Below are 48,724 nucleotides of genomic sequence, written 5' to 3' on the forward strand. Positions count from 1 at the left end.
TCCACTCGTGGGCGTGCGCGTGTGCTGCAGGAGGCGCTCGACGGGTCGCTCGTCGGTGGGCTCGGCGACCCTGCGGTGGGAGAGGCTCGTTGACGAACAGGCGCGCCAGGCTCCAGGCCGCGAGCCCGAAGCCGAGGAACACCAGGGGCACCAGCAGCCAGCCGACGACGGCCATCCACGCGGGAGCGCAGTCCTCGCTCAGGCCGAGGAGCCCGGTCGCCGCGGTCCCGGCGATGCCGGTCAGGCTGGCGCCGACGGCGACCCCGACCGCGGCGACGATCACGGTCATCGACCGTCTGCGCAGCTCGTCGTCGCCGGCGTCGGTCGCGGCCAGGCCGCGGGGGCGGCGTACGACGGCGGCGGCTGCGGCCAGGGCGGTCAGCAGGACGATGCCGAGCATGATCGCCAGCGGGACCGCGTAGTACGAACCCGGGTAGGGGCCGCGCGCCTGGGCGAAGGCCTCCGTCTGGCACCCGATGGCCCGCATGCCGCCCAGGGAGCCGTCCTCCTGCGCGGTGAGCGTGCCCAGGAAGAGCGTCGCGACGAGCAGGGCGAGGCCGATCCCGACCGCGTACGACGACCCTCCGGGGAGGTAGCCGGTCAGCGATCTCGGTTGCAGCGACGCCGTTCGGGGGCCGCTCGGCCGCGGAGCGCGGGCGATGGTCTCGCCTGCGGCCACGCCGAGGAGTACGCCGAGGCCGAACCCGGCAGGGGCGATCATCGTGCCGACTCCGTAGTCGGGCACCAGCAGCGCCACGAGGTCGCCCGGCGTCCCGAACGTGGCGGGGTCCGCCAAGACGGCAGCGATGAGCAGGCCCAGCGCGATGCCGAGCAGCCGGAGCTGCCACACCCGTCTCCACTCTTTGGCGGGCGTGATCTTGCTGCTGCGGCTCTTGGTGGCCAGGGCGAAGCACCCCATCACGACCAGGAGCACCACGACAACGACGAGCGCCAGCTCGATCAGTCCGATGCCGAACACGGGGGCCTCCTTCAGGCTATTTGTTCCAAGCATTCGATACAAAGCTCTTTGTGTCAACCGGGTGATACAAACTGGCGTTTCTAGCACCCGGCGCTATCGCACACATCGGTCAGCGGCCGCGATACCGCACAGGCCGGCCGGGACGGCGAAGCACGGAGCAGCAACGCACGGAGCAGGGGAGCGGCGCCTCAGGACTCGGTGAAGGGCTGCAGGTCGGGGTCATCGACGGCGTAGGACCTCACCGGACCGGCGGGAGTCTCGGCGGTCTCGAAGCGCACGGTCACGACACCCCGCCCCGAGCCCCACACCCAGCCTCGACCCATCTCCGCGTGGACGACGTCCATCCCGGCCGCCCAGGTCGGCCGTCGTGCCGGCTCGGGCAGCGGCAGGTCCGGCTCGGTGTCCTCGTCGGTGTCGTCGCCGAAGAGGTCCTCCTGGATCCAGTCTGCGAGACCGGAGACGCCCACCCCGAGAAGGCGTACGCCGCCGGCCGTCTCGCCGGCGGTGAACAGCTCGCCGAGCAGGGCCCTGGCCAGGCGGGCGATGGCGCCGGCCTGGTCGGTCGGCCCGGGCAAGGTCGCCGAGCGGTTGATCGTGGTGAAGTCGTAGAGCCTGACCTTGATCGTGATCGTGCGGCCCGAGAGACCGTTCTTCTTCAGCCGCGCGGCGACCTCGGTGGCCTGTCGGGTGAGGATCTGCTCCATCAGCGGCCGGTCGGTCAGGTCGGTGTCGTAGGTGCCCTCCACGCTGACCGACTTCGCCTCACGCTCGGGCTCGACCCGACGGTCGTCCTGGGCCCTGGCCAGCTGGTGGAGGTTGGTGCCGTGGGACCTGCCCACCAGGCGTACGAGCTCCTCGACGCTGACCCGCTCCAGGTCGGCCACCGTGTGGATGCCCGCGCGGCGCAGGCGCTCGGTGGTGGCAGGGCCGACGCCGGGGATCACCTTGACGTTCATCGGGCGGAGCAGGTCGAGCTCGGTGCCGGGCGCCACCACGACAAGCCCGTCGGGCTTGTCGAGGTCGCTGGCGATCTTGGCGATGAACTTCGAGCTGGCCAGACCGACGCTCGCGCTCAGGCCGCCGGTGACCTCGGCGACCTCGGCACGGATCCGGGCAGCGGTCTCGGTCACGGTGTCGACCTCCAGGTCAGGGAGGTCGGCGGCGGCGAGATCGACGAAGGCCTCGTCGAGGGAGAGCGGCTCGACCAGCGGCGACAGCTCGCGCAGGATCCCGAAGACCTGCTCGCTGACCAACTTATAGGCATGGAAGCGCGGGTAGAGGAAGGCGGCGTGTCCGCACAGCGCGCGGGCCTCCCGCGTCGACATCGCCGAGCGGACCCCGAAGACCCTGGCCTCGTAGGAGGCCGTGCTGACCACGCCGCGTCCGCTGATGCCGCCCACGATCACCGGTTTGCCGCGCAGGGACGGCTTGTCGCGCTGCTCGACGGAGGCATAGAACGCGTCGAGGTCGAGGTGCATCACCGACGCGTGCGCTCTCATGGTGGCAACCTATCGGGGGACGGGGACAATCTCTCCTGCGCCAGTTACCGTCCACAGGTGCGATTGGGGCCGGGGTTGTCCACAGGCGCGCCAATTGGCCACGAAATTGTCGGTGGGTCGCGGGGAGTGTGTCCGTATGACCACGAAACTCTCCATCGCCCGCCCCGAGGATGTCTTGGCGGCAGTCCCTGTCCTGCTCGGGTTCCAGCCCGAGAAGTCGATCGTCATGCTGACGTTCGGCGGTGTCCACCAGGTCCACGGCCGGATCGATCTGCCGCCTCCCGACGAGGTCGAGGTCTGTCTCGACAGTCTGCTCCTGCCGGCGGTCCGCCATCAGGTACGCGGCGTCCTGCTCGTCCTCTACGACAGCGGTCCGCGCTTCGGTGCGAAGCTCGCTCGCCGTCTGGCCGAGAGGCTCGCCGAGAGCGACATCGACCTGATGGGCTGCCTGCGGGTCCAGGGTGAGCGGTGGTTCGACCCGCTCGGGTTCCATGACGTCCCCGCCGACGGCGTGCCCTTCGATGTCGATGTGCACCCGATCCTCGCCCAGGCGGTCTACGACGGCCACCTGGTGCGCCGCTCCCGCACCGAGCTGGCAGCCTCCATCGCCGCTGTCCCCGCAGCCGTCGCCGAGACCGAAGCGGCGCTGGGCGAGGCCCCGCCGATGAAGCTCTACGAGGTCGGCCGCCTGGTCGACGACGCGGTCGCCGGGACGGTGCTGTCCGCCGGCCAGGTCGCCTCGCTGCTGCTTGCGCTGCGCGACCCGCAGGGACGCGATGCTGCCTGGGGTGGGATGACCCGCGATGAGGCCAAGGCCCACGTGCGTCTGTGGACCGACGTCGTACGTCGCAGCCCCGAGGTCCACGTCGCCCACCCCGCGGCGGTGCTGGCCTTTGCGGCCTGGCTGGGCGGCGACGGCGCGCTCGCCTGGTGCGCTCTCGACCGCTGCTTCGCGAGCGAGCGTCACCACGGCCTCGGGGTGCTGGTCGCGCAGATGCTCGACGGGGCGGTTGCGCCGGCGGCGTGGGAGGAGGCGCTCGGTTCCTCGGACCTTCCGGCCTGGGGCCCGCCCTAGTCGTTGCGGTAGCGCAGTCGCTTCCACCGGCGGGCCAGCCCCGAGCGCGGATCGACCCACGCGTTCCGGGTCACGACGACGTATGTCAGGGGTGCCTTGATCTCGCGGAACGCCTGCCGGGCGGCGGCGAGCCAGCGGAGGTCGACGTCCTCGACCTCCAGGTCACCGGCGCGGGTCAGCCACACGATCGGGTCGGGTACACCCACCCTGCGCCGCATGCTGTGGATGATGTCGGCACGAAGCCACTGATCCGTGGGCTCGTCCTCACGATGGGCGTGAACGACTTCCTTGCCGCCCGGGATGCCGAGATGCACGAGCGCGAGGAACGAGCGTCGGTGCTCGCTGGCGGTGTGGTCGAGCACCGCGCGTCTCAGGCGGTTCTCGAGCACCGGCGAGAGCGGCTCGTGCAGTCCTTCGACGCTCGTCTCGGACACGGCGGACACGACAGAGGTGGAGGCCATGGACCCAGAGTGCAACGGATGCCCGATCGGCGCGACCCGCTATCCACAGGCATGACCTCATGATGTGTTGCCGGATGAGGCAAGATGGCTCTCATGCCTTCGCTCAACATCACCGGCGACGAGGCCGCTGACAAGCTGCTGTCCGAGGATCCGTTCGCGCTGTTGCTGGGCATGGCCCTCGATCAGCAGTATCGGATGGAGGATGCGTTCAAGGGAGGTCACAAGCTGGTGACCCGCCTGGGCCATCTGGATCCTGCCAAGATCGCCGAGATGGATCCCGACGAGTTCAAGACGGTCGCCTCGACCCCGCCGGCGATCCACCGGTTCCCCGGCTCGATGTCGGCGAAGGTGCAGGGGATCGCGACCATCGTCACCAACGAGTACGGCGGCGATGTCACCCGGCTGTGGGCCGAGGCCGGCAGCGGCAAGGACCTGCTCAAGCGGGTCCAGGCGCTTCCGGGGTTCGGGAAGCAGAAGGCGCAGATCTTCGTCTCGCTGCTGGCCAAGCAGCTGGGAGTGCGACCGGAGGGCTGGGAGGAGGCCGTCGGCGACTACTCGCTGGATGGTTACCGTTCTGTGGCTGACGTCGTCGACGTTGAGTCGTTGCAGAAGGTGCGTGACTACAAACAGCAGAAGAAGGCCGCAGCCAAAGCATCCGAATGAGTCACTGGCGGAAACGCGCCCCGGATGGGGACTGTTCACCATCACCGTGGCAGAATGAATCTGCGGCTCTTGACGACCCCGGGCCCTGCCGCGCCCAAACTGAGTTTTTGATAAGTCTCGACCAAGTTCGACGGAGAGGTGTTCGTGTCCTCGAACGCGCGCAAGATACCCGCTGAGGTACTCGCCCACCCTGCCGTGAAGGCACTGATCGACCAGGCCAAGCCGACTGGACGGGTGAGCCCAGACCAGGTCCGCCAGGCCAGCGAGGACGCCGCGGTCGAGCCCAGGCATCTCAAGGCGCTGCTCGGCCACCTGAGCACGCTCGGCATCTCGGTGGACCTCGGCACCGCGGTGACCAGCCGTGCCGCGGCGGCGACGACCTCGACCCGCAAGACGACCACGGCCAAGGCGCCGGCGAAGAAGGCCGCCGCCAAGAAGGCCGAGGCCGAGAAGCCGGCCAAGAAGGCCGCGGCGAAGAAGGCCGACGCGCCTGAGCCCAAGAAGACCACCGAGATCGATGAGGACGGCGAGGAGATCATCCTCGAGGATGTCGAGGTCGACGTCGACGACATCGTCGTCGACGACTCGGAGACCGAGACGGACGCCCCGGTCGTCGTCCCGGTCGGCCCCGACGGCAAGAAGGTGCTGCCCGACATCCCCGACGAGCAGTTCGAGAAGGACGTCGTCGCCGATCCGACGATCAAGGAGGACGAGAAGGAGGCTTCGAAGCAGAGCTTCGTCGTCTCGACCTCCGACGACACCGACGAACCCGAGCAGACCGTCATGGTCGCCGGCGCGACCGCCGACCCGGTCAAGGACTACCTCAAGCAGATCGGCAAGGTCCCGCTGCTCAACGCCGAGATGGAGGTCGAGCTCGCCAAGCGGATCGAGGCCGGCCTCTTCGCGGAGGAGAAGCTCGGCAAGGGCGGCAAGATCACCCCGAAGATCCTCGACGAGCTCGAGTGGATTGCCGAGGACGGCAAGCGCGCCAAGAACCACCTCCTCGAGGCCAACCTGCGTCTGGTCGTCTCGCTGGCCAAGCGCTACACCGGCCGCGGCATGCTCTTCCTCGACCTGATCCAGGAGGGCAACCTCGGTCTGATCCGTGCGGTCGAGAAGTTCGACTACACCAAGGGCTACAAGTTCTCGACCTACGCGACGTGGTGGATCCGTCAGGCCATCACCCGTGCGATGGCCGACCAGGCCCGCACGATCCGTATCCCGGTGCACATGGTCGAGGTCATCAACAAGCTGGCTCGTGTCCAGCGTCAGATGCTCCAGGACCTGGGCCGCGAGCCCACCCCGGAGGAGCTCGCCAAGGAGCTCGACATGACCCCCGAGAAGGTCATCGAGGTCCAGAAGTACGGTCGCGAGCCGATCTCGCTGCACACCCCGCTGGGTGAGGACGGCGACTCCGAGTTCGGCGACCTGATCGAGGACTCCGAGGCGATCGTCCCGGCCGACGCGGTCTCGTTCACGCTGCTCCAGGAGCAGCTGCACGCGGTCCTCGACACGCTCTCCGAGCGCGAGGCAGGCGTGGTGAGCATGCGCTTCGGCCTGACCGACGGCCAGCCGAAGACTTTAGACGAGATCGGCAAGGTCTACGGGGTCACCCGCGAGCGCATCCGTCAGATCGAGTCCAAGACGATGTCGAAGCTGCGACACCCGTCGCGTTCGCAAGTGTTGCGTGACTATCTCGACTGAACCCCGTTAGTCACACCGAACGCCTTCCCGGATATCTGGGAGGGCGTTCGCCATTTCCGCAGACTCGTCCGTAACAACTGCGGACTCCGCTAGGTTGCACGCGTCAGATTTCCTGTCCTGGGAGGTTTCTCGTGCCTATGCGTCTCTCACGTCCACGCCGGCCAGCGCTGGTCGCGGCCGGAGCACTGATCGCAGGCTTGTTCGCTGCGGTGCCGATCACCGCGGTGGCGTCGGCCTCCGAACCCGACTGGAACGCCTGTCGGGAAGGCTCCACCGACCGGCAGGCCGTCTTCGACCGCGCAGCCGAGACCAGCGGGGTGCCCGCCGAGGTGCTGCTGGCGGTCTCCTACATGGAGTCGCGCTGGGACGCTCATGGAGAGGCGCCGAGCACATCTGGCGGGTACGGGCCGATGCACCTCACCGACCTGCCCGCGCTGGCGGAGCACACCGAGGCCCACCCCGACCCGCTCGGGAAGGGTGACGGCTCCCACCAGGAGCGCACCCTGCCCCAGCGCGAGGAGGCGATCAGGCTGGGTGAGGTCGAGACGCTGCGTACGGCCAACGACATCACCGGGATCCCGGTCGCCGACCTGCGCGAGGACGCGGTCGCCAACATCTGCGGCGGCGCCGCGGTGCTGGCCGACTACCAGGAGGCCGCCGGCGGGGCCGACACTCTGGCCGACTGGAGCGCCGCGGTCGGTCGCTACAGCGGAGCCGCCGAGGAGGCGACCGCGCTCCAGTTCGCTCGCCAGGTCTTCGCGACCCTGAGCGCGGGGGAGTCGCGTACGACCAACGACGGTCATCGGGTCACCTTGGCCGCCAAGCCGGTCACGGTCAGCAAGGAGGCGATCGGACGGCTCGAGCTCGCCGACTCCTCGACAGGCTCGACCGGCGCGGAGCCGGAGTGTCCGACGACGCTCGGCTGCGAGTCGCTGCCGGCGCCGTACGCGCAGACCGGTGACACGATCGGCGACTACGGCAACCACGACCTCGGCAACCGGCCCGAGGAAGGCTCGATCGACTACATCATCATCCACGACACCGAGACCTCCTACAACGGCACCGTGAGACTGGTCCAGGACCCGACCTACCTCGGCTGGCACTACACGCTGCGCTCGGTCGACGGCCACGTCGCCCACCACATCCCGGGCAAGAACATCGGCTGGCACGCCGGAAACTGGTACGTCAACAGCCACTCGATCGGGCTCGAGCACGAGGGCTACGCGGCCAACGGTGCGTGGTACACCGAGGCGATGTACCAGACCTCGGCCTCCCTGGTCGGCTACCTGGCCGCCAAGTACGACGTCCCGCTGGACCGGGCCCACATCATCGGCCATGACCAGATCCAGGGCGTCGCGCCGGCCAATGTCGCCGGCATGCACTGGGACCCGGGCCCCTACTGGGACTGGAGCCACTACTTCGACCTGCTCCGCTCGCCGATCAAGCCCGACCGGCACTCGCGCAGCCAGATCTGGACGGTCGACCCGGACTTCGACACCAATACCGGCAACGCGATGACCGGCTGCACGGGGGCAGGCGTCCCGTGCCCGAGCGACCGGGGCACCAACTTCGTCAACGTCTACTCCGAGCCGTCCACCGCGGCCCCGTTGCTGCCGGACACCGTCGTCGGCGGCTCCGCCAGGGTGTCCAACTGGGGCCCTCGCCTCGCTGCCGGGCAGAAGGTCGTCGTCAATGACCGGACCCGCCCGGACTGGTGGGGGATCTGGTTCGGCGGCAAGCAGGGGTGGATCCAGAACCCGGACGCCGTACTCCTGCCCTCCGACGGCAAGGTCGTGACCCCGAAGGCCGGCGTCGCCGCCAAGATCTACGGCACCGCCTACCCCACGAAGGCCAGTGACTACCCCGCAGGAGTGACGCCGCGGACGATCGCGCCGCTGCAGTACACCATCCCCGCAGGTCAGAAGTACGTCCTGGCCGACGCCGACGTCCCGACGGACTACTACAAGGCGAACAACTTCAACTGCGCCACGGTCAACGGTGTCCCCGACTGCATCGTGATCAGCGGCGACACGACCTACTACCAGATCTGGTTCAACCACCGGATCGCCTACGTCATGGCCGACGACGTGACCGTCACCGACGGCTGATTCGACCCGGCAGAACTACGGATTCGGCGGGGAGGTCAGGTGAGGAACAGGCCGACGACCCAGGTGATGGTGGCGAGGGTGGCGGCGAGGGCGTCGATCAGGATGAACAGGCCGACGGCCTTCAGGGCGGTCCAGGTGGAGGCCCAGGCGTCGCCCGCGTTGCCGCCGTGGCGGCGTAGCTCGGCGAGGAAGACGCCGATGGGGAAGCCCACGAAGACGCCGACGACCGGGATCACGAAGAAGCCGATGATGGCGAGGATCCCGCCGACGATCTGGGTGGACAGCGGCATCCCGGAGTCCTTGAGGTGCTTGCCGGGGATGGCGTACTTGGTGATCAGCCCGATGGCGATGAAGGCGGCGGCGATGCCGAAGACCACCCATCCGGTGGACTCTCCCAGCCAGATGGCCCAGCCGAGGATGGCGGCGGCGACGAGCAGCGCACCCCCTGGCAGGACAGGGACGATGATGCCGGCGATGCCGAAGGCGATGACCAGCGCGACGAGAACTTCGACAAGACTCACGGAGCGAACCCTAGCGCCGTGATCGGGCGAGGTACGCCGAAGGCCCGGACCATGGTGGTCCGGGCCTTCGCAGGAGTTGGTGGGCGGGTCAGCTCTTCTCGGTGAGCTTGTGGGTCTCGTCGATGATGGAGCTCGCGATCTCCTTGAGCTTCTCACCGTGCTCGCGGGCGTGATGAGCGCAGAACAGGAGTTCGCCGCCGGAGTGGAGCTCCGCGCGTACGTAGGCCTGCGCTCCGCACCGGTCGCAACGGTCCTCGGACGTGAGCGGCGAGCTGGTGGCAACGGCAGTGGTCACATCGGCCTCATTTCTGAATCATGGTTGCGCCGGGATAACGTACGTGAGCCTTGGAAGATTCCCTAGGTCGCTAGCGTCTCTTCGCGGACTCTTACCGCCGTCGCACCTCTAATCCTTGCAGTTGTCGCTCCAAGTCGGGGATCCGGGTCGGAACCTACCCCGCGGGACATCGCTGTCCGTGAGAGACATTCTTACCTGTCGACCGACCATTTCGTGCATCGAAACCCGCAAGTTCCGCGTAACGGACCGATCACGACGTAGATGTGCCGCTCGACGGCGCACCGGCCTGTTGCCGCGTGCCTGCGTGAGAGCCGGGCGTGTCGCACGGTAGATTTCATCTGAGAACCCCCCCACGCAGCTGCACCGAGAAACAGCGCAGTAACGCAGTACAGCCAGGAGCCGATCATCTCTGACAACACCTACAACGCCGCGCACCTCCTCGTCCTCGAGGGCCTGGAGGCGGTTCGCAAGCGTCCCGGTATGTACATCGGCTCGACGGATACCCGCGGCCTCATGCACTGCCTGTGGGAGATCATCGACAACGGCGTCGACGAGGCGCTGGCCGGCTACGCCAACCACGTCGAGGTCACGATGCATCCCGACGGCTCCGTGGAGGTCTACGACGACGGCCGCGGCATCCCGACCGACAAGGAGCCCCGCACGGGCCTCCCCGGCGTCGAGGTGGTCGCGACCAAGCTGCACGCTGGCGGAAAGTTCGGTGGCGGCTCCTACAACGCCACCGGCGGTCTGCACGGTGTCGGTCTCTCGGTCGTCAACGCGCTCTCCAGCCGGATGGACATCGACGTGGACCGCTCGCCGGCCCAGCAGGGCCTGTCGTTCCGCCGCGGCGTACCAGGCATCTTTGACGGCGACGGTCCGACCGCCGGCTTCACGCCGCAGAGCGGCCTGACCCGCAAGGGCAAGCGGGTCGCGAAGGGCAAGACCGGCACCCGGATCCGGTTCTGGCCGGACAAGCAGATCTTCACCAAGGACGCGCGCTTCGAGCTCGAGGGGCTGCTCGGTCGCGCCCGCCAGACCAGCTTCATCGTTCCCGGCCTGGAGCTGGTCATCCGTGACCTGTCCGGCTCCGGCAACGAGGGCCCGCTCGAGGAGAAGTTCCGTCACGACGGCGGCATCGCCGAGTTCGTTGACTTCCTGGCCAAGGACGAGCCGGTCAGCGGCGTACTTCGCCTGCAGGGATCGGACACCTTCACCGAGACCGTGCCGATGCTCGACGACGCCGGCCACATGACCCCGCAGGACGTCGAGCGCGAGCTCGGCGTCGACATCGCGGTGCGGTGGGGCAGCGGCTACGACACCGAGATCCGCTCCTTCGTCAACGTGATCGCCACCCCGAAGGGCGGCACCCACGTCAGCGGCTTCGAGAATGCGATGACTAAGACGTTCAACGACGCCATGCGCGCCGCCAAGGTGCTCAAGGTCAACGACAAGGACATCGTCAAGGAGGACGTCCTCGAGGGGCTGACCTCGGTGGTGACGGTGCGCCTGGCCGAGCCGCAGTTCGAGGGGCAGACCAAGGAGATCCTCGGCACCCCGGCCGCGCGCAGCGTGGTGCGCAAGGTCGTGGCCGCGGAGATGAAGAAGTTCCTCGTCGACTCGCGGGGCGCGCAGAAGCAGCAGGCCAAGCTGGTGATGGAGAAGGTCTACTCCGCCTCCAAGACCCGCCTCTCGCTGCGTCAGCAGAAGGAGAACCAGCGGCGCAAGAACGCGCTGGAGTCCTCCGCGCTGCCCTCCAAGCTGGCCGACTGCCGCACCACCGACGACCGCGCGGAGCTGTTCATCGTCGAGGGTGACTCCGCGCTCGGCACCGCCAAGGTGGCCCGCAACTCCGAGTTCCAGGCGCTGCTGCCGATCCGCGGCAAGATCCTCAACGTCCAGAAGGCCTCGGTCGGCGACATGCTGAAGAACGCCGAGTGCTCCTCGATCATCCAGGTGGTCGGGACCGGCACCGGTCGCGGCTTCGACCTGGACGCGGCGCGCTACGGCAAGATCATCTTCATGGCCGACGCCGACTCCGACGGCGCCCACATCCGTACGCTGCTGGCGACCCTGTTCTTCAAGTACATGCCCGAGCTGATCGCGGCGGGCAAGGTCTACACCGCGGTCCCGCCGCTGCACCGGATCGAGATCTCCAACCCCAAGAAGGGGATGGACAAGTACATCTACACCTACTCCGACCAGGAGCTGCAGCGGAAGCTCGCCGAGCTGAAGAAGAAGAACGTCTCCTGGAAGGACCCGGTGCAGCGCTACAAGGGCCTTGGTGAGATGGACGCCGACCAGCTGGCCGAGACCACGATGGATCCGCGCCACCGTACGCTTCGCCGGCTGACGCTGGACGACGCCGACGCGGCCGCGGCGGTCTTCGACCTGCTGATGGGCTCTGAGGTGGCACCACGCAAGGAGTTCATCGTCGCCGGGGGCGGTCAGCTCTCCGAGACCGACCTCGACTTCTAGGACCGGGACAGCACCGATGGACCAGAAGGCAGTCCGGACCGCGGCGACCAAGGCGTTCAAAGCCGGCGGCATGCCGCTGCGCAAGGGCCATCACCGGCTCGGTGACCCCAAGCGCGACGACATCGTCTGGTACATCGACCTGCGCGCCCAGGGGGCCGGGCCGAGCGCGCCGCTGCGCTTCGAGATCGGGTGCTGGGTCGCCGCCTTGAACCACCCGGAGCCCGAGGGTGGCCCGGTCGACTGCCCGCTGCTGCTTGACCGCCCGGTCGCCTCGACCACCCCGGCCGAGATGGGGGAGGAGGTCGGCGAGCTCGTCGGTCTCGTCGGCGACCTGGACTCGGTCACCGCCCTACGCGAAGCGCTGGCGGAGGGAGCGCTGGGGCGGCCGTTGGTCGACCAGTCGCTGCGTACGCTGTTGGGCGAGTAGAGCCTCGAGCGGCTAGTCCCCGGCCAGCAGGGCGAACAGGTCGCGGCGCTCGCGGGGGGTCGAACCGCGGGGTCCCGCTGGCCCGGCCGTTGATGGGTGAGTTCGGAGTCGCGCTGATGACCTCGGTGCGCGGCTCCTCCAACGCCAAGGCCAAGCGCGAGCTCGGCTGGAAGCCTTCGTACGCCAGCTGGCGAGAGGGCTTCAAGACCGGGATCGGCTGACCGGTCGGGAGGATGGTTATGGTGGCGCGGTGAAGATGATGGCGTTGCAGGACGAGTGGTGGCCGACGATGACCTGCTTCGGGTGCGGGCCGGCCAACGCCGAGGGACTCCGGCTGAAGAGCTATCCGCAGCTGGACGGGAGCGTGACCGCGACCTTCCAGCCGTGGCCGCAGCACGACAACGGCGGCGGGTTCCTCAACGGAGGGGTCATCGCGACCCTGCTCGACTGCCACAGCGCCGCCGCGGTGCACCAGGAGGCCTTCCTCAACGGCTGGATGCCCGCCGAGGGGGAGTCGCTGGCCTATGTCACGGCCGGGCTCGACGTACGCTACCGGCGGCCGGCTCCGCTCAAGGAGCCGGTCACGCTGGTCGCCTCCACCAAGGACGCCGGCGAGGACCAGATCACCGCGCTGGTCAGGCTGGAGTGGGAGGGGAAGGTCCGCGCCGAGGGCGAGGCGCTGTGGAAGCGGTGGCGTCCGCGCAGCTGAGAGAAGAGGAACGGCCCTCACCAGGTGAGGGCCGTCCCCGTCGTCAGTCGAGCAGCTCTAGTCGAGCAGCTCGGTCACGGTGCCGGCGGCGACGGTGTGACCGCCTTCGCGGACCGCGAAGCCAAGGCCGACGTTCATCGCGATCGGCTTCTCCAGCTCCACGCCGAGCTCGATCGTGTCGCCGGGCATCACCAGGGCGATCTCACCCAGGTCGATCCCGCCGGGCACGTCCGTGGTCCGCAAGTAGAACTGCGGCCGGTAGTCCGCGGCGAACGGAGTGTGCCGACCGCCCTCGGCGGTGGACAGCGCGTGCAGGTTCGCCCGGAACCTCCGGTGCGGACGTACGCTGCCCGGCAGAGCCACGACCTGGCCACGACGGACCTCGTCGCGCTTGACGCCACGCAGCAGCACGGCCGCGTTGTCGCCCGCGTCAGCGGACTCCAGCGACTTGCCGAACGTCTCCATGCCGATCGCCGTGCTGGTGATCGTCGGGCCGAGACCCACGATCTCGACCGCGTCGCCGACCTTCAGCGACCCGCGCTCGACAGCACCGGTGACCACCGTGCCGCGGCCGGTGATGGTGACGACGTTCTCGATCGGCATCAGGAACGGCTCACCGAGAGCACGGTCCGGCACCGCCACGTAGTCGTCGACCGCGTCCAGCAGGTCGCCGATCGCGACGGTCCACTCCGGGTCGCCCTCCAGCGCCTTCAGCCCGGAGACCCGCACGACAGGCACGTCGTCGCCCGGGAACCCGTACTCGGAGAGGAGGTCACGGACCTCCAGCTCGACCAGGTCGAGCAGCTCCGGGTCGTCGACCATGTCGGCCTTGTTGAGCGCGACGACCAGGTACGGCACCCCCACCCGGCGCGCGAGCAGCACGTGCTCGCGCGTCTGCGGCATGGCGCCGTCCTGCGCGGAGACGACCAGGATCGCGGCGTCCACCTGGGCGGCGCCGGTGATCATGTTCTTCACGTAGTCGGCGTGCCCGGGCATGTCGACGTGCGCGTAGTGGCGGGTCGCGGTCTCGTACTCGACGTGGGAGATGTTGATCGTGATCCCGCGCTGCAGCTCCTCCGGGGCACGGTCGATGCCGTCGAAGGCGATGAAGCGGTTCACGCTCGGGTCGCGCTCCGCGAGCACCTTGGTGATGGCGGCGGTCAGCGTCGTCTTGCCGTGGTCGACGTGACCCATCGTCCCGATGTTGAGGTGCGGCTTGGTCCGCACGAACTGGCTCTTGGCCATGAGAGTTCCTAGGTGTGTCAGAAGATTTCGGGGTGAGCCAGGACCCTCCGGCAAGCCCTCACAGCGCTGTCACCGCGATGAGGGGGCCGGTGCGGGCCACCCTCCTCCGCGGGTCCTGCAGATGAGGAGGAGGGTCAGCTTTCGGCGCCGGTGCAATCGACTGACGGTGCCCACGTGGGAGCGCCCGTCAGGCCGATGCCTGACAGGTTGATCTCGGAAACCACGCGGAACATGCGCATCACGATAGGCATCAACACCGACCCCGGCAACGTAATTCCCGTGCGCCGAGTCGGCGCAAACCGACGTGATCCATCGCCGAGTCGGCTCGTCATGACGCGCCGACTCGACGAGGATTGTGGTCAGGATGAGCCGACTCGGCCGGGTTTCAGGTCAGGATGAGCCGACTCGGCGAGGGTCGAGTCGCACGACGACGGACTTCGAGGTCGGGGTGCGGCTGCCGTCGGCGTAGGAGTCGAGCGGGATGAGGACGTTCGTCTCCGGGAAGTACGCCGCGGCGGAGCCTCGAGGGGTGGCGTAGGCGACGACGCGGAAGCCTTCGGCGCGGCGCTCGCCGTCGGTCCAGACCGAGACGATGTCGACGGTGTCGCCGTCGGCGATGCCGAGCTCGAGGAGATCCTCGGCGTTGACGAAGACGACGTGACGCCCGCCCTTGATGCCGCGGTAGCGGTCGTCGTAGCCGTAGACGGTGGTGTTGAACTGGTCGTGGGAGCGCAGCGTCTGAAGCAGCAGGTGTCCGGGGGGAGCGGAGATCGCGGTCAGCGGGTTGGCGGTGACACGGGCCCGCCCGGTCGCGGTGTCGAAGGTGCGGGAGTCGCGCGGACCGTTGGGCAGGGCGAAGCCGCCGGGCGCCTTCAACCGGTTCTCGAAGTCCTCGAAGCCAGGGATCACCGCGGAGATGTGCTGACGGATCCTGGAGTAGTCGCTGCCCAGCGCGGTCCAGTCGACGCCCTCGGACGAGCCGAACATGGCCTCGCCGATGGCGCAGATGATGCCGACCTCGCTGCGCAGCTCCTTCGAGCCGGGCAGCAGCCGGCCGTAGGAGGCGTGGACCATGCCCATCGAGTCCTCGACGGTGACGAACTGCTCACGGCCGCCGGTCTCGTCGCGCTCGGTGCGTCCCAGGCAGGGCAGGATCAGACCCTCGCGGCCGTGGTGGAGGTGGCTGCGGTTGAGCTTGGTGGAGATCTGGACGGTGAGCCCGACGTTGGCCAGCGCCGCGGTGGTGACGGCGGTGTCGGGGGTCGCCGCGGCGAAGTTGCCGCCCAAGGCGACGAAGACGTCGACGGCGCCGTCGCGCATCGCCTCGATCGCGGCGACCACGTCGAAGCCCTCGTCCCGTGGCGGCGTGATGCCGAACTCGTCGCGGACGGCGTCGAGGAACCACGCCGGCGGCTTTTCCCAGATCCCCATCGTGCGGTCGCCCTGCACGTTGGAGTGGCCCCGAACCGGGCAGGCACCCGCGCCGGGCTTGCCGATGTTGCCGCGCAGCAGCAGGAACGAGGCGATCTCGCGGATCGTGGCGACCGAGTTCTTGTGCTGGGTCAGGCCCATCGCCCAGCAGACGATGATGCGCTCGCGAGTCTCGATCAGGTCGGTCAGCGACTCGATCTCCTGGCGGGAGATGCCGCTGAGCCGGGTGATCTCATCCCACTCCATCGCAGCCCACGCCTGCGCCGCGACCTCGAACCCGTCGGTGTGCTCCTCGATGAACGGGTGCGCGATGGCGTCGCGCTCGACGAGCAGCTTGTTGATCCCGGCGAACAGCGCCAGATCGCCGTTGACCTGCACAGGCACGTGGACGTCGGCGAGCTTGGTGCCGACACCGGAGATGCCACGTACGCTCTGCGGGTTGCGGAACCGCCCCAGCCCGGCCTCGAGGAGCGGGTTGACCGAGACGACCTTGGCGCCGTTCTCCTTGGCGGACTCGAGGGCGGTCAGCATTCGCGGGTGGTTGGTGCCGGGGTTCTGGCCAACGATGAAGATCAGGTCGGAGTGCTCAGCGAGGTCGTCGTAGGTGACCGTGCCCTTGCCGATGCCGATGACCTCGCCGAGCGCTGTGCCACTGGACTCGTGGCACATGTTGGAGCAGTCGGGCAGGTTGTTGGTGCCGAGCTGACGCGCGAGCAGCTGATAGGCGAACGCGGCCTCGTTGGACGCCCGCCCAGAGGTGTAGAAGACCGAGCGGTCCGGCGCGGACGCGCGCATCCGGTCGGCGATCAGCGAGATCGCCTCGGACCAGGTGACGGGGGAGTAGTGGGCGTCGCCCGGGGCGATGTACATCGGCTCGGTCAGCCGGCCCTGGGCTTCCAGCCAGTGGTCGTCGCGCTCGGCGAGCGACGCGATCGAGTTGGCCGCGAAGAAGGAGCGGTCGACCCGCTTGCGGGTGGCCTCCCACGCGACCGCCTTGGCACCGTTCTCGCAGAACTCGGCCGCCTTGCGGTGGTCGGGGTCCGGCCAGGCACACGAGGGACAGTCGAAGCCGCCGACCTGGTTGACCTTGAGCAGGGTCTGCAGGCTGCGCTTGGGGCCCATCTCGCGCAGTGCGTACTCCATCGAGTGGGCCACTCCTGAGATCCCGACCGCGGCCGTTTCCGGCGGGCTGACGCGGAGGGTCGGCTCGGGCAGGTCACTGGGGCGTTCGGTGCTCACCCCAGCAGGCTACTCCGTGGCGATGGCCTCGAGGACGTCTTGCCTTCCCGCGCGGATCGCCGGGACGAGAGCGGCCAGGACACCGACGGCCACGGCGACCGCCAAGAACACAGCCAGCTGGTCGAGCGGCACCCACAGGCTGGTGAGGTCCTCGCGCAGCGCGTCGCGCAGCAGCACCCCGAAGAGCACCCCGAGGGCGAGCCCGAGGACCGCGCCGAGCACCGCGATCGTCACCGACTCCAGGGTGATCATCCGGCGCAGCTGCCCGCGGGAGAGCCCGATGGCGCGCAGCAGCCCGATCTCACGCGTGCGTTCGATGACGCTGAGTCCGAGGGTGTTGACGATGCCGATCACGGCGATCACGATCGCCAGGGCGAGCAGGCCGTAGATCATGTAGAGCAGCTGGTTGACCTGCCCCTTGATCGACTCGGCGAACTCCTCCTTGTCCTGCACCGTGACCACCGGCCGGTCGGCGACGAGCTCGTCGAGGCGCTCGTGGACAACGGCCGGGTCGGCGCCCCGCGCGAGCAGGATGCTGAGGGAGGCGTCCTCGCGCGGCACCTTCGCCTCGACGAGGTCCTCGATGCGCACGGTGATGTCTCCGGTGACCTGGGTCTCGGCGATGATCCCGCGGATCTGCGGCTGCAGCTGGCGGCCGCTGCGGAAGGTGAGGTCGATACGGTCGCCGAGCTGCCACTTGTGCTCCGTCGCGGTCTCCTCGGTGACCAGCACCTGACCGGGCTTGACGTCGTTGCTGCCCTCGAGGACGTCCAGGTCGTAGATCCGCGACATGTGCTCGTCGACACCGAAGAGGAACGCGGGCTCGTTCTTCTTCGGGTTCTCCAGGTCGAGCTCGCCGAGGACTGCCTGGGCCACCTGGGCACGGGAGACGGTGGCGACGCCCTCCACCTTCTCCATCTCGTCGCCGATCGAGGCCGGGAACGGGGTGAAGGTCGGGCTCTGCACGATCAGGTCGGGCTTGAACTCCTCCTCGACGACGTCGCTGATGGAGGCGTTCATCGAGGCGGCGAGCACCCCGATCAGGGAGACGAGCGCGAGCCCGATCATCAGCGCGGAGGCGGTGGCGCCGGTGCGCCGTGGGTCGCGCATCGCGTTCTGGCCGGCCAGCTTGCCGGTCATCCCGAAGGCCAGCCCGGACAGCGTACGCAGCGCCGCCAGCACCGGACGGCCCAGGAACGCGCTGATCCAGGCGACCGAGAGGATCGAGACACCGGCCCCGACGCCGACCCACAGCGCCGGGCTCGTGGGCACCTCGAAGCCGCCGGGGAGGCTGATCCCGGGGATCCCGATCCGTGGCATCGCCGCAAGCCCGAGGCCGACGGCCAGCAGAACGAGCCCCGCCGACGTACGCAGGGCGGTGGATCTGGCGGGCGGCTGGGTGTCCTCGCGCATGGCCGCCACCGGCGGGACCTTCGCAGCCCGGCGAGAGGGGAGCAGGGCGGCGGCGAGCGTGACGAGGACGCCCACGGCGTAGGAGATCCAGATGGTGCGCGGGGTGAGGACGAGGACGTCGGAGGCGATCTCCAGCCCGGCCTGGCGGAAGGCGGCGGCCAGGCCGTGGGCGAGCCCCCAGCCGGCGAGGACGCCGATGGTGGCCGCGATCAGCGACATCACCAGCGCCTCGAAGAGCACCGAGGCGGTGACCTGGCGACGCGAGGCACCCAAGGCGCGCAGCAGCGCCAGCTGACGCGAGCGCTGGGCGATCAGGATCGAGAACGTGTTGACGATGATGAAGGCACCGACGATCACCGCGATCACCGCGAAGACGATCAGGAAGACCGAGATCACGTCGAGGAAGTCGCCGATGGCGTCCTCGGACTCCGCGACCACCTTGTCGCCGGTGACGGCCTCGAAGCCCTCCGGGACGACCGTGTTCGCCGCCTCGACGAGCTCCTTCTGGCTGACGCCGGGGGCTGCGGTCAGAGAGACGGCGGCGTAGACGTCCTTCCCTTCGGTGAACAGGTTCTGGGCGCCTGCCGTGCTGAAGACGAGCAGCTGGGCGCCGGCGGTGCCGCCGCCGTTGAAGGCAGCGGTGCCAGTGAGGGTGACCTTGCGCCGGGTCTCGCCCTGGGGTGCGATGAGGGTGACCGAGTCGCCCACTCGGTAGCCGGCCTTCTCCGCGGTCGCTCCGTCGAGGACGAGCTCCTTCTCGGTTGTCGGCCAGCTTCCTTCCTCGAGCTCGAGCATCGGCTCGCCGAGCAGGTTGCGGGAGCCGGTGTGGTTGAACGCCAGGGTCGGCGCTCCGGAGCTGCTGACCAGCTTGTCCTCGGTGTCGAGCACGTAGAGCCCGGAGCCCTGGACGACTCCGTCGGCGCGGGCGACCTCCGGCAGCGTACGCAGCCTCTCGATGGCCTCCGGCTTCAGCATCGCCTCGCTGCCGCCGCCAGGACGGGCGGCCGACTCTGCGGCGCTGGCGCTGCTGGCCGGGCGCACCTGAGCGTCGGGAGTGGAGCCGCTGATGATCCCGGAGAAGGTGCGGTCCAGCCCGTGGGAGAAGGTGAGTACGCCGGCCAGGAACGCCACACCCAGCACGATCGCGAGGGTCGACATGAGCAGGCGCACCTTGTGGGCGGCGAGGTTGCGCAGCGTCAGCCGGAGCACGCCGCCACCTCCGTTGCGCAAGCACCAGGATACGGACGTGGCGGCGTGCCGATGGTTTGGTTCACTCGCTGACGCTCGTTCACCCTCAAGCGCCCTCGCCGATCGGTGCCAGCCCCATCGCCCGCGATTGCAGGTCGGCCATGTGGGCCAGGATCTGCTCACGGCTCGGCTTGGCCAGCTCGTCGACGACGCGGCCGTCGGCGAGGAAGATCACCCGGTCGCAATAGGAGGCCGCGACCGGGTCGTGCGAGACCATGACGATGGTCTGGCCGAGATCGTCGACGCTGTGGCGCAGGAAGCCGAGCACCTGGGCGGCAGAGGTGGAGTCGAGGTTGCCGGTGGGCTCGTCGGCGAAGACGATGTCGGGCTTGGAGACCAGCGCCCGGGCGCAGGCGACCCGCTGCTGCTGCCCACCGGAGAGCTCGCTCGGCTTGTGGCCGAGCCGCGGTCGCAGGCCGACCGTGTCGATGACCTGGTCGAACCACCCCGGGTCCGGCTTCTTCCGCGCCAGGGAGAGCGGCAGCAGGATGTTCTCCTGCGCGGTCAACGTCGGCACCAGGTTGAACGCCTGGAAGACGAACCCGATCTTGTCGCGACGCAGCTCGGTGAGGCGGCGGTCGCGCAGCCGGCCGAGCTTGCGTCCGCCGACCACCACCTCGCCGGTCGTGGGCTTGTCGAGTGCGGCCAGGCAGTGCATCAGCGTCGACTTGCCCGAGCCCGAGGGGCCCATGATCGCGGTGAACTCCCCGGCGTAGAGATCCAGGCTCACGCCGTCGAGCGCACGCACCTCCGCAGCGTCCTTGCCGTAGGTCTTGTGCAGGTCGATCGCCTGGGCGGCGATCTCACGCGGCGCGGGGTCGTGCGGTGGCTGGTCGGTGAGGCTCACGCCCCAACTGTTGCTCATGTGTGGTTGAGGCGCACGTCTTTTCGAGGCTCAGATCTTCTGGTTGAGCAGCCCGGTGTCGACGTCGTAGATGAACCCGCCGACCTTGACGTCCTCAGGGACGAACGGGTGCGAGCGGACCTTGGCGACGTCCTCGGCGAGCGCGCGGGCCTGGTCGTCGACGACGACGGTCAGGTCGAGCCAGGACGCGTCCTGGCCGGCAGACTCGGCGATCTTGGCACGTAGCGCGGCCTCGGTGTTGGAGGCGACGGCACAGCGGGTGTGGGGCACGATCAGGATGCGCTTGACGTTGAGGAGGTGCACGCCGAGCACCAGGGCCTCCATCGCCTGCGGGGTTACCCGGCCACCGGGGTTACGGAAGATCTTGGCGTCGCCCAGGCCCAGTCCCAGCATGGCGAGCGGCTCGATACGAGAGTCCATGCAGGTCACGATCGCGACACCGGCATGGGCGACACCGTCGAAGCCACCGTCGTCGAAGGTCTCGGCGTAGGTCTGATTCGCGGCTAGCAGGTCATCGAAGTCGGACATGGCGCCAACCTAGCCGATATCGCGGAGACGACCTCGCGCTGTGTCAGATAGCGTGCGCGGCATGAGTGAGCGCCAGCGAACGACAATCAGCCGAATGCCGCCAGTTGCGTATTCTCCGCACTCCTCAACGGAGCTGGCGGCATGATCGACGCCCTACTCGAGCCCAGCGACCTGCCCCACCGACTGCCCCGCTTCGCGGACATCTCGATCGACGACTACGGCCCGGCGATCGAGCAGGGGATGGCCGAGCAGCTGGTGGCGCTGGCCGCGATCACCTCGTCCACCGACGAGCCGACCTTCGAGAACACCCTGGTCGCCCTGGAGCGGTCCGGCGAGCGGCTGGACCGGGTCCTGCGGGTCTTCTTCTCGCTGCTCTCCGCGGACTCCGACGACGACCTCGACGAGCTCAACGCTGCGTACGCTCCTCGGCTGGCGGCCCACCACGACGCGATGCTCCTCGACGACGCGCTCTTCGCCCGGGTGAACGCGGTCCATGAGAAGCGGGCCGAGTTGGAGGGTGAGGACCGCTATCTGGTCGAGCGCTATCACCGCGACTTCGTGCTCGCGGGTGCCGCGTTGGGTCCCGCGGAGAAGGCGCGGCTTCGCGAGCTCAACCAGGAGATCTCCGGGCTGGAGGCGGCGTTCGGGCAGGCCGCGCAGGCCGACTCCAACGACCTCGCCGTGGTCGTCGACACCGTCGAGGAGCTCGCCGGGCTGACCCCGGGAGAGATCTCGGCGGCTGCGGCGGCAGCCGAAGGCCGAGGGCTGGCGGGCAAGTTCCTGATCACGCTGACCCTGTTCACCGCCCACCCCTACCTGTCCGTGCTGGAGAACCGGGAGCTGCGGCAGCGGCTGTTCGAGGCGCAGCTCGCGCGCGGCTCCCGCGGCAACGCCAACGACACCCGCGCCATCGCGCTCGACGCGCTGCGGCTGCGGGCCGAGAAGGCCCGGCTGCTCGGGTTCGACAACTACGCGGGCCTGGTGACGGCCGACAACACGGCCGGTACGCCGAAGGCTGTCCGCGACATGCTGGAGCGGCTCGCCGCCCCGGCTGCCCGCAATGCCCGGGCTGAGCAGGCCGCCCTGGAGGCGTCGGCAGGCGGGAAGATCGAAGCCTGGGACTGGCCCTACCACGCGGAGAAGGTCAGGACCACGGAGTACGACGTCGACCTGGCCGTGCTGCGGCCGTGGTTCGAGGCGGACCGGGTGCTGCGCGACGGTGTCTTCTTCGCCGCCGGCCGGCTCTACGGGCTGACCTTCGAGGAGCGGCCCGACCTGCAGGGCTACCACCCCGAGGTACGTATCTTCGAGGTCGCCCGCGACGGGGAGCCGATCGGGCTCTACCTGCTCGACCTCTACACCCGCGATTCGAAGAAGGGCGGTGCCTGGATGAACTCCTACGTCACCGCCAACACGCTGCTGGGCGAGCCGTCCGCGATCGTGACCAACAACCTCAACGTGCCCAAGCCGGCGCCGGGGGAGCCGACCCTGCTGACCTTCGACCAGGTCAACACCCTCTTCCACGAGTTCGGCCATGCGCTCCACGGGTTGCTCGCCCGGGCCATCTACCCGCGGTTCGCGGCGACGTCGGTCTACCGCGACTTCGTCGAGTACCCGTCCCAGGTCAACGAGATGTGGATGCTCTGGCCCGAGGTGCTGGCCAACTACGCGGTCCATCACGAGACCGGTGAGCCGATCCCGGCCGACGTCCTCGGCAAGCTCGAGGCGTCCGCCACGTTCAACGAGGGTTTCGCGACCTCGGAGTATCTCGCCGCCGCGCTCATCGACCTGGCCTGGCACGAGCTGGCCCCGGACGAGGTGCCGACCTCGCCGGAGGCGGTGGAGGAGTTCGAGGCGGCCGCGCTCTCGGCTGTCGGCCTGGACAACCCGGCGGTGCGCTCGCGCTACTACACGGCGTACTTCAAGCACATCTTCGGCGGCTACGCCTCGGCCTACTACTCCTACATCTGGTCCGAGGTCCTCGACGCCGACACGGTCGCGTGGTTCAAGGAGAACGGCGGCCTGACCCGGGAGAACGGCGAGACGTACGTCCGCTACGTGATCGGCATCGGTGGCACCGGGGATCCCCTGGAGTCCTACGCAAAGTGGCGGGGGAGGCCGGCCCCGATCGCTCCGCTGCTGGAGCGTCGGGGCCTGGCCTGAGGTCAGCGGTCGCTGGGTTCAGCTGTCGCGCGGGTCCTCCGGGCCCGCCCAGCTGGACGGCGGATCGCTGGCGGGGAACGTCTCCTCCGCGGTCTCGTCCCGGGGATCGCGCTCCTCGCCCTCCTCTTCGACCCGTTCCGGGGTGGGGAAGGGGATCGGGGCCTCCGTGCTCTCGTCAGCGCCGGTCACGGGGTCCTTGGTTTCCTTCTCGACCATGGTTCTGCTCCCATCTGAAGGCTTCGATGATGTCGTCGGTGCCGCTCAGCATCCACTGTGCCACTTCAGGTGCGGCTCAGCGCGTCCCTGACGCGGTCCACGACGGAGTGGAACGGCATCGCGGCCAGCTGCTTGGGCACGGAGCCGGCAGTGCCTGGGTGGGGACGGGTCGGCGCGACCCGCTCGGTCGCCGAGAGCCGTTTGCCCATCGCCTGGCGGGCGGTCTCGTCGAGCTCACTGAGAAGCATTGGGAACTCGACCCGCTCCTCCTCCTCGGCGTGCTGCTCAACCGCGATCTGGAAGATCGGGAAGGTCGCGTCGAACTCGGGGCTGTCGACGCCGACCTCCTCGAGCTGGGCCAGCATCTCCGTGGCCTCCTTCTCGTCGGCGACGAGCGCCTTGGTGAGCGTCTCGCCGCCATGGACCGAGGCGACCGGATGGACGACGAACTCCTCGGCGGTCTCGTGCACTGCGAGCAGGACACGGAGGTCGTCGAACGCCTGACGCTTGGCCTGGCCGGTCGAGCTCCCCACCGTGGCGCAGAGCTGCCGGATGCCGGCGTGCTGCTGCAGCAGGATCCGGACCACGTCCCCCTCAGGAAGTTCCGAGGCCTTCTTGAGGACTTCGGTGACATGGGACATGTTCGCTCCTGTCTCGGGTTCTGTACGGACATCAGGCCTGGTACCCACGGCGTGTTCGACCCATACACCTGTCCAAGTGACCGTGGGTCTGAGAAGGTTCAGATGTGATGAAGACGGGGATTGTGCGGGTAGCGGTGGTCAGCCCGCAGGAAGTTGTGATGCGGGGGCTCACCACCATGCTCGCGGACTATCCGGACCACTTGGTGGTGACGGCGCTTCCGGCCGTGCGCACCAAGGCACCGGGAGTCGACGTGATCCTCTACGACACCCTCGGGCTGCACCTGACCGACGGCTCGGATCTTCAGTTCCTGTTGAGCGAGACCGACGCCCAGGTCTTGATCTTCAGCCGTGACATGCGCCCCGATCTGCGCGCCAAAGCCTACTCGCTGGGCGCGAAGGCGTGGGTCTCGATGAGCGTGCACGCCGGTGAGCTCGTACGCACCATCGAGCTCGCCGCGGCCGGCGAGCCGATCGGGGAGCACGAGGACAGGCTGGCCACGGTCGCTGGGCTCACCACTCGCGAGGTCGAGGTGCTCGCCCTGATCACTCAAGGGCTGTCGAACAAGGACATCGCCGACAAGCTCGTCGTGAGCGCCAACACGCTCAAGAGCCACATCCGACAGGCCTACCGGAAGATCGACGTGACGACCCGCAGCCAGGCGGTCAGCTGGGCGATCACTCATGGGTTTGCACCGTCCGATGCCGATTCATCGGAGTCGGGTGCATCGGTGGGGGCGCGGATGGTTACCGGAGACCTATCGGTGGAGCAGCCTGGGTGACGCTCTCCGTGCCCAAGCGCCGGAGAGATGACACCACGTCCCGCCGCCGATGGCCGTGGCCCCGGCACGGACTCGGGGTCGCGGTGCTAACCCTCAGGGGTGGGTGGCCGTGGGGGCAACCCCACCCCTGAGGGCCAAATTCTTCGCGGACCTGGGGATGCGAAGGGTCTACGGCGCAGACTCGGATCATGGACACGACGCAGGCATCACCGCTTCCGGCTCCGGCTCGGCAAGACGCCTCGCTGCCGGACGATCTGGTCGTACGCCACCTCCCGGTGGCCCGTTCCCTCGCCGCCCGCTACGCCGGCCGCGGCGTCGAGGTCGAGGACCTTCGCCAAGCCGCACGAGTCGGACTCGTGAAGGCCGCTCGCCGCTACGACCCCGAGCAAGGGGCGTTCTTGAGCTATGCCGTGCCGATGGCCACCGGCGAGATCCGCCATTGCTTCCGCGAGCAGGCCCGCTGCGTACGTCCTGGCGGTGAGGACGACGAGCTGCTCGAGCAGATGGGGGAGTCCGACCCCGGTTTCGAGCGTGCGGAGGCGCGAGTCATCGTCGAGCAGGCGATGGGCTATCTCGACGAGACCGACCGGACGATCCTGCAGCTGCGGTTCGTGGACGGCCTGAGCCAGGCCGAGATCGGCGAACGCCTCGGCGCCACCCAGGCCCAGATCTCCCGCGCACTGGCTCGGATCGTCCGCCGGATGCGTGTCGTCCTTTCCGCGTAGCCGAGGCCACCGATGGGTACCGGAAGACCATGAGCACCCAAGTGATCGTCTTCAGTTTGATCGGCGTGATGGTCGTCCTGGTCGCCGTCGCCGCTTGGCTCTACGACGCCAGGCGGAACAAGCGCGTCGCCGATGACGACCAGCGCGTCGAACAGCCGAGAAGGAGGAGCTGAGATGCCGCAACGTGCCTGGAGCAAGAAGCGAGAGCGACAGTACGAGCACATCAAGGAAGGTGCGCTCGACAGTGGCAAGAGCGAGGACACTGCCGAGGAGATCGCCGCTCGCACGGTGAACAAGGAGCGTGCCCGCAAGGGTGAGTCCCGCGAGAGCAGCCGCACCTCGACCGAGGACATCTCCTCGAGCCGCCGCGGTGGCTTACGCAGCCACCGCGGCTCGGGCGGGCGGACCAAGGCCCAGCTGTACGAAGAGGCCAAGAAGAAGAACGTCGAGGGACGTTCGAAGATGAACAAGGCCGAGCTCGAGAAGGCCGTGGGTCGCTGACCGGTGTCTTGTCCGCGTCAACGCGATAAGCGCGATAGAGGGTCTCGTTCGTCGAGACCCTCTATCGCGGTTTTGTCCTCACTTCTTCTTCGTTCCACCCTTGAACTTTCGCAACACTGCGTCGGTCCCCTTCTTGCGGACCATGGTGGTGACGACAGCCATCGCGACCGGAACCACGAATGTGGCGACAGCCGAGATCCGCTTGCCCCAGGAAGACTCCTGCCACTTGGCCTTCGGGGTGCCGTTCCACAGTGCGCGCTGCGCGGTGTCGTCGCGCTCGCCGGTGATCGTTGAGTACGTCATGCCAGTCTCCTCATCTGTTGGGTCGGCCTTCGTCCCGTACCCGTCGTGGATGCGGGTCATGCGGCGATGCCTACGCCTTCGAGCTGGTCTCGCAGGTCGTCGATGATCCGCGTCAGGATCCGGGAGACCTGCGTCTGGGTCACGCCGATGGTCTCGCCGATCTCCGCTTGGCTGCGGTCCTCGAGGTAGCGGAGACACACCACGAGCTGGTCACGTCGGGACAGGGTCTTGATCGCCTGTTCCAGCGCGAGTCGGGTCTCACAGTCGGCCAAGCCTCCGTCGATGCCGGGCAGCATGTCACCGATGGTGGCCTCGCCCGAGGACTGCGCGTCGCCGGCCCGCAGCGGGGCATCCAGCGAGGTGGGGGTGAAGCAGCCGCGTGCGTCGAGCGCCTCGCGTACCTTCTGCTCCGGGACGTCGGCGATCTCGGCCAGTTCGGAGGTGGGCAGGTTGCCCCGCTCGGAGCCGATCCGCAGCAACGTGCTCTGCAGCTCCTGGATCGGTCGCGGCGGCCGGACGGTCCAGCCATGGTCGCGGAACCAGCGCTTCACCTCACCACGGATGGTGGGCACCGCGTAGGTGAGAAAATCGTCGGCGCGGTCCGGGTGGAAGCTCTTCGCCGCTCGGACCAGCGCGGTGTACGCCACCTGTTCAAGATCGGCGCGGGGGATTCCGCGGCCGTTGTAGCGGTGAGCGATCGAGCGTGCGACCGCTGCGTTGAGCAGGATCACGTCCTCGAGGAGTCGCTCCTGCTCCTCTCCTTCGGCGTTGTGCGCCTTCGCCAACAGCTCTGAGGTCAGACGCTGTCGCTCGGCCCTGGGAAGGTCTGTCTCGAAAGTCGTCGTCGTCATGTCCAGGTAGTGCCCGACTCGAGGGTGCACCAACGGTTTCGAAGAGAAGTTCACCCGGCGGGGTGTGCCTCACCGCCCCCCGCAACCACCCCTACGGGTGGGAATCAGCGGCAGGCGGTGCTGCGGCGGCTCGCTACGGGTACCGGTGGAGCTGAACGCACAGACACGTGGAAGGAACACCATGAACGAGACCTTCGGCAGAAACAGTCTCGAGGGCAGGGTGGCGCTGGTGACCGGCGCCGGGAGTGGCCTGGGACGGGCGACGAGTCGCGTGCTCAGCGGCTCCGGTGCCTACGTCGTCGCCAGCGACCGGGATGCCGCGGCCGCAAAGGAGACCGTCGAGCTGATCCGTGGAGAGCCACGACGGGGAGAGGCGGAGGCCGTCGAGCTGGACGTCACCTCACCCTCAGCGGCCGATGAGACCGTCACCGACCTCTCTCAACGTTTCGGTGCCCGGTTCGATCTTCTGATCAACAACGCCGGCACCGACCGCGGGTCCGACCTGGTCAACATCGAGGACGAGCAGTGGCACGGCGTCTTCGGTGTCAACGTGGACGGCCCGATGCGCCTCTCTCGTGCCTTCGTACGTCACCGGCTCGCGCTCGAGGACGGGCCGACCCAGCCGGTGGCCGATATCGTCAGCATCGCCTCGATCAGTGCGCTGACGGTGGGCTCGGGCGCTGCTGCGTACAACTCGTCCAAGGCAGCGCTGCTCAAGCTCACCGAGGTGATGCAGACCGAGGCGCGCGAGCGGGAGTGGCCGGTCCGGGTCAGTGCGATCAACCCGGCGGCCATGGCCACGCCGATGATGGACCAGTGGGGACTCCCGCCGGAGCGGATGATGGACCCGACGATCGTTGCCGAGCTGATCCGGTTCGCGGTCTCGCTCCCTGAGGAGGCCTGTCTGCAGAGCTCCGTGGTGATGCTGCGCAACGAGGGCTACCCGCGATGAAAGACTGGGAGCAGGCATTGTCGGGCGCTCGGGTGGTGGTCACCGGGGGAGCCGGTTTCGTCGGCTCGTGGGTGAGCGAGCGGCTCCTTGACGCCGGGGCGCAGGTGTGGATCGTCGACAACATGCTCACCGGCTCTCCCGACAAGATCGAGCACCTCTTCCACCGCCCGGGCTTCGCGGTCTCCATCGCCGACGTCGGCCACTCGATCCCGGACCCTGGTGGCGTCGACCTGGTGATGCATCTGGCCTGTCCGGCCTCTCCGGTGCACTACCAGCGGCTCCCGCTCGAGACGCTCCGGGTGGCGAGCGATGGCACGGTCAACGCCCTCGAGCTGGCTGCCCGCCACAACGCCCGGTTCGTGCTCACCTCCACCTCGGAGGTCTACGGCGAACCCGAGATGCACCCGCAGCACGAGGAGTACTGGGGCCACGTCAACCCGATCGGCGTGCGCAGCGTCTACGACGAGGGCAAGCGGTTCGCGGAGGCGACGACGATGGCCTACGCCCGCGAGCGCGGCGTCGACGTCGGGGTGGCGCGCCTCTTCAACACCTATGGTCCGCGGATGAGCCTGGACGACGGCCGGGTCGTTCCGGCCTTCATCGGGCAGGCCCTGAGCGGATCCCCGCTGACGGTCGCCGGCGACGGCTCCCAGACGCGCTCGCTGTGCTGGGTCGAGGACACCGTCGAGGGCCTGCTGCGGCTCGCCTGCGGCGACGCGTCCGGCCCCGTCAACATCGGCAACGACCACGAGATCACCATGCTCGAGCTGGCGCACATGGTCATCGAGTTGACCGGATCCAGCTCGAGCATCCATCACGTCGCGCTGCCTGCCGACGACCCGCACGTACGCCGCCCGGACCTCACTCGGGCCAGGCTGCTGCTCGGCTGGGAGCCGACGATGTCGCTCGAGGAAGGACTCAAGCGGACGGCACGGTGGGTGGAAGAGACCCGCTCGGCTCGCGCAACAGACGCAGAGAGGCCGCGGTGACCTCGCTGACGGTCAGCCGCAGCAGGGCAGGGTCGGGGTGGGAGCCGTGTGGGTCTCCCGTGTCTGTGCCCCGCCACAGGGCGATGTGAGGGCCGGGCGGCGGACCCCAGAGAGCGGGCGGGGTGGGACCGAACAGGATCACCGACGGCGTCGCGAACGCCGAGGCCAGGTGGGCGATGCCGGTGTCACCGCTGACGAGGAGGTGGGTGTCGTCGACCAGGGCGGCCAGCTCGATCAGGTCCGTGGTGCCGGCAAGATTCGCCTCGGGCGGTAGGCCGGCCCGGCGGCGTACGTCCTCGGCCAGGTCGTGCTCACCCGAGGACCCGGTGATGAGGACCGGGGTTCCGGTGATCGCCAGACGTGTGGCCAGGTCGGCGAAGCGGTCGGGCGGCCAGCGACGGCTCCCGGAGGCGGCGCCGGGATGGATGAGGATCGCGGGGGTGTGGGACGCCGGACCCGGGGGCCGCGGGAGCCGCACGTCGTCCGGGCTGCCCTCGGCTCCCAGCGTCTCGACCAGCAGTCGGCACCAGCGCTCTCGTTCGTGCTCGGCCGGGTCCCAGGCGGGCCCATCGCCTTGGTCGAAGCCGATCACCCGGCGCGGGTCCAGGTCGCGGAGCAGATCGCGGGAGGCAGGACCGTTGCCGTGCAGGTCGATCACGAGATCCGGCGGTGAACCCGTCCAGGCCACCGGCGCGAGCTCCTCGGTGGAGATGACCTGATCGACCACGCCGGCGAACGTGATCAGCCGGGTCTGGGCCGCGGGCGCGGCAAGCACGATGCGGTGGCGTGGTAGCGCCCGGCGGAGCATGCGCAGAGCCGGCACCCCGGCGAGCAGGTCACCGAGCCCCAGCGCGCGATAGACGAGTGCCGTCCTCATCAGACCGAGGTGGCTCTCGCGGTCTCGATCAGGGAGGTCGTCGAGTGTCCGTCGTGGTAGGGCACCACGACCGTCCGGCCGCCCCAGGTGGCCAGCAGGTCGCTCTCGGGGAGGTCCTTCTCGGCGTAGTCGCCGCCCTTGACCCAGACGTGGGGACGGATCCGGGCGAGCACGTCCACCGGGGTGTCCTCGTCGAAGACGACCACGTCGTCGACGCAGTCGAGTGCCGCCAGCAGCCGGGCACGGTCCCGCTCGGGGACGAGCGGCCGGTCCTCGCCCTTCAGCCGGCGGACGGACTCGTCGGAGTTGAGGCACACGACCAGTCGTTGGCCGAGGCGCCGGGCCGCCTGAAGGGTGGCGATGTGCCCCGCGTGGAGGAGGTCGAAGCAGCCGCCGGTGGCGACGACCGTACGCTCCTCGGTACGCCGTTCGACGGGTGTGAACGACGCGGCACCGCCGGAGGCCACGAAGTCCCCGGCGGCCTCGACGGCTGTCTTCACGGCAGCCTCGGTCGCCACCGTGCCGGCGAGGCTCGCCGTCACGGTGGCCGCGAACCGGTCGCCGGCCCCGCAGGTGTCATGAGGTCCGACATGCTGGGTCGGGATCAGCTGGGGCGCCGCGTCGCGCTCGGCCAGGACAGCACCGTCCGATCCGACGGTGACGCAGACGGCCTGGGCGCCCCAGGCGCCGACCAGAGCGGCCGCGTGGTCGCTCGGATCCGTGCTCGCGACCCGACCGACGAAGCCGGCGGCCTCGGCTCGGTTCGGGGTGGCGAGACGTACGCCGGGGGTCGGGGCCGCCCCACGCGGATGCGGATCCCAGACCACGGGTGTCGATGTCGTCGCGGCGATGCCCGTCAGGGCGCTGCGCAGGTTGTCCACGCTCGAGAGGCCCTGGCCGTAGTCGGAGACGAGGACCGCGTCGGCCGCACCGATCGCGTCGAGCGCGTCGGCCGGGACAGGTGCGATCGAGCCGCACGCCCCCTCATCCAGCCGCGCGACCGGCTGCTGGTCGGCGATGATCCGCCGTTTGACCGGGGTGCTGCCGTCCTGAGGGACGGCAAGGACGTTGACGCCGGCGTCGCGGCACATCTCATGGATCCGCGAGCTTGCCGCGTCGGCGGCGAGCGCGGTCACCAGCACCACGTCGTGACCGTCGGCTGCCGCGAGAGCCGCTGCCAGGCCGGCCCCGCCGGGACGTAGCCGCTCCCTGGGATCGTCGATGACCGGCGCGTCCGCCTCCGGCAGCCGGCGGCGTACGTCTCCGGTGACGTCCACGTCGAGCAGAGTGTCGCCGACCACGACCATCCGGACGCTCATCGCGCGGCCTCCAAGTCCTCGACCGACGCCCGTGCCGGGGTGCCGACGCCGAGCTCGCGGTCGAGTGCCGCGCACATGATGTGCAGAGCGACCAGGTGCATCTCCTGCACGGTGGCGGTGTAGCGGGCGTCGACGGCGCAGTGCTCGTCGGAGAGTTCGGCCAGCGGGTTGGGGGCCGGACCCGTCATCGACCACACCTGCAGCCCGGACCGACGCCCGCGGCGGGCGGCAGCCAGGACGTTGCCGCTGCGACCGCTCGTGGACATCAGGACGAGTACGTCGCCGGGGCGGCCATGGGCCTCGACCTGGCGAGCGAAGAGCTCATCGGGCGGATAGTCGTTGCCGATGGCGGTCAGGCTGGAGGTCTCCGCGGAGAGGCAGATCGCCGAGAAGGGCGCACGGTTCTCGCGGTAGCGGCCGACCAGTTCGGCGGTCAGATGCTGGGCCTGGGCCGCGCTGCCTCCGTTGCCTGCGGCCAGAAGCCGGCCGCCGTCTTCGAGAACGGGGGCCAGGCGTACGCCCCAGTCGTCGGCGGTGTCGACGCATCCGTCGAATCTGCGCAGGGCCTGGCTCAGCTCGGCGAGGTGCTCGTGGGCGCACGGGGTCGTTGTCATCGGACTGCCTCCTTCGTATCGACGGAACCGGTGGATCGGGCGGGTCGGGTAAGCCGCTCGTAGAGGTCCTCGGTGGCAGCCAGGACGTGGTGCCAGTCGTACCGCTCGACCGCGCGCCGCCGACCGGCCTCGCCGTAGCGCCACCTGCGTTCCGGGTCGCGCAGCAGGGCGGCCAGCGCGCGTGCCAGGTCGACAGGGTCTCTCGGTGCCACCAGATCACCGGTGACGCCCGGGACCACGGTGTCGAGAAGCCCGCCGACGGCCGTGCCGACCACCGGTCGGCCACACGCCATCGCCTCGACCGGCACGATCCCAAAAGGCTCGTACCAGGGCACGGCGACCACGATGTCGCTGCTGCGGATCAGGCCGGGCACGTCGTCACGGTCGACGCTGCCGAGGAAGGTCGTGCGGTCGGCGACGCGGTGGCGTCGGGCGACCTTTCGCAGCCGCCGCGCCTCCGGGTCGGCGTCGAGATCCGTGTGCGACGGACCACCGGCGATGACCATCTCGACGTCGAGTCCCTCGTCGTGAACGAGGTGCCCAAGAGCCTCGATGGCGTTGCCGATCCCCTTGCGAGGCACCATCCTGCCCAGCACGAGCAGCCGCAGCCGGTCGGCGAGGCGGCCCGGACCGGGACGGAACAGATCGGTGTCGACACCACACGGGATGACCGTCTCGCGGTCGCCGGGAAGGCCCAGGCGGCGCAGCTCCCGGACCTCGTCGGTGCAGGTCGCGATGACCGCGTCGGCCTCGGCGCACAGCCGGCGCTCGTGCTGGATCCGTTCGGGCGGGCTGGTGTCGGCGTCGCCCTGCTGGCGGCGTTTGACGGACCCGAGGGCATGGAACGACTGCACCAGCGGCACGCCCTGCTCTCGGACGCCGGCGAGCGAGGCCAGCCCGCTCATCCAGAAGTGGGCGTGGACGAGGTCGGGTGGATCGCTCAGCCAGGATTCCTGGAGCCGCCTGGACAGCTCCGGGATGTAGGGGAGAAGATCGTCCTTGGCGACCTCTGCAGGTGGACCGGCCGGGACGTGCTCGACCACATAGCCGTCGGTGCGGACACGGGCGGGGGAGCCGGCGTTGTCGCGCCTGGTGTAGACGGTCACCTCGTGGCCGTCTTGGGTCAGACCCGCGGCGAGCGCCGCGACGTGGACGTTCTGTCCACCGGCGTCCTCGCGGCCGAGGGCGGCGAGCGGGTTGGCATGTTCAGAGACGAGTGCGACGCGCATCAGCGGCTCCTTCCCACGGTTTCGGATGGACGTACGCCGAGGGTGCCGAGCGCGGTGACGACATCTTCGGGCGTGACGCTTGTCAGGCATGGGTGGCCGGGCACGGGACACTCGCGGGCGCGGGTGTCGCGGCAGGGCGCGTGCTGGTCGCCGAGGAGCACCCGGTCGACGCGGTAGGGTGCCCAGCGCTCGGCGCTGATCGTCGGGGCGTAGAGCGACACCACGGGCGTGCCGACGGCAGCGGCCAGGTGGGCCGGGCCGGTGTTGCCGACGACGACGGCCTCGGCCCGCTCGAGCACGCCGGCCAGCTCGTCGAGCTCGAGAGCGCCGCCGAAATCCGTGCCGTCCTCCGCGGCGACGTAGGCGGTCAGCGGTCGCTCCGCAGGGCTGCCGGTCACGACGACACCGAGCCCGAGGGCGCGCAGCCGTCCGCACAGCTCGCGGAACCGGTCCGCCGGCCACGCGCGGGCGGGCGCCGAGGTGCCTGGGTGGAGGACGACGTACGGCTCCGAGCCCGTCGACCCTCGTCGGCCGCGGCCGAGGACCGCCAGCCGGCCGTCGTCACCGTCGGGGAGCCGGCCACCGCAGGCGATGGCGACGGCGAGCGAGCGTTGGGCCTCGGGGATGTCCTCCTCGACCCGCACCCGATGGTCGAGCAGCGAGCCGGGGTAGTCGGTGCTCACCGCACCGATACGGTCGACGCCGGCCATCCTCAGGACGAGTGCGACGGGCAGCGGCGACTGGTGGAAGCTGGTGAGGACGACCGCCCGGTCGAACAGACCCGCCTCGAGCCGTTTGCGGAGCAGGTCGACCTCGTCGGGATCGACCGGCGGCGGGTCGGCGACGATCCACGGCGCCTCCCAGCACAGCACCTCGTCGACCCCGGGCAGCAGCTCGGCTGCCTCGCGGCCGAGGGGACCGCACAGCATCGTGACGTGGTCGCTGGTCGCGGCCATCGCACGCACCGCCGGGCCGGTGAGGAGCACGTCGCCCATCGAGTCCAGGCGTACGACGAGGGTCCTCACCACGCGCCTCCCATCACCTGCTCGACGGCCTCGGAGAGGTCGTCGGCGGTGCGAGGAGCGGCGTCGATCTCTTCCTGGCGGGTCCGCTTCGTCGGGACCATGCAGGCGCTGACGCCGGCACCTCTCGCGGCGGCGATGTCGCTGCCGATGTCGCCGATCATCAGGGCGCGGTCGGGATGGACCCCGGTGTCGGCGAGCGCCCGTTTGACCAGCTCAGGACCGGGTTTGCGGCACTCGCAGTGGTCCTCGGGGGAGTGCGGGCACCGCAGCACGGCCTCGAACGGGCCGAGCAGCTCGACGACACGGTCGTCGACGGCGTCGGCCTGCTGCTCGCTGATGAGGCCGCGGCCGATGCCGGACTGGTTGGTCACGATCATCAGCCGGACGCCTTCTGCCCGGAGCCGGTCGAGCGCCTCGCGGGCACCAGACAGGGGGCGGACCAGGTCGGGGTCGCCGTTGTAGGGCACGTCTTCGACCAGGGTGCCGTCGCGGTCAAGCAGGACCAGCTCGGGGATTCCTCGCCAGGCCTTGGCGCCGTGGTGGAGACGTACGCCTCGAAGCAGGTGCCAGGTCGCGGCCGCCGGGATCGCGGCGCTGGTCAGCAGCATGCACCTGATCTCGTCGGCCGTTCGCGGGCCCGGGAGGATGCGATGCCAGGCGAGCTCGGCGGTGCCCGCCAGCCAGCCCATCGCCCCGGTGGTGGCGAGCCCTCGCCGCCGGGAGAGCAGACCGGCGACGCCGAGAGCTCCGGCGGCCGTGACGGCTAGGTGAGCCTTCCGACGCCCCTCGGGAGCCCGCGCCCGCTCGTGCCAGCCAGGCCCGTGGGCCACCCGCATCAGGATGTCGTCGGCGTTGCCCGCCTGGGCGCGCACGCTCGCCCAGTCGTCGGAGGGCCGCACCGGGTGGGTCACGTGTCGGCTGCCGGTGACGATGCGGCCGTGGTCGGCGCCGAGACGCAGGGCCAGGTCGGCGTCCTCGCGGAACGCTCGCCGGAAGCGCTCGTCGAAGCCGCCGACCGCGGCGATCCGGTCGCGCCGGTAGCTCATGTCGGCGGTGATCCACGCCGATGTCTCCAGGCCCGCGGTGCCACGCTCCCAGTCGGTCGGGCGACGGCCCCCGGGGAGCGGCACCGTCAGGCGCCCCTGGCTGCCGACGATCTCCTGCTCGGGGTAGTCCTCGAGCAGGCGCAGATCGGCGATGAGGTCGCGATACCAGCACACGTCGGGCACCACGTCGTCGTCGAGGAACGAGACCCAGGGCGTGCGGGTGTGACGCCAGCCGATGTTGCGGGCTCGGGCCGGCCCACCGCCGCCGGTGCGGACCACCTCGACATCGATCGTCCCGTCACCGACGACCAGGTCGTCGCCGTCGGGGCGGTCGTCGACCACGATCACCGGACGGTGCAGCGGCACCGTCTGGCTTGCGAGCGCGTCCAGCAGCGTCCACAGGCTCGCCCGGCCCAGGGTCGGGATGACGATGGTGGTCTCGATGGTCATGAGAAGGCCCCCGATCGGCGTACGACGAACGGCCCGATCGCGAGCAGGTCGATCGGGCTCGACCCGAAGCACTCCAGCGCGTCTCGCGGTGAGTCGACCATGGGACGGCCCGCGGTGTTGAGGCTGGTGTTGACCACGACGGGCAGGCCGGTGCGTGCCTCGAACTCGCTCAGCATCCGGGCCAGCAACGGCTCGTCGACGGCATCGACGGTCTGGATCCGGGCGGTGCCGTCCACGTGGGTCACGGCCGGGATGAGCGCATGCCACTCGGCGGTGACGTCGTGGACGAAGAGCATGTATGGCGAGGGCAGCGGCCCCCGCTCGAAGATGTCCGCGGCGCGCTCGGCGAGCACCATCGGCGCCACCGGGCGGAACTGTTCGCGGCCCTTGACGTCGTTGAGCCGCTCCAGGTTCTCCGGGCGGCCCGGGTGTGCCAGCAGCGAGCGGTGCCCGAGCGCCCGCGGGCCGAACTCGCTGCGTCCCTGGAACCACGCGACGATCCCGTCCCCGGCCAGTGTCTCGGCGACGGTCGCGGCCAGGTCGTCCGGCCGCTCGTAGCCGATCCGGGCGGTACACAGCGCCGCCTCGATCTCCTCGTCGCTCCAGCCGCGGCCAAGGGCCGCTCCGGGCATCGGCACGAGGCGATCCCCGCCGTCGGCAGCGACCTGCAGCGCGGCACCCAGCGCCGTCCCGGCGTCTCCGGCGGCCGGCTGCACCCAGATGTCCTCATACCCGCTGTTCTCGACCAGCTCGGTGTTGGCGACGCAGTTGAGCGCCACCCCGCCTGCCAGCGTCAGGTGGCTGCCACCGGTCTGCGACCGCAGCCGCTGGGCCAGCTCGACGAGCACCTCCTCGAGCCGCAGCTGCACGCTCGCCGCGAGGTCGGCGTGGTCCTGGGTCCACTCGGCGCCCGGAGCCAGCCGGGGCGCCAACGAACGCCAGTCGACCTTCTCGGTGAGGAACCCACCTTGGCCGGTGAGCCGGATCCGCTCGGTCAGCTCGTCGATGAAGCGCGGCTTTCCATAGGAGGCGAGCGCCATCACCTTGTACTCGTCGCTCGAGCGCAGGAACCCCAGATGCTCGGTGAGGTCCTCGTAGAGGAGCCCCAGGGAGTGCGGGAGCTCTTGGGCGTGGAACGTCGTCAGCGACCCGTGCTCGTCATAGCGGCCGGCGAGATGGCTGTTGCACTCACCGCGACCGTCGAGGACGAGCACGTCGCTGCCGTGGGAGACGTACGGGGAGGCCAGCGCCGTGGAGGCGGCATGGGCGACGTGGTGGGGCACGAAGCGCACCGCCGCCGGGTCCAGCCCCGGCAGGAGATCGGCGAGGAAGGTCGGTGCATGTGCGGCGTACGTCTGCCGAAGCCCGTCCCACGGGTCGTCCAGGCCCATGGCGTCGGCCGGGCGAGCGAGCGCCGGGTCGTAGGAGTACGCCACCGCGTCCAGGTCCTCGGCGCTCAGACCGGCCTCGGCCAGGCACCACCTGATCGCCTGCTCCGGGAGCTCCCATGCAGCGAACGGCACCGGTCGATGGCCGTGCTTGCGGCGCGAGAACCGCTCCTCCTCGGCGGCTGCGATCGTCACGCCATCGACGACCAGCGCGGCGCTGGGATCGTGGAACAGAGCATTGACGCCGAGGATCTTCATCCGTCCTGCCTTCCGGGACTCAGTGGGTGCCATGGGGCTGTGTCGTCGGGCCGTGCCATGGGGGAAGTGCCTTTCGAGTACCCGCAGAGAAGCGCTTTAAACCGCTTCTCGCAGAACTTCCTCCCGCCGGGCCGTATCACCGAAGGTGCTCCTGGGCACCGGCCCGACATGAGAATTCTGATCTGGCACGTGCACGGGTCTTGGACGACCTCCTTCGTGCACGGCCGCCACGAATACCTTCTCCCGGTGACCCCGGACCGCGGCTCCGACGGGCTCGGTCGCGCCCGCACATGGGACTGGCCGACGGCCGCTCGCGAGGTCGCGCCCGAAGCGCTGCCGGACGAGGACGTCGACCTCGTCGTCCTGCAGCGTCCGCACGAGGCCGCCCTGGCCGAGCGCTGGCTCGGCGGCCGTCGACCCGGGATCGACGTACCCGCCGTCTATCTCGAGCACAACACTCCGGCCGGCGCCGTCCCCGACACTCGTCACCCCATGGCAGGCGGAGGCGTGCCGATCGTGCACGTCACCGGATTCAACGATCTCGTCTGGGACTGCGGCGAGACTCCGACGACGGTGATCGAGCACGGCATCGTCGACCCTGGCCGCCGCTACACCGGCGACATCGAGCGCGCCGCGGTGGTCGTCAACGATCCCGTACGTCGCGGCCGATCCGTCGGGGCCGACCTCGTCCCCGCACTGGCCGAGGGCGTCGGCGCCGACGTGTTCGGGATGCGCGTCGAGCACCTGCCCGCACTCCGGGGCCTGCGGACGTACGAGGACCTGCCCCAGATGGATCTCCACGACCACCTTCCGCGGCGCCGCGTGTACGCGCACCTCAACCGCTGGACCTCCCTCGGCCTCTCGCTGATCGAGGCGATGCATCTGGGCATGCCCGTCGTCGCGCTGGCCACCACCGAGACGCCGTTGGCGGTGCCGCACGAGGCCGGCTTCGTGACCACCCGCCGGGACGAGATCGTCTCGGCCGTACGCCACCTGATGAAGGATCCCGACGTCGCGGAGGAGGCCGGTCTGATCGGGCGCCGGCACGCCAGGAAGCGCTACGGCCTGGAGAGGTTCCTCCGTGACTGGGACGACGTGCTCCGATCGGTGACCGACGGCGTCGCTCCCTGATCCGGGCATGCTCGGCGCCGGCCAGGGGTACGGGACGCATGAGCCTTTCCCCGACCGTAGGAGCGTCATGTCGGACATTCCGATCCCCGGTGCCCCCGCCCCGCAGCCGCCACCCGTGGAGGAGCCCACCGAACCGGTACCCACACCAGGCCCCAAACCTGACCAGAGCGGACCACAGGTGCGGACGCCGACCGGTGTGGAGGCCCACGATGACCAGCAGGTCAATGCCCAGCAGGGCGAGTGGCTGACCACGTCCGGAGGCGTGCGTCTGCGCGAGACCGACAAGTCGCTCAAGGCGGGTGAGCGCGGCCCGACCCTGCTCCAGGACCACCACCTGCGCGAGAAGATCACGCACTTCGACCACGAGCGGATCCCGGAGCGCGTGGTCCACGCCCGCGGGGCCGGCGCGCACGGCACCTTCAAGGCCTACGGCGGCGCGGAGACCGTGACCAGCGCCGGCTTCCTCGCCGAAGGCCGGGAGACGCCGGTCTTCGTGAGGTTCTCCACGGTGCTCGGCTCGCGCGGCAGCGCCGACACGGCACGTGACACCCGCGGGTTCGCGACCAAGTTCTACACCGAGGAGGGCAACTTCGACCTCGTCGGCAACAACATCCCCGTCTTCTTCATCCAGGACGGCATCAAGTTCCCCGACGTCATCCATGCCGGCAAGCCGCACCCGGACCGTGAGATCCCACAGGCTCAGTCCGCGCACGACACCTTCTGGGACTTCGTCTCGCTGCACACCGAGGCGCAGCACCACACGATGTGGAACATGTCCGACCGCGGCCTGCCGCGTTCCTACCGGATGATGGAGGGCTTCGGCGTCCACACCTTCCGGCTCGTCAACGCCGCCGGCGAGACGAGCCTCGCGAAGTTCCACTGGAAGCCGAAGCTCGGTGTGCACGGCCTGCTCTGGGAGGAGTCGCAGATGCTCGGTGGCTTCGACCCCGACTTCCACCGCCGCGATCTCGCCGACGCGATCGAGACCGGCGCATACCCCGAGTGGGAGCTGGGCATCCAGGTCTTCCCCGACACCCCTGAGCAGACCTACGCGGGCATCGACCTGCTCGATCCGACCAAGCTCGTTCCGGAGGAGATCGCGCCGGTCCAGAAGATCGGCCGGATGGTCCTCGACCGCAACCCGTCCAACTACTTCGCCGAGACCGAGCAGGTCGCCTTCCACGTCGGCAACCTCGTGCCCGGCGTCGACGTCACCGACGACGCCCTGATGCAGGCGCGGCTGTTCTCTTACGTCGACACCCAGCTGACCCGGCTCGGCGGACCGAACTTCAACCAGATCCCGGTCAACCGCCCGCACGCCCCGGTCAACGACATGTTGCGCGACGGGTTCCACCAGGACGCGGTGCACCGTGGGGTGGCGCCCTACCATCCCAACTCGCTCGACGCCGGGTGCCCGTTCATGGCGGGCGACCCGCAGGGAGCCTTCGTGGACAACCCGGTCAGGGTGCCCGAGACGGTCAAGCAGCGCGCTCAGCCGGCCTCCTTCGACGACCACTTCAGCCAGGCGCGACTCTTCTGGCTCTCGATGACACCGGTCGAGAAGCAGCACATCATCGCGGCGTACAGCTTCGAGCTGGGCAAGGTCTACGAGCCCGCGATCCGCGAGCGGCAGCTGCAGTGCCTGGCCAACGTCGACGCCGACCTTTGCGAGGGGGTCGCCACCTCCCTCGGGCTGCCGACGCCGTCTCCGACCGTCGAGCTCGCCGACCCCGAGCCCAGCCCGGCTCTGTCGATGCTCGGCGGCTCCTACCCACCGGACGGACGGGTCGTCGGCATCGTCGCCGGCCCGGAGAGCACGTCCGACCAGGTCGACGGGGTGCGTACGGCGCTCTCCGGGGCAGGGATCACGCCGCTCCTCATCGCCCCCACGGGCGCTCCGGTGGGCGGGGAGCTGCCGGTGCAGCGTACCTTCGCCACCGCTCGGTCGGTCGAGTACGACGCGCTGGTGGTCGCAGACGGCGCGGGGGCCATCGACTCGGACCCGCACCTGCTGCTCCTGATCGAGGAGGTCTTCCGGCACGGCAAGGCGCTCCTCGCCTGGGGCGACGGTGTGGAGGCGGTCGCGACAGCGGGGATCGCGGTGCCCGCGCCGGGGGTCAATGCCCTGGAGTCCGGAGCCGAGGTCGCCGCCGAGCTTCCCGACCTGCTCGCTGCGCACCGGTCGTGGGAGCGGTTCACGCTCTCCTGAGGGGTTTGCCGTCAGGAGGGTTTGCCGGACGCGGGGGTGGGTACCGGTAGCCCGTAGCCGCTTGGACGACAAGGTCCGAGCATCCCCCGCAACAACTACACACCGAGGTGAGATCCAAATGGCACTACTTCTCTGGCTGATCGCGGCAGCTCTGGTGATCGGCGGCATCGTGTCGCTGATCCGTGGCCAAATCCTGTGGGGCGCAGTCCTCATCGTGGTCGGCCTGTTGGTCGGCCCCGGTGGGGTGAGCATCTTCACATAGACACCGTGCGGCCCGGCGCCCCCAGCGGGCCCCGGGCCGCGTGGCGTCCGTGTGAAAGGCCGGCATGAGAGCCGGTGTGAAGCGAGCGAAAGGACCGATCATGGGTAAGTGCGTCACGTGTGGCAACGACTACGACGGGACCTTCGAGGTGACGACGGCATCGGGCGAGCACCATGTCTTCGACTCGATCGAGTGCGCGGCGCCGGTGATCGCGCCGACGTGCGTCAACTGCGGCACCCGCATCCTCGGGCACGGGGTGCAGAACGAGCAGCACATGTTCTGCTGCGCTCATTGCGCCAACGAGGTGGGCGTGACCGGTGTGAGCGACCGGGTCACGAGCGGTTCCTGACGGACAGTTGACCCGGATGACCCGCGATCTCGCCACGGATCTGTTCCGGCACGGTTACCACGCGATCCCCGATGCTCGCCGCGAGGCGGGCGACGCGCCGGTCTGTCCCGTCAAGCTCCTCGGAGACGACGCTCTGGTCGTGAGCGGTCCCGGCTCCGTACGTCGCTTCTACGACTCCTCGCTCATCCAGCGCTCCGGTGCGGTCCCTGCGCCGCTTGCCGCGCTTCTCTTCGGCTGGGGGGCCATCCACGGCCTCGACGGCGCCGAGCACCTCCACCGCAAGGCGCTCTTCCTCGACCTCCTCGACGATGCCGCCGCCGCGGACCTTCAGGACAACGTACGCTGCCACCTGCTCTCGTCCCTGCACGAGAATCACGGGGAGACGGTGAGCGTGTTCACGCTCCTGTCCGAGGTCTACGGCCGCGCAGTCCTCGACTGGGCCGGCATCTCGGTGCGCGACCCGGGCAGGGTCGGGCGCCGGCTGGCGGCGATCGTGGACGGGTTCGGGATGTCGGGGCCGTCAGTCGGGTCGGCGTGGGCGGCTCGGCTCTGGGCCAACCACTGGGCGCGGGGGTTGATTCGGGAGGCGCGCTCGGCCTCGCCGGTGTCCGGTGCCCCGACGCCCGTGCAGACCATCGCGGGCTGGCGGGACCAGCACGGGGACCTGCTGTCCGTCCCCGTGGCCGCGGTCGAGCTGCTCAACGTCCTTCGCCCGGCCGTCGCGGTCGCCTACCTCGGCGCCTTCGCCGTGCAGGCCCTCGACGATCATCGACAGCTCTGGCCGACCCTCGCCGAGCACGCTTCCTGGCGGCAGGCCTTCTCCCAGGAGGTTCGCCGCACCTCTCCGTTCGTGCCCGCGCTCGCCGGTGTCACCCGTCAGCAGGTCGACTGGGACGGTCATCCCGTCTTCCCGGGACAGCGGATCGTCCTCGACGTCCCCGGAACCGACCTGGATCCGAGCTCGTGGCCAGCGCCGATCGAGTTCTCACCCGAGCGGTTCCTCGGCCGGCAGGCCGACCCGTTCGAGCTGGTCCCGCAGGGCGGGGGAGACCCGACAGAGGGACACCGGTGTCCCGGCGAGCCGGCGACGATCGAGATGCTTTCCGCGACCGTCGAGGTCTTCGCCGCCGCCTCGTGGAGCGTGGCGGAGCGGGGGAGCACCTACCCGCGGATTCCGGCTCGGCAACGGTTGCGGGTGCGGATCGGATAGGCCGGGTTCGGCCCGGCACCTCAGAGCGCGGTGACCGTCTCGCTGGGGGATAGGGCCCGAGTCGGCGCGCCCCACAACAGCACGACCGACAGCAGCGCGGCGATCGCCGCGCAGACCGCGGCACCGGCGAAGACGGTGTGCTCTTGGGAGATGGCGGCACCGATGAGCAGGTCCTGATACTCCTCGCACATGCCACCGCCGGTGCAGACCGAGGAGAGCGACGGCAGGTCGGCCTGGGCGGCGTAGTAGCTGCGGAGGCCGATCGTGGTCAGCGCCGAGATGCCCACGAGCATGCCGACCATGCGGGCGACGACGGTGAACGACGTGGTCAGGCCGTGCACCGACTGCTCGGTGGTGGCCAGGACCGCCGCGTTGACCGGCGCCAGCGCGAGACCGAAGCCGAGGCCGCCGGCGACGAGCACGACGGTCGACGACAGCGAGCGGAGGGCCTCGGCGTCCCAGCGGGCCATGAACACGAACGCCACCGCCGCGAGCAGCATCCCGCCACCCGCGATCACGCCCGCGGGCAGCCGCCGGATGAGGAACCCGCCCACGACGGCGCCCACCGGCAGCGCGACCAGGAACTCCAGCAGCACCAGGGCGGCCCTCAGCTGGCTGTCGCCGTGGATGGTGGTGCGGGCGAAGAGCGGCACATCGATGAGCGCGGCCACCAGGGCTGCGCCCACGAAGAACGAGACGAGCACCGAACCCCACGCCGGCATCCGCGCGAACGCACCGCGCGGCACGATCGGGTTCTGTGCCCGCCGCAGGTGGAAGACGAAGCCGAGCAGGGCGAGCCCGGCAGAGACGAGATACCAGACGCCCTGGTCGGAGAAGACCGCCACCTCGGGGTCGGCGGTCGCGAATGCCAGGATCACGCCCGCCAGGGTGATCGAGAGCAGCAGCGCTCCGAGGAGATCGACCTCTGCGGTGATCCGGCGAAGCACGCTGCGTACGCCTGGCTTGGCCATCCACGTCGCCACGAAGCCGAGCGCGGCGATGATCGTGATCAGCCCCAGCGGCGTCAGCCAGCGCGAGGATCCGACGGCAGGCACGTAGAGCGCACCCCAGGTCAGGTCCTGTACGAGCGTGGTGGGCTCGACCGCCAGCAGCACGAATGCGGCGCCGGCGACCAGCAGCATCAGCAGCGCCGCCACGCCGATCGAGCCGCTGGGCTCGACCAGCGAGGCTCGCGGGCCGGCGCTTCGCCCCAGCCTGCTGATGGCGATCGCCAAGACGGCGCCGACCACGAGGTTGAGCAGGAAGATGGCCCGCCAGTCCGCGACCGCGAGCACCACCGCCCCGAAGAGCGGGCCGAGCACCGAGCCGAGCTCCTGGACCGCCGAGACCAGCCCGAGCGGCACGCCGCGGCGCTCGACCGGATAGAGCGCCGCGACCAGAGCAAGGGTCGCCGGCACCAGCGCACCACCGCCCAGCCCCTGGAAGAACCGCCCGACCACCATCGCGGTCAGGTCCCACGAGAGCGCCGTGAGGAAGGAGCCGAAGGCGAAGACCACCAGCCCGGCGACGAGCACCGGTAGGTGGCCGAGGAGGTCGGCGAGCCGTCCGATCAGCGGCAGCACCGCGACGTAGCCCAGCAGGAAGCCTGAGATCACCGGTGCGGCCCGCTGCAGCTCCTCGATCGAGAGCCCGACGCCTGCCATCATGTCCGGCAGGGCCAGCACGACGACGTAGGTGTCCGCAGCGGCGAACGCCACCGCGATCGCGGCGAGCCAGAGGACTGCCCTCACGGCTTGGCGATCTCCTTCTCGACGCCGTACTCGGTCACGTCGAGCGTGTAGGAGTAAGCCGCCTCGCCCTCACCGCTGAAGTTGCCCGTGATGGTGGCCTCGGTGAGCTCGTCGGCGTCGTTGATGACGTAGGTGACGTCGAACTCGCCCTCCGCGCCGGCGAGGATCTTCTGGACCGCCGCGGCCGGCAGCGTGCCGGTGTAGGTGGAGAGGATCTCGTCGTTGTCGGCGCCGCCACGCACCGACTTGCCGATCTTGACGTCCTGGGTCGCCGGGAGCAGCGAGGAGATGCCGGTCTGCGGAGCGATGAGCGCAGCCGGGTCCGGCACGCCGTACTTGGCCGGGTCGAGCTCCTGGAACGAGGTCGTGAACGGCAGCTTCGCGTAGACGACGTCGTCGACCGAGACCACCTCGACCTGCGCCTCGGCACCCATCACCGGCACGGTGAGCTTGCCCTCGAAGGCGGGCTGGCGGGTCAGCGTCCCGGTCGCAGCCTTCAGCGTCGTGATGCCTTCGGGCAGGTCGTCGGAGGCGAGCGAGAAGTTGATCCCGCTGGTCTCGTCGAGGTGGTTCTGCGCGGCTGCGAGCACCTGCTGCGGCGTACGGCCCTTGGCCGGGTCCTCGCCGCCGCAGGCGGTCAGCACGAGGAGCGCGGCCAGGAGGGCGATGAGAGCGAAGGCGAGGCGCGGCAGGTTCCGCCCCAGATGCGAGCTGAGCATGCGGGTCAGAATGCCACGCCCCGCAACTCCATGGGGCGTTCAGGTCCGTTCGGCCGTGTCGGACCGCGCCGGTTCGGCTGGTCCGGCAAGCGCTGTGGGTGCGGATGCTCACGGAGGTAACTCGGTCTAGCTGCACTTCCCTCGTGGAACTCCGCGAGGGAAGTGAGCGTCGACCGAGTTACCTCGGTGAGCAGACGACACCTACCCGGCGGAGACCGGGAACGCGTGGGCGACCGGGCCGGCGACGGCGTCGATGGGCTGCTCCAGCGGCACCCCGGAGCCGTCGCGGCGGGGGTCGATCTCGGGCAGCTCGATCGGTGCGCCGGAGGCCGCGGCTGCCATCGGGGGAGCGGCGCCGACCCAGGCGAAGACGATCGAGTCCTCGCCCTTGAGGTAGCGGTGGGCGCGTACGCCGCCGGTGGCCCGGCCCTTGGCGGGGTACTCGCTGAACGGCGTGGCCTTCACCGATCCCGTCTCGGTCCCGGGCAGAGCGCTCGACGAGCCGGCGATGGTCACGACCGCCGCACCCTCGGGAGCGTCGGCGGAGACGACTCCGAAGAAGATGACGCGGGAGCCGTGGGCCATCCGGACGCCGGCCATGCCGCCGGCGCTGCGGCCCTGGGGGCGTACGACGTCGGCGGGGAAGTGGAGGAGCTGGGCGTCGGAGGTGACGAAGACCAGCGCCTCGGTGCCGGTGCGCAGCTCTGCTGCGCCGACCACCTCGTCGCCGTCGGCGAGCTTGATGACCTCCCACTCGTCCTTGTTGAGCAGCACCTCGGGGTTGACCCGCTTGACGACACCGAGCTTGGTGCCGAGCGCGATGCCCGGGCCTTCGGTGGCCAGCGTGGTGAGTGCCAGCGCCTTCTCGTCGGACTCCAGCGAGAGCAGCGCGGACAGCGGCAGACCACCGGAGAGGTTCGGGTCGCCGTGGGTCGGCGGCATCGCCGGCAGGTCGAGCACCCCGAGGCGTACGAGGCGTCCGCGGGAGGTGAGGACGCCGATCTGGCCGCGGACGGTCGCCGGGACCACCGAGACGATCACGTCATGGTTGGCGCGTCCCGAGCCGGTCGAGAAGGGCTCGGCGTCCGAGGAGCGGGCCAGGAGACCGGTCGAGGAGAGCAGCGCGAAGCACGGGTCGTCGGCGACCTCCAGGCTCATCGCCTCGAGCGCCGGGGTGCCGGCCGAGGCGAGCAGGACGGTGCGGCGCGGGGTGCCGAACGTCTTGGCCACCTCACCCAGCTCGTCGGAGACGACCTTGCGGAGCATGTCGTCGTCGCCGAGGATCGAGTCGAGGTACTCGATGGTGGCGAGCAGGTCCTCGCGCTCCTTCTCCAGCTCGATCTTGGAGAACTTCGTCAACCGGCGCAGCGCCATGTCGAGGATGTACTCCGCCTGCGCCACGCTCAGGTCGAAGACCGACATGAGCCGCTCCTTGGCCTCTCCGGCGTTGTCGGAGGAGCGGATCAGCTGGATGACCTCGTCGATGTCGAGGATCGCGATCAGCAGACCGTCGACCAGGTGGAGCCGGTCGGCGGCCTTGTCGCGGCGGAACTGGCTGCGGCGGCGGACGACGTCGTAGCGGTGTCCCAGGAAGACCTCGAGGAGCTCCTTGAGGCCGAGGGTGCGCGGCTGGCCGTCGACGAGCGCGACGTTGTTGATGCCGAAGGAGTCCTCCAGCGGGGTCATCTTGTAGAGCTGCTCGAGCACGGCCTCGGGGACGAACCCGTTCTTGACCTCGATCACCAGGCGGGTGCCGTGCTCGCGGTCGGTGAGGTCCTTGAGGTCGGCGATGCCCTGGATCTTCTTGGACTGCACCAGCGTCTTGACGCGCTCGATGATCTTCTCGGTGCCGATGTTGAACGGCAGCTCGGTGATCACGATGCCCTTGCGGCGGCCGAACGTCTCGATCCGCGTGGTGGCGCGGATCTTGAAGGAGCCTCGGCCGGTCTCGTACGCGTCCCGGATCCCGTCGAGGCCGACGATCGTGCCTCCGGTGGGGAGGTCGGGGCCGGGGATGAACTTCATCAGCGTGTCGAGCTCGGCACCGGGGTGCTTGATGAGGTGACGCGCGGCGGCGATGACCTCGATCAGGTTGTGCGGCGCCATGTTGGTGGCCATGCCGACCGCGATGCCGGTGGCGCCGTTGACCAGCAGGTTGGGGATCGCGGCGGGGAGCACGCTCGGCTCCATCTCCCGCGAGTCGTAGTTGGGCCGGAAGTCGACCGTGTCTTCCTTGATGTCATCGGTCATCGCCTGCGCGGCCGGACCCATCCGGGCCTCGGTGTAACGCATCGCCGCAGCCGGGTCGTCGCCGCCGGGGGAGCCGAAGTTGCCGTGCCCGTCGATCATCGGCAGCCGCATCGCCCACGGCTGCGCCATCCGGACCAGGGCGTCGTAGATCGCGCCGTCGCCGTGCGGGTGCAGCTTGCCCATCACCTCACCGACGATGCGGGCACACTTCACGTGACCGCGGTCGGGTCGTACGCCCATGTCGTTCATCGTGAACAGGATCCGGCGCTGGACGGGCTTGAGGCCGTCGCGGGCGTCGGGCAGTGCCCGCGAGTAGATGACGGAGTAGGAGTACTCCAGGAATGAGGACCGCATCTCGTCACCGATGTCGGTGTCGAGGATGTGCTCCTCGAAGTCGTCAGGGACGTCCTGCTTTGCCTTGCCGCGTGCCATAAGGGGCATTGTCTCGAATCCCTGTGCGAACGCGACATCGGGCTCGCCGTATGGGGTCAGATCTGTCTGGTACGGCCCGGTGGTCGAGACCTTCTCCGCTGGTCGAGGCGCCGGAGCCTGGGCGGAGGCGTGTCGAGACCAACACAGTCGCTCCGGTGGTCGAGCTTGTCGAGACCTCCCCTGAGGAAACCTCGCTTCGCGACCGTTTCTTCGCTTCAGGGTTCGCCGCCGACCCCTTCCTCGAGTGTTTCTCGATCATGCACCGCCTCAAGGACGGGCTTCGCCCGCCGCTTCGCGGTGGCCTTCGGCCATCCTTGACCCGGCACCTGATCGAGAAAAGATTTCGCCTATATCGGGGCGGCGGCGAGGGTGTGGCGCGGGGATCAGGTTGCTTGTTCACGGACCGCATAAATCGGTGCTGACCAGCACAAACAGGTAGCGCCGTGGTGCCGTTTGGCATATAATTGGGCGCATGAACGAGACCGCCGACCACCTCCTTGCCGGGCCGCCGCTGGGTGCGTCCGAGAAGGAACTGGTCGACTGGATCAGCCGGCTTGAAGAGGTGAAGTGCGCCGCTGAGGCTGTTCAGGCAGAAGCAGCGGTACGCCTCGACGAGGCCACCCGGGCACGGCAAACCGAGGCAGGGATCCCTGCCCGCAAGCTTGGGGAGGGCGTCGCCTCGCAGGTGGCGTTGGCGCGGCGGGTCTCACCGGCCAAGGGAGCCAAACTGTTGGGGCTGGCGAAGATCCTCCTCGCCGAGATGCCGCATACGTTCGCGTTGATGAAGGCCGGGTTGTTCTCGCAGTGGCAGGCCACCATCCTCGCCCGCGAAACCGCCTGCCTCTCACTGGAGAACCGCCGCGTCATCGACTACCAGCTCTGCTCGCCCGGCTCCGACGACGAACCGCCTGTTGTGGTGACGATGGGGCTGCGGCAACTCGAGAACGCGGCCAAGAAGCTGGCCATCACCCTCGATCAGGAATCCGTCGTCGCGCGGGCAGCGAACGCGGAGAAAGACCGCCGGGTCAGTGTCCGGCCGGCGCCGGACACGATGACCTGGCTCGGCGCCCTGTTGCCGGTCAAGGACGGCGTCGCGGTGTTCGCGGCGCTGGACCAGGCAGCTAAGGCCGCCTGTGCGGCCGGCGATGAGCGCACTCGCGGTCAGGTCATGGCCGACACTCTGGTCGACCGCGTCACCGG

At 69.5% G+C, this 48,724-nt stretch carries 44 protein-coding genes and 1 pseudogene; 21 read left to right on the forward strand and 24 right to left on the reverse strand.

Annotation, left to right across the window (positions count from 1 at the left end; all coding sequences use genetic code 11):
* Together ABZZ22_RS18900 and ABZZ22_RS18905 are read right to left on the reverse strand one after the other, a co-directional pair.
* Positions 1-979: pseudogene (locus ABZZ22_RS18900) on the reverse strand (hypothetical protein); the annotation flags it as partial.
* Positions 980-1,167: 188 nt separating this feature from the next.
* On the reverse strand, positions 1,168-2,478 hold the full coding sequence (locus ABZZ22_RS18905) for a DNA polymerase IV (protein ID WP_354934138.1): 1,311 nt from the start codon (positions 2,476-2,478) through the stop codon (positions 1,168-1,170).
* Between the two features lie 136 nt (positions 2,479-2,614).
* Here ABZZ22_RS18905 and ABZZ22_RS18910 point away from each other — a divergent pair, with 136 nt between their 5' ends.
* Positions 2,615-3,553 carry a DUF4192 domain-containing protein gene (locus ABZZ22_RS18910; protein ID WP_354934141.1) on the forward strand — a complete coding sequence of 313 codons (939 nt, stop codon included), beginning with the start codon at positions 2,615-2,617 and terminating at the stop codon, positions 3,551-3,553.
* Here ABZZ22_RS18910 and ABZZ22_RS18915 read toward each other — a convergent pair.
* Positions 3,550-4,014 carry a hypothetical protein gene (locus ABZZ22_RS18915; protein ID WP_354934144.1) on the reverse strand — a complete coding sequence of 155 codons (465 nt, stop codon included), beginning with the start codon at positions 4,012-4,014 and terminating at the stop codon, positions 3,550-3,552. The genes ABZZ22_RS18910 and ABZZ22_RS18915 overlap by 4 nt on opposite strands.
* Positions 4,015-4,098: 84 nt before the next feature.
* On the opposite strand from ABZZ22_RS18915, the gene ABZZ22_RS18920 reads away from it, so the two are divergent.
* From ABZZ22_RS18920 to ABZZ22_RS18930, 3 genes are all read left to right on the forward strand, one after another.
* Positions 4,099-4,677 (forward strand): HhH-GPD-type base excision DNA repair protein, encoded by a 579-nt coding sequence (locus ABZZ22_RS18920; protein ID WP_354934147.1) that lies wholly within the window; start codon positions 4,099-4,101, stop codon positions 4,675-4,677.
* Positions 4,678-5,004: 327 nt separating this feature from the next.
* The gene (locus ABZZ22_RS18925; RefSeq protein ID WP_354934260.1) at positions 5,005-6,381 is read left to right on the forward strand and encodes an RNA polymerase sigma factor; all 1,377 of its coding nucleotides are present in this window, start codon (positions 5,005-5,007) and stop codon (positions 6,379-6,381) included.
* Between the two features lie 137 nt (positions 6,382-6,518).
* On the forward strand, positions 6,519-8,489 hold the full coding sequence (locus ABZZ22_RS18930; RefSeq protein WP_354934150.1) for a peptidoglycan recognition family protein: 1,971 nt from the start codon (positions 6,519-6,521) through the stop codon (positions 8,487-8,489).
* A gap of 35 nt (positions 8,490-8,524) precedes the next feature.
* Here the strand turns inward: ABZZ22_RS18930 and ABZZ22_RS18935 are convergent, their stop codons facing one another.
* Together ABZZ22_RS18935 and ABZZ22_RS18940 are read right to left on the reverse strand one after the other, a co-directional pair.
* Positions 8,525-9,010 (reverse strand): DUF456 domain-containing protein, encoded by a 486-nt coding sequence (locus ABZZ22_RS18935; RefSeq protein WP_354934153.1) that lies wholly within the window; start codon positions 9,008-9,010, stop codon positions 8,525-8,527.
* A gap of 88 nt (positions 9,011-9,098) precedes the next feature.
* Positions 9,099-9,305 (reverse strand): hypothetical protein, encoded by a 207-nt coding sequence (locus ABZZ22_RS18940; protein WP_179657270.1) that lies wholly within the window; start codon positions 9,303-9,305, stop codon positions 9,099-9,101.
* 480 nt (positions 9,306-9,785) lie between these two features.
* Between ABZZ22_RS18940 and ABZZ22_RS18945 the strand changes: the two genes are divergently transcribed.
* The 4 genes from ABZZ22_RS18945 to ABZZ22_RS18960 all read left to right on the forward strand — a co-directional run bounded on the left by ABZZ22_RS18945 (position 9,786) and on the right by ABZZ22_RS18960 (position 12,916).
* Entirely contained in the window at positions 9,786-11,780 is a 1,995-nt protein-coding gene (locus ABZZ22_RS18945) for a DNA topoisomerase IV subunit B (RefSeq protein WP_354934156.1), read from the forward strand.
* Positions 11,781-11,796: 16 nt separating this feature from the next.
* Positions 11,797-12,207: a hypothetical protein gene (locus ABZZ22_RS18950; RefSeq protein WP_354934158.1), complete on the forward strand. Its 411-nt coding sequence runs from the start codon at positions 11,797-11,799 to the stop codon at positions 12,205-12,207.
* A gap of 92 nt (positions 12,208-12,299) precedes the next feature.
* A complete protein-coding gene (locus ABZZ22_RS18955; RefSeq protein WP_354934161.1) occupies positions 12,300-12,428 on the forward strand; it encodes a hypothetical protein in 129 nt (42 codons plus the stop codon).
* Positions 12,429-12,463: 35 nt separating this feature from the next.
* Positions 12,464-12,916: a PaaI family thioesterase gene (locus ABZZ22_RS18960; RefSeq protein ID WP_354934263.1), complete on the forward strand. Its 453-nt coding sequence runs from the start codon at positions 12,464-12,466 to the stop codon at positions 12,914-12,916.
* Positions 12,917-12,973: 57 nt separating this feature from the next.
* Here ABZZ22_RS18960 and tuf read toward each other — a convergent pair whose 3' ends face one another.
* The 5 genes from tuf to ABZZ22_RS18985 all read right to left on the reverse strand — a co-directional run bounded on the left by tuf (position 12,974) and on the right by ABZZ22_RS18985 (position 20,885).
* Entirely contained in the window at positions 12,974-14,161 is a 1,188-nt protein-coding gene (tuf, locus tag ABZZ22_RS18965) for an elongation factor Tu (RefSeq protein WP_354934164.1), read from the reverse strand.
* A gap of 390 nt (positions 14,162-14,551) precedes the next feature.
* Positions 14,552-16,831, reverse strand: a complete 2,280-nt coding sequence (locus ABZZ22_RS18970) for an FdhF/YdeP family oxidoreductase (RefSeq protein WP_354934167.1) — start codon at positions 16,829-16,831, stop codon at positions 14,552-14,554.
* A gap of 9 nt (positions 16,832-16,840) precedes the next feature.
* A complete protein-coding gene (locus ABZZ22_RS18975; RefSeq protein ID WP_354934170.1) occupies positions 16,841-19,453 on the reverse strand; it encodes an FtsX-like permease family protein in 2,613 nt (870 codons plus the stop codon).
* An 85-nt stretch (positions 19,454-19,538) separates the two neighbouring features.
* Positions 19,539-20,339 carry an ABC transporter ATP-binding protein gene (locus ABZZ22_RS18980; RefSeq protein ID WP_354934173.1) on the reverse strand — a complete coding sequence of 267 codons (801 nt, stop codon included), beginning with the start codon at positions 20,337-20,339 and terminating at the stop codon, positions 19,539-19,541.
* Positions 20,340-20,387: 48 nt separating this feature from the next.
* Complete coding sequence (locus ABZZ22_RS18985; protein WP_354934176.1) at positions 20,388-20,885, reverse strand: carbonic anhydrase; 498 nt, start codon at positions 20,883-20,885, stop codon at positions 20,388-20,390.
* Between the two features lie 141 nt (positions 20,886-21,026).
* Between ABZZ22_RS18985 and ABZZ22_RS18990 the strand changes: the two genes are divergently transcribed.
* Positions 21,027-23,048 (forward strand): M3 family metallopeptidase, encoded by a 2,022-nt coding sequence (locus ABZZ22_RS18990; RefSeq protein WP_354934179.1) that lies wholly within the window; start codon positions 21,027-21,029, stop codon positions 23,046-23,048.
* 18 nt (positions 23,049-23,066) lie between these two features.
* Here ABZZ22_RS18990 and ABZZ22_RS18995 read toward each other — a convergent pair whose 3' ends face one another.
* Positions 23,067-23,264 (reverse strand): hypothetical protein, encoded by a 198-nt coding sequence (locus ABZZ22_RS18995; protein ID WP_354934182.1) that lies wholly within the window; start codon positions 23,262-23,264, stop codon positions 23,067-23,069.
* Positions 23,265-23,329: 65 nt separating this feature from the next.
* Positions 23,330-23,905 (reverse strand): hemerythrin domain-containing protein, encoded by a 576-nt coding sequence (locus tag ABZZ22_RS19000; RefSeq protein ID WP_354934185.1) that lies wholly within the window; start codon positions 23,903-23,905, stop codon positions 23,330-23,332.
* Positions 23,906-24,012: 107 nt separating this feature from the next.
* On the opposite strand from ABZZ22_RS19000, the gene ABZZ22_RS19005 reads away from it, so the two are divergent.
* The 4 genes from ABZZ22_RS19005 (at position 24,013) to ABZZ22_RS19020 (ending at position 25,910) form a co-directional block, all read left to right on the forward strand.
* Positions 24,013-24,684, forward strand: a complete 672-nt coding sequence (locus ABZZ22_RS19005; RefSeq protein WP_354934188.1) for a response regulator transcription factor — start codon at positions 24,013-24,015, stop codon at positions 24,682-24,684.
* A gap of 188 nt (positions 24,685-24,872) precedes the next feature.
* Entirely contained in the window at positions 24,873-25,409 is a 537-nt protein-coding gene (locus ABZZ22_RS19010) for a sigma-70 family RNA polymerase sigma factor (protein WP_354934191.1), read from the forward strand.
* Between the two features lie 29 nt (positions 25,410-25,438).
* Positions 25,439-25,582, forward strand: coding sequence for a hypothetical protein (locus tag ABZZ22_RS19015; RefSeq protein ID WP_354934194.1), 144 nt, complete (start codon positions 25,439-25,441; stop codon positions 25,580-25,582).
* A gap of 1 nt (position 25,583) precedes the next feature.
* Entirely contained in the window at positions 25,584-25,910 is a 327-nt protein-coding gene (locus ABZZ22_RS19020; protein WP_354934197.1) for a plasmid stabilization protein, read from the forward strand.
* A gap of 78 nt (positions 25,911-25,988) precedes the next feature.
* Here ABZZ22_RS19020 and ABZZ22_RS19025 read toward each other — a convergent pair whose 3' ends face one another.
* Both ABZZ22_RS19025 and ABZZ22_RS19030 read right to left on the reverse strand, forming a co-directional pair.
* On the reverse strand, positions 25,989-26,213 hold the full coding sequence (locus ABZZ22_RS19025; protein ID WP_354934200.1) for a hypothetical protein: 225 nt from the start codon (positions 26,211-26,213) through the stop codon (positions 25,989-25,991).
* 56 nt (positions 26,214-26,269) lie between these two features.
* Positions 26,270-27,064: a sigma-70 family RNA polymerase sigma factor gene (locus ABZZ22_RS19030; protein ID WP_354934203.1), complete on the reverse strand. Its 795-nt coding sequence runs from the start codon at positions 27,062-27,064 to the stop codon at positions 26,270-26,272.
* Positions 27,065-27,245: 181 nt separating this feature from the next.
* On the opposite strand from ABZZ22_RS19030, the gene ABZZ22_RS19035 reads away from it, so the two are divergent.
* Complete coding sequence (locus ABZZ22_RS19035) at positions 27,246-28,016, forward strand: SDR family oxidoreductase (protein ID WP_354934206.1); 771 nt, start codon at positions 27,246-27,248, stop codon at positions 28,014-28,016.
* A complete protein-coding gene (locus ABZZ22_RS19040) occupies positions 28,013-29,005 on the forward strand; it encodes a UDP-glucuronic acid decarboxylase family protein (protein WP_354934209.1) in 993 nt (330 codons plus the stop codon). Before ABZZ22_RS19035 ends, ABZZ22_RS19040 begins: the two co-directional genes overlap by 4 nt.
* Here the strand turns inward: ABZZ22_RS19040 and ABZZ22_RS19045 are convergent.
* The 7 genes from ABZZ22_RS19045 to ABZZ22_RS19075 are packed head-to-tail and all read right to left on the reverse strand — an operon-like array spanning position 28,935 to position 37,244.
* Positions 28,935-29,882, reverse strand: coding sequence for a glycosyltransferase family 9 protein (locus tag ABZZ22_RS19045; protein ID WP_354934212.1), 948 nt, complete (start codon positions 29,880-29,882; stop codon positions 28,935-28,937). The two genes, ABZZ22_RS19040 and ABZZ22_RS19045, sit on opposite strands and share 71 nt — an antisense overlap.
* A complete protein-coding gene (gene rfaE2, locus ABZZ22_RS19050) occupies positions 29,882-31,201 on the reverse strand; it encodes a D-glycero-beta-D-manno-heptose 1-phosphate adenylyltransferase (RefSeq protein WP_354934215.1) in 1,320 nt (439 codons plus the stop codon). The genes ABZZ22_RS19045 and rfaE2 overlap by 1 nt, the downstream gene beginning before the upstream one ends.
* Positions 31,198-31,815, reverse strand: a complete 618-nt coding sequence (locus tag ABZZ22_RS19055; protein WP_354934218.1) for an SIS domain-containing protein — start codon at positions 31,813-31,815, stop codon at positions 31,198-31,200. Before ABZZ22_RS19055 ends, rfaE2 begins: the two co-directional genes overlap by 4 nt.
* The gene (locus ABZZ22_RS19060; protein ID WP_354934221.1) at positions 31,812-33,044 is read right to left on the reverse strand and encodes a glycosyltransferase; all 1,233 of its coding nucleotides are present in this window, start codon (positions 33,042-33,044) and stop codon (positions 31,812-31,814) included. Before ABZZ22_RS19060 ends, ABZZ22_RS19055 begins: the two co-directional genes overlap by 4 nt.
* Positions 33,044-34,069 (reverse strand): glycosyltransferase family 9 protein, encoded by a 1,026-nt coding sequence (locus ABZZ22_RS19065; RefSeq protein ID WP_354934224.1) that lies wholly within the window; start codon positions 34,067-34,069, stop codon positions 33,044-33,046. Before ABZZ22_RS19065 ends, ABZZ22_RS19060 begins: the two co-directional genes overlap by 1 nt.
* Positions 34,066-35,565, reverse strand: a complete 1,500-nt coding sequence (locus tag ABZZ22_RS19070) for an HAD-IIIA family hydrolase (RefSeq protein ID WP_354934227.1) — start codon at positions 35,563-35,565, stop codon at positions 34,066-34,068. The genes ABZZ22_RS19065 and ABZZ22_RS19070 overlap by 4 nt, the downstream gene beginning before the upstream one ends.
* The gene (locus tag ABZZ22_RS19075; protein ID WP_354934230.1) at positions 35,562-37,244 is read right to left on the reverse strand and encodes a carbamoyltransferase C-terminal domain-containing protein; all 1,683 of its coding nucleotides are present in this window, start codon (positions 37,242-37,244) and stop codon (positions 35,562-35,564) included. Before ABZZ22_RS19075 ends, ABZZ22_RS19070 begins: the two co-directional genes overlap by 4 nt.
* A gap of 135 nt (positions 37,245-37,379) precedes the next feature.
* On the opposite strand from ABZZ22_RS19075, the gene ABZZ22_RS19080 reads away from it, so the two are divergent.
* The 5 genes from ABZZ22_RS19080 to ABZZ22_RS19100 all read left to right on the forward strand — a co-directional run bounded on the left by ABZZ22_RS19080 (position 37,380) and on the right by ABZZ22_RS19100 (position 42,372).
* Positions 37,380-38,342 (forward strand): glycosyltransferase, encoded by a 963-nt coding sequence (locus ABZZ22_RS19080; protein ID WP_354934233.1) that lies wholly within the window; start codon positions 37,380-37,382, stop codon positions 38,340-38,342.
* 178 nt (positions 38,343-38,520) lie between these two features.
* On the forward strand, positions 38,521-40,551 hold the full coding sequence (locus ABZZ22_RS19085; RefSeq protein WP_354934236.1) for a catalase: 2,031 nt from the start codon (positions 38,521-38,523) through the stop codon (positions 40,549-40,551).
* Positions 40,552-40,669: 118 nt separating this feature from the next.
* Positions 40,670-40,813 (forward strand): GPGG-motif small membrane protein, encoded by a 144-nt coding sequence (locus ABZZ22_RS19090; protein ID WP_354934239.1) that lies wholly within the window; start codon positions 40,670-40,672, stop codon positions 40,811-40,813.
* Positions 40,814-40,913: 100 nt separating this feature from the next.
* On the forward strand, positions 40,914-41,162 hold the full coding sequence (locus ABZZ22_RS19095; RefSeq protein WP_354934242.1) for a hypothetical protein: 249 nt from the start codon (positions 40,914-40,916) through the stop codon (positions 41,160-41,162).
* A gap of 16 nt (positions 41,163-41,178) precedes the next feature.
* Positions 41,179-42,372, forward strand: coding sequence for a cytochrome P450 (locus tag ABZZ22_RS19100; protein WP_354934245.1), 1,194 nt, complete (start codon positions 41,179-41,181; stop codon positions 42,370-42,372).
* 20 nt (positions 42,373-42,392) lie between these two features.
* On the opposite strand, the gene ABZZ22_RS19105 is transcribed toward ABZZ22_RS19100, so the two are convergent.
* From ABZZ22_RS19105 to ABZZ22_RS19115, 3 genes are all read right to left on the reverse strand, one after another.
* On the reverse strand, positions 42,393-44,123 hold the full coding sequence (locus tag ABZZ22_RS19105; RefSeq protein WP_354934248.1) for an MFS transporter: 1,731 nt from the start codon (positions 44,121-44,123) through the stop codon (positions 42,393-42,395).
* Positions 44,120-44,842, reverse strand: a complete 723-nt coding sequence (locus ABZZ22_RS19110) for an LppX_LprAFG lipoprotein (RefSeq protein ID WP_354934251.1) — start codon at positions 44,840-44,842, stop codon at positions 44,120-44,122. Before ABZZ22_RS19110 ends, ABZZ22_RS19105 begins: the two co-directional genes overlap by 4 nt.
* A gap of 201 nt (positions 44,843-45,043) precedes the next feature.
* On the reverse strand, positions 45,044-47,524 hold the full coding sequence (locus ABZZ22_RS19115; RefSeq protein ID WP_354934254.1) for a DNA topoisomerase IV subunit A: 2,481 nt from the start codon (positions 47,522-47,524) through the stop codon (positions 45,044-45,046).
* Positions 47,525-47,996: 472 nt separating this feature from the next.
* On the opposite strand from ABZZ22_RS19115, the gene ABZZ22_RS19120 reads away from it, so the two are divergent.
* Positions 47,997-48,724: DUF222 domain-containing protein (locus ABZZ22_RS19120; RefSeq protein WP_354934257.1), on the forward strand; the 728-nt coding region annotated here is incomplete at its 3' end.

Origin of the sequence: Nocardioides sp. NPDC006273 (assembly GCF_040613495.1) — a bacterium.
GTDB lineage: Bacteria > Actinomycetota > Actinomycetes > Propionibacteriales > Nocardioidaceae > Nocardioides.

Bases quoted from the DNA above. Each gene is read 5' to 3' on its own strand.
- ABZZ22_RS18905 (WP_354934138.1), bottom strand. From the start codon at position 2,478: ATGAGAGCGCACGCGTCGGTGATGCACCTCGACCTCGACGCGTTCTAT.
- ABZZ22_RS18910 (WP_354934141.1), top strand. From the start codon at position 2,615: ATGACCACGAAACTCTCCATCGCCCGCCCCGAGGATGTCTTGGCGGCA.
- ABZZ22_RS18915 (WP_354934144.1), bottom strand. From the start codon at position 4,014: ATGGCCTCCACCTCTGTCGTGTCCGCCGTGTCCGAGACGAGCGTCGAA.
- ABZZ22_RS18920 (WP_354934147.1), top strand. From the start codon at position 4,099: ATGGCTCTCATGCCTTCGCTCAACATCACCGGCGACGAGGCCGCTGAC.
- ABZZ22_RS18930 (WP_354934150.1), top strand. From the start codon at position 6,519: ATGCGTCTCTCACGTCCACGCCGGCCAGCGCTGGTCGCGGCCGGAGCA.
- ABZZ22_RS18945 (WP_354934156.1), top strand. From the start codon at position 9,786: ATGTACATCGGCTCGACGGATACCCGCGGCCTCATGCACTGCCTGTGG.
- ABZZ22_RS18950 (WP_354934158.1), top strand. From the start codon at position 11,797: ATGGACCAGAAGGCAGTCCGGACCGCGGCGACCAAGGCGTTCAAAGCC.
- ABZZ22_RS18955 (WP_354934161.1), top strand. From the start codon at position 12,300: ATGGGTGAGTTCGGAGTCGCGCTGATGACCTCGGTGCGCGGCTCCTCC.
- ABZZ22_RS18960 (WP_354934263.1), top strand. From the start codon at position 12,464: ATGATGGCGTTGCAGGACGAGTGGTGGCCGACGATGACCTGCTTCGGG.
- tuf (WP_354934164.1), bottom strand. From the start codon at position 14,161: ATGGCCAAGAGCCAGTTCGTGCGGACCAAGCCGCACCTCAACATCGGG.
- ABZZ22_RS18985 (WP_354934176.1), bottom strand. From the start codon at position 20,885: ATGTCCGACTTCGATGACCTGCTAGCCGCGAATCAGACCTACGCCGAG.
- ABZZ22_RS18990 (WP_354934179.1), top strand. From the start codon at position 21,027: ATGATCGACGCCCTACTCGAGCCCAGCGACCTGCCCCACCGACTGCCC.
- ABZZ22_RS18995 (WP_354934182.1), bottom strand. From the start codon at position 23,264: ATGGTCGAGAAGGAAACCAAGGACCCCGTGACCGGCGCTGACGAGAGC.
- ABZZ22_RS19000 (WP_354934185.1), bottom strand. From the start codon at position 23,905: ATGTCCCATGTCACCGAAGTCCTCAAGAAGGCCTCGGAACTTCCTGAG.
- ABZZ22_RS19005 (WP_354934188.1), top strand. From the start codon at position 24,013: ATGAAGACGGGGATTGTGCGGGTAGCGGTGGTCAGCCCGCAGGAAGTT.
- ABZZ22_RS19010 (WP_354934191.1), top strand. From the start codon at position 24,873: ATGGACACGACGCAGGCATCACCGCTTCCGGCTCCGGCTCGGCAAGAC.
- ABZZ22_RS19015 (WP_354934194.1), top strand. From the start codon at position 25,439: ATGAGCACCCAAGTGATCGTCTTCAGTTTGATCGGCGTGATGGTCGTC.
- ABZZ22_RS19020 (WP_354934197.1), top strand. From the start codon at position 25,584: ATGCCGCAACGTGCCTGGAGCAAGAAGCGAGAGCGACAGTACGAGCAC.
- ABZZ22_RS19025 (WP_354934200.1), bottom strand. From the start codon at position 26,213: ATGACGTACTCAACGATCACCGGCGAGCGCGACGACACCGCGCAGCGC.
- ABZZ22_RS19030 (WP_354934203.1), bottom strand. From the start codon at position 27,064: ATGACGACGACGACTTTCGAGACAGACCTTCCCAGGGCCGAGCGACAG.
- ABZZ22_RS19035 (WP_354934206.1), top strand. From the start codon at position 27,246: ATGAACGAGACCTTCGGCAGAAACAGTCTCGAGGGCAGGGTGGCGCTG.
- ABZZ22_RS19040 (WP_354934209.1), top strand. From the start codon at position 28,013: ATGAAAGACTGGGAGCAGGCATTGTCGGGCGCTCGGGTGGTGGTCACC.
- ABZZ22_RS19045 (WP_354934212.1), bottom strand. From the start codon at position 29,882: ATGAGGACGGCACTCGTCTATCGCGCGCTGGGGCTCGGTGACCTGCTC.
- rfaE2 (WP_354934215.1), bottom strand. From the start codon at position 31,201: ATGAGCGTCCGGATGGTCGTGGTCGGCGACACTCTGCTCGACGTGGAC.
- ABZZ22_RS19055 (WP_354934218.1), bottom strand. From the start codon at position 31,815: ATGACAACGACCCCGTGCGCCCACGAGCACCTCGCCGAGCTGAGCCAG.
- ABZZ22_RS19060 (WP_354934221.1), bottom strand. From the start codon at position 33,044: ATGCGCGTCGCACTCGTCTCTGAACATGCCAACCCGCTCGCCGCCCTC.
- ABZZ22_RS19070 (WP_354934227.1), bottom strand. From the start codon at position 35,565: ATGACCATCGAGACCACCATCGTCATCCCGACCCTGGGCCGGGCGAGC.
- ABZZ22_RS19075 (WP_354934230.1), bottom strand. From the start codon at position 37,244: ATGGCACCCACTGAGTCCCGGAAGGCAGGACGGATGAAGATCCTCGGC.
- ABZZ22_RS19080 (WP_354934233.1), top strand. From the start codon at position 37,380: ATGAGAATTCTGATCTGGCACGTGCACGGGTCTTGGACGACCTCCTTC.
- ABZZ22_RS19090 (WP_354934239.1), top strand. From the start codon at position 40,670: ATGGCACTACTTCTCTGGCTGATCGCGGCAGCTCTGGTGATCGGCGGC.
- ABZZ22_RS19095 (WP_354934242.1), top strand. From the start codon at position 40,914: ATGGGTAAGTGCGTCACGTGTGGCAACGACTACGACGGGACCTTCGAG.
- ABZZ22_RS19100 (WP_354934245.1), top strand. From the start codon at position 41,179: ATGACCCGCGATCTCGCCACGGATCTGTTCCGGCACGGTTACCACGCG.
- ABZZ22_RS19110 (WP_354934251.1), bottom strand. From the start codon at position 44,842: ATGCTCAGCTCGCATCTGGGGCGGAACCTGCCGCGCCTCGCCTTCGCT.
- ABZZ22_RS19115 (WP_354934254.1), bottom strand. From the start codon at position 47,524: ATGGCACGCGGCAAGGCAAAGCAGGACGTCCCTGACGACTTCGAGGAG.